The organism is Nitratireductor indicus C115 (assembly GCF_000300515.1).
GTDB classification, from domain to species: domain Bacteria; phylum Pseudomonadota; class Alphaproteobacteria; order Rhizobiales; family Rhizobiaceae; genus Nitratireductor; species Nitratireductor indicus.
In genome coordinates, this window is record NZ_AMSI01000006.1 from 229,986 (window position 1) to 287,656 (window position 57,671).

The following is a 57,671-nucleotide window of genomic DNA, read 5'->3' on the forward strand; positions in this document are numbered from 1 at the left end:
CTGGCGCGTCTATGCAGTGGCCGATGCCGAGCGCGGCATGCGCGTCATGGTCGGTGACAACCTGTCGGTGCGCGACCGCCTTGTCGCCGATGTCATTCGTGGCCTTGCCCTTCCCGCCATCGTCGCCCTGCTCGCGCTTTCCGGCCTCATCTGGTTCAGCGTTGGACGCGGCCTTGCTCCCCTCAACGCCATGGCGCGCGCGCTCGCCAACCGTCCCGCTTCCGACCTGAGCCCTCTGACCCAGACCGGAAGCCCTTCCGAAATCCGCCCGATGGTCGACGCGCTCAACGGATTGTTTGCCCGCGTCGGAGCGCTGCGCCAGCGCGAGCGCGATTTCACCGCCTTCGCCGCACACGAGCTCAAGACGCCGATTGCAGGCCTCAGAACGCAAGCCCAGATAGCGCTTGGCGCCGGCGAGGGGGATGTCCGCGGCAACGCATTGGAGCAGATCGTAGTCGGGGTGGACCGCACATCCCGTCTGATCCGACAGCTCACCGACCTTACGAACGCCGAGAACGGCGACGAGGCTGGGCAGGGCGAAACCGTCAATCCCGGCCAGATGCTCGAACTCCTGGCCGACGATATCCGCCGTCACAAGACCGGCTCCGTGGCGATCAGCATTGCGCCGGAGCTCCATGAGACCACCCTGGCCGCCGATCCCTTCCTCTTTTCGCTGGCCGCACGAAACCTTCTCGAAAACGCCGCAATGCATTCCACGCAAGGCGGCAGGGTGCGCTGCACCCTGCACAGGCAGGACGATAGCGCTACGGTGATGTTCGAAGATGACGGACCGGGCATTCCCGACGATGAACTCTCGAAGGTGCGCGACCGCTTCTTCCGGGGCCGTAACAAGACACCCATGGGAAGTGGTCTCGGCCTTGCCATTGCGGAACTGGCAATGAAGCGTATGGGCGGCGCGCTTCACATCGCCAACCGCGATGAAGGCGGATTACGCACGGAGATGGAATTCCGGCTTTCCGTCAAAAATGACACTTAAAGATATAAAGATTTCTTTATATCACCTTGACATTTACCGCCCACCGGATGATTTTGCCACCGTCGTGGTTCTGCGGCGCGGCTTGCCGCGTCGAGCTAAGAGGGAAGCCGGTGCGCTTGCATGTCGCGAGCAAATCCGGCGCTGCCCCCGCAACTGTAGGCGGCGAGCCGACGTCCACAACGTCACTGGGATATCCCGGGAAGACGGACGGAGGCACTGACCCGCAAGCCAGGAGACCTGCCTCGACAAACAACGTCCACGGGCGGGGTGCCCCGGGGGTCGCGGCAAATGGCGGCTGTTCGCCATGTGCAGGCTTCCGCTCGCCCTGCCCCAGCCAACGGGGTATGACATGACCGAGAAAAAGACCGTAGAGGTCGCAACGCTGGGCGCGCCGCGCATCGGCCGCCATCGTGAACTCAAATTTGCACTTGAATCCTACTGGTCCGGCAAATCTTCCGCCGAAGACCTGCTGGAGACGGCCCGCACATTGCGCGCCCAGCGTTGGCAGGAACAGCGCGACCGGGGCGTCACGCGAATTCCCTCCAACGACTTCTCCCTTTACGACCATGTGCTCGACACGGCGGTCATGGTCGGCGCTGTTCCGCCCGCCTATGGATGGCAGGGCGGCCCCGTTTCGCTCGACACCTATTTCGCCATGGCGCGGGGCAGTCAGAAGGGCCCCGAAGCCGGTTGCAGCCACGGTAGCCATGGCGGTCATGGCGTCACCGCAATGGAAATGACCAAGTGGTTCGACACCAATTATCACTACATGGTGCCCGAACTCGCGGTGGAGCAGGAATTCAACCTCACATCGGCAAAACCGGTCGAGGAGTTTCTGGAGGCCAAGGCGCTCGGCATTCACACGCGCCCCGTCATCCTCGGCCCGGTCACCTTCCTGAAGCTTGCCAAGCCGCAGGAGGACGGCTTCGATCCGTTGGTGCTCCTGCCGAAACTGTTGCCCGTCTATGAGGAGGTCCTGCAACACCTGAAAGAAGCCGGTGCCGACTGGGTGCAGATCGACGAACCGGCCCTTGCGCTCGATCTCGTACCGAATGAGCGTGATGCCCTGAAATTCGCCTGCGCGAAGCTCGCGGCTGCCGCCCCCGGTCTGAAGCTGATGCTCGCGACCTATTTCGGCGAACTGGGCGACAATCTGGAAACGGCCCTTGCGCTGCCGGTCGCCGGCCTGCATCTCGACCTGGTGCGCGCGCCACAGCAGCTCGATGCAGTGCTTTCCACTGCCTGCAAGGATCTTGTTCTCTCCCTCGGCGTGATCGATGGCCGCAATATCTGGCGCGCCGACCTGCCCGTCATTCTAAAGCGCCTGGAAGCTGCGGCCTCCACCCGCGAGGCGGGTATTGAGGTTGCACCGTCCTGTTCACTGCTGCATGTACCGATAGATCTCGATCTCGAAACGGCTCTCGATGCCGACGTGAAGTCCTGGCTGGCCTTTGCCGCGCAGAAGATGGATGAGCTTTCGCTGCTCGCCCGCGCTTTGAACGAAGGCCGCGACGCCGTAGCTGCCGAGCTTGCCGCATCGGTGGAGGCGATTGCCGCGCGCGTCTCTTCCGCCAAGGTGCACGATCCGGTCGTCGCAAGCCGCGTCGCCGCCGTCACGCCGGATATGGCAAACCGCAAGAGGCCCTTCGGGAAACGAGCGGACCTGCAACGGGCAAAGCTCGGCCTGCCGGCCTTCCCCACCACGACGATCGGTTCCTTCCCGCAAACAGCCGAGGTGCGCAAGGCGCGCGCGGCCCACGCGAAGGGCGCAATGAGTCCGGCCGATTATGAGGCCTTCCTGCAACGCGAAACCGCCGATGCGATCCGCTGGCAGGAGGAAATCGGCCTCGATGCGCTGGTACATGGCGAATTCGAGCGCAACGACATGGTGCAGTATTTCGGCGAAAAGCTCTCGGGCTTCGCCTTCACCAAAAATGCCTGGGTACAGAGCTACGGATCGCGCTATGTGCGCCCGCCCGTCATTTATGGCGATGTCTCCCGTCCAGAGCCGATGACCGTCGGCTGGTGGCGCTATGCCCAATCCCTGACGGACAGGCCGGTAAAGGGGATGCTGACAGGCCCGGTGACCATCCTGAACTGGTCATTCGTGCGCGATGACCTGCCGCGTTCGCAGGTTTGCCGCCAGATCGCTCTGGCCATTCGCGACGAAGTCGCAGACCTGGAAAAGGCGGGGGCGGCGATGATCCAGATCGATGAGGCAGCCCTGCGCGAAGGCCTGCCGCTGCGCCGCAGCGACTGGAAGACCTATCTCGATTGGGCGGTGGACTGTTTCCGCCTCACCGCCTCAGGCGTGGAAGACGCAACCCAGATCCACACCCATATGTGCTATTCGGAGTTCAACGACATCATCGACGCCATCGCGGCGATGGACGCCGATGTCATCTCCATCGAGACCTCGCGCTCGCGCATGGAACTGCTGGATGCATTCCGCAGCTACAAATATCCCAACGAGATCGGACCGGGGGTCTACGACATCCATTCGCCCCGCGTGCCGGAAGTGAAGGAGATGGCCGACCTTTTGGGCCTTGCCCGTCAGCGGCTCGCCGACACCCAGATATGGATCAACCCCGATTGCGGGCTGAAGACCCGTAAATGGGAAGAGGTCCGGCCTGCGCTCGTGAACATGGTCACCGCCGCCCGCCAGCTGCGCGCGGCAGCCGGCGCCTAACGCATTCTGCAGTCGGATGGAAACATCTGGCGTTCGCATAAATGCGGAAAAAGAAGGATATGGAGCGGAGAAGCATTTCCATGAAACGCTGAACCGCTCCAGCGCCTTCGGCCCGCTCCTCTCCCCGTTCCGGCGGGGAGAGGGAGGGCGCAGCACCCTCAACAGGAAATGCTACAGTGCGTAACGCTTTTCGAGTTCGTCGTAGAAATCCTTCTGAACCACGCGCTGCCGTTCGCTGAAGCTGGCCACCGGGCCGCTTTCATCGAGCATGGTGTCGCGCTTCAACTGGCCAAGCGCCGCCTGCATGCCATAGACGGCCCCCTGCAGAGCCACATTGGCGTAGAGCAGCAGTGCAAAGCCCATCTCCTCGAACTCGGCCAAAGGCATGATCGGCGTCTTGCCGCCCACCACCAGATTGAGAAGCTGGGGCGTTCCCTTGAGCGCGCCGGGAATGCCACGGATTTCCTCGATGCTCTCGGGCGCTTCCACGAAGGTGATGTCGGCGCCGTCCTCGATGAAGGCAGCCGCCCGGTCCAGCGCTTCCTGATAGCCCCGCGTAGCGCGCGCATCCGTGCGCGCCACGATCAGCAGGTTCGGGTCCTGACGAGCATCGACCGCGGCCTTGATGCGGCTGCGCGCCTCATCGAGCCCCACCACATCCTTGCCGGAGAAATGGCCGCAGCGCTTCGGCGTCACCTGGTCTTCGAGCTGTACAGCGCTCGCGCCGGCGCGTTCGAGCGTGCGGATCGTATGGCGCACGTTGAGCGCGTTGCCGAAGCCGGTGTCCGCATCGACCACGATGGGCAATTGCGTCGCGTCACGGATGGTGGCCGTGTGCTGGGCGATTTCCTGCAATCCGACGAACCCCAGATCGGGTTTGCCGAGATAGGTGTTGGTCAGGCCAGCGCCAGAAAGATATACTGCCTCGAAGCCCATGTCCTCGATGACCCTCGCAGCCAGCGCATTCGCCGCCCCCGGCAGAAGCACGGCGCCACCCTTGTTCAGGCGGTCGCGAAACTGTCGGTTGATTTCATGATTGAGCACGTCTTAACTCCTGCTACTGCGCTGTTTCTGCCTTCGGGAAGGCAAGCGAACCGCGGACGCAGACCGTACCTTCCATCAGGCGTCTTTGTGTGCGGATCACTTTCGCCGAAAGGATGCGGCCATCCTGCGTTTCCGCACCCACCGTGATAACGCCGCTCGGCGTTCCGAGCCGAAGCCTGCCGGCATCCGCCCCATCGGAAAGACAGTCGGCGACGATGCCGCCTTCGACGGTCGCTGCGCTGGCAAGCGCCAGCGCACCCGTGATCGGAATAGCGCGATGGGCCTGGCCGGCCGAAATCATGCGCACGAGAATATCATGCCCTTCAGACGCGATGCTTTCGCCGGCAAGGGTGCGAAACGCATCCGCCGGCCCGACCATCGCGATCTTGGGAATGGCGATGATGGCGCCGGCCTGCTCCAGGTCGGGTGCAATGCCCATCGCGACGGAAGCCGCCCGGCGCACCTCCTCGAGTCGCGCCATGAGTCCTGCATCGGCATCGATATCCTGCGGCAGTGCCCCGCAATCGGCTCCGAGATCGGCAGCGCGAACGAAAACGGCCGGCGTGGCTGAATCGACCGCCGTCGCCGCAATCGTCCCGCCATCGGAAAGAGCAAGCTCGACCACCGCCGCACCTGCGGGCAAAAGCCCGTTCCCACGCGTGCCTGCCGGGTCCTGAAAGGCAAGTTCCACGGGTGCGCCAGTGCCTGCAACGCCCGGAAGGGCGAAATCGCCGTCAACGACGGCGGCGCCGTCGCGCATTTCGAAACGGGAATGAATGATCTTGCCTGAATTCGTGTTGTGGATTCGTACGACCGTCTGGCCATTGGCGGGCGCGGAGACCAGCCCTTCCTCCACTGCAAACGGCCCGATGGCGGAACTCATATTTCCGCAATTGCCACTGAAATCGACTGTCGTGCCGGTGACGGAAACCTGCGCGAACGTATAGTCGACATCCGCATCCGCACGCGACGACGGGCCGACCACGCATATCTTGCTGAGCGAGGAAATGCCGCCACCCATACCGTCCAGCTGGCGGCCATTGGGATCGGGACTTCCAAGAACTGCGCGAAACAAGGCCGGCCATGCGGCTTCCTCGGGCAGGTCGCTGCGGCGAAACACCACCGCCTTGGATGTGCCGCCCCGGATGAAGGCGGCCGGCACGCGCATCAATGTCATTTCGTCTCTCCGCCATTCTCGATCTGCGGCGCGAGCGACAGCCAGCTGTTGCGAATGTGTCGCCGCATCAGGAGAGCCGCGACCTCCTCGTCACGATCCGCGATTGCATCGACGATCCGCCGGTGCTCCATCAACGCCGTCTGTCCACGACCCTGCACATTCTGGTGCTGGCGGCGCATGAGAACCAGCTGCGGATAAAGCTCCTCGCTCAGGAGGCGCAGGATCATCGGATTGCCCGACAAGGCGGCCACCACCACATGAAAATCTGTGTCGCTGCCGCTTTGCAGGTAAGCTCCGGCCGGATGCGCGGTAACCGACACCGCATGACCGTCCAGAAGCAGGCGCAGTTGCTCCGTCTGCCCCACGGTTGCCCGCCGGGCGGCAAGCCGCGCGGCTTCCGATTCCAGACCTTCGCGCAATTCGTAAAGGGCCTGCGCATCGGCAAATCCGATCTCGCGCACCCGCACCCCTACATTGGGCACCAACGTGGCCAGTTGCGCATCGACAAGGCTGCGAAGAGCCTCACGCACCGGCCCCCGGCTCACTGAAAAGCGCTCAGCCAGCGCCACTTCGCCCAGGCGTTGGCCGGGCAGGAGCTGGCCTGCAAGAATCTCGTCCTTGAGGCTCGCAGTGATGGAGGCTGCGGAAAGGCGTGCTATTTCCTGCATATTGTTTACAATAAGGAGTGAATGGCCTGATCGAGAAAATGGGTCGGAAACGCCGAACGCTTGCCGATTTTTCCGAAGTATCCGCTCTATTGCGTGGAAGTCAATGGTATCAAAGCATTTTTCAAAGGGCTTGACATATCGGAGCGCAAGCTGTTCTTTCTCGAAAATTCTGACAGATTGTAAACAATCTTTTCAGTTTGAGTTTGAACAGGAGGAGATCAGATGTCTTTCAAGGCAATCAGAAGATTCGCCGCCATTGCCGGCTTCGCGGTCGCGACGCTGGCAGGCGGCATCCAGGCAGGCACCGCCGATGACTGGCCGAACCAGCAGATCACATTCGTCGTGGCCCTGGGCCCCGGTGGCTCGGCCGACCGCACCGCGCGCCTCGTTGCCCAGCGCATGCAGGATGAGCTCGGCGTCCCGATCCGGGTCGTCAACCAGGAAGGCGGCGGCGGCCATGTCGGCCACAGCTACTTCCTCAACATGCCCGACGACGGCACGTTCTTCCTTGCCTCGTCCATCCATCCTTACATCAGCAATGCCATTCTTGAACTCGATGCCGAGTACTCGCTCGACGACTTCGCATTCGTGAACGGACAGTGGACCGACATCGACCTCTTTGCGATGAACAAGGACCTGCCCTATGGCTCGCTGGACGAGTTTATGAAGGCGGCAAAGGAAAATCCGGGCAAGATGAAGATCTCCGTCGTTCCCGGCTCCACCGGCTACATCAACACCCTTCTGGTGCTGGAAGCCTATGGCATGAGCGAAGACGACGTGAACATCGTCACCTATGAATCGGGCAGCGCCGCGCGCACTGCCGCTGCCGGTGGCCAGGTGGACCTGACCGTGCTCGGCGCCGATGGCACCGTGCCGATTGCCGAATACATCAAGCCGCTCGCCGTGGCTGGTGACGATCGCCTCCCCGAATGGGACGCACCGACCGTCAACGAAGCTCTTGAACCCCTCGGCGTGAAGGTGCCTTCGCTGGTAGGCTCCATGCGCGGCATCGCCGCCCATGCGTCTTTCAAGGAAAAGTACCCGGAGCGTTTCGAGAAGTTCGCCGCCGCCTACAAGGCCGCTCTTGCGGATGCGGATTTCGCCGCCGACCTCAAGAAGCAGAAGATCGGCGCCGAATGGCTCGGCCCTGAGCGCACCACGCAGATCATCACCTCGAACTTCGATATCCTGAAGCGTTTCCAGGAAGAGAAGTAAGAAATTGCGCGGCGGGGTCGGCATGGCCGCCTCGCCGCGAATCCGTTTCTCATCCCACGAGGACATGCCATGTCCGGCCGACTTACCCTGACGCACACGGCGTTTCTTGCGCTCGTGGCACTTGTTACCTCCTATATTTCCTGGAGCGCGATCAAGGCGTCCACCAAGCTTTTCAACCTCATCGTCGTCGTGCCCGTGGCCGCGATCATCGCAATCCTGATCGTGACGATCGTTGCCAGCGCCCTGCGCGGCAAGGCTTCCGACGGCGCTATGCCCTCGCGCGCAAACACGCTGGGCGACATCCTGCTTCTTGGGTGTTTCGCCGTGTTTTGCGTCGCGCTGACTAAGGTCGGCTTCGACATCGCGACCTTTATCTTCGTATGGATTGGCATCGTTCTGGGCGGCGAAAAGCGCATCTGGCTACCGCCGCTCTTCTCTGCGCTCTTCACGCTTATTCTCGTCAAGGGCTTTGGCGCCCTCTTCCCCTTCCCCATGCCCATGCTGGTGTTCTGAAATGCTCGATACCATTGCATTCTCCCAGGCCATGGACATGCTGTTCTCGGGTTTCGGCCCGTGGCTCTATGTCATTCCCGGCCTGCTGATAGGCCTCGTATTCGGCGCCGTTCCCGGCCTGCAGATTTCGATGGCCATGGCCGTGTTTCTGCCCGTCACTTTCGCGATGGACTTCCTGCAGGCGATGCTGTTCCTCACAGCCATCTTCACCGGCGGAGCCTATGGCGGCGGGGTGACGGCCATCCTGATGAATATTCCAGGGTCCTCATCCTCCGTTGCCACCGCATTCGACGGATACCCGATGGCGCGGCAGGGAAAGCACAATGAAGCTCTTGGCCTCGGCCTCGGCGCTTCTGTCGTCGGCGCCTTTATCGGCTATATCCTGCTCCTGTTCCTGATCGAGCCTCTGGCCGGCCTCGTCCTCAAGCTCGGGCCTCTCGAGATGGTCATGGTTGTCCTGTGGGGCCTCACCCTGATCGCCACGCTCAACGACAGCACCGTCGCCAAGGGGCTCATGGCCGGGGCGCTCGGCCTCATTCTAAGTCAGGTCGGCATGTCGACCACCGGAGTGTTGCGCACCCGGATCGGCAATCCGTATCTCATTGACGGTATCGCGGTCGTGCCGGCTATGATCGGTATCTTTGCGGCATCGGAGCTGTTGCGCCTGCGCGGCAACACCTATCTGGTGGAGGCCGAGGGAGCGCGTAATATCTCCTTCGGGCGCATCCTGTCCGGCATGTTCGAGACATTCCGCTATCCCGGCGTTCTCCTGCGCGGCAGCCTGATTGGCGCGGTGATCGGTGCAATTCCCGGCGTCGGGTCCTCTGTGGCCAATCTGGTCGCCTATGGCGAAGTGCGCCGCTCCTCCAAGAACCGTGACAAGTTCGGCACCGGTGTTCCCGAAGGCGTGGTGGCGGCCGAGTCCGCCAACTCCAGTTCCGAGGGCGGCTCCATGACCGCGCTTCTGGCGCTGGGCATTCCCGGAGGCGCCGCAACAGCTGTGCTTCTCGCCGCCTTCTCCTTCCATAATCTGGTCGGTGGCCCCGCCTTCATCCGCGATGAGCGCGACCTGATCTATGCAATCATCGTCGGAAATCTCGGACAGGTGGTTCTCCTTGCCGTCATCGGCCTTCTGACGCTGCGCCTCCTCGGCATGGTGGTGAAGGTGCCGCTCACTTATCTGGTTCCCTCGGTTCTCGCGCTCTGCGCGTGGGGCGGCTTCGGTATCACCGGCACAATTGCCGGTCCGGTAACCGTCGTCTGCTTCGCCGGTCTCGGTTGGCTCATGCGCAGGCATGACTATCCCGTTGCAGCCACGGTCATCGGCCTCCTGCTTGGCCGCATGACGGAGGGCGAACTCGTCCGCACCATGCAGATATCGGGCGGCAACCCGCTCGCCTACATGGTTGAAAGGCCTATCGCGATCCTGTTCCTGGTCTTGCTGGTTCTGATCACGATCTTCATTCCGCTATGGCGCCTCTACAGAAAGCGCCGGGAAGCAGCCGAAAATCCGTCCTGAATGAATATTCGCCGGCAAAGCCGGCGAATACGCATTCAGCCTTCTTGATCCGGCAGGAGTTTCAGTCGAAAACCCATCCAGTCTTTCGGCAATTCTGCCGCCCCGCGCGGAAAGCATTCATGAGCATTTCACCACCCTCTTGGCTTTTGGGACTTGCAGCGCTTGCGGCAGGCCTTTGCGGTGGGCTTCTCTTCTTCTATCTTTCCATTCCTCTTCCATGGGTGCTGGGCAGTTTCGCGGCCACAGGGCTTCTGTCTCAACTTGGCGTCAAGCTCTCCATGCCCGCACGCTGGCGCGGCTATGCAATGCTCATCATCGGCACGATGCTCGGTGCCGGCTTCACCCCCGAAATCGTCGAGCACGCCACCACATGGCTCCCCACGCTATGCGCCATGCTTGTCCTGTCCTGGCTCTTCTTCACCGGCGCCTTCGCTTTGCTGAAACGGTTTTCCGATATGGATACCGGCACGGCGCTTCTGGCCGCCGTCCCCGGCGGGCTTGCGATGGTCAGCGCACTGGCTGAGGACTATCACGCGGATGCGCGCCGCATCGCACTCTGCCACTCGGCACGCCTGGTCGTCCTCCTTGTCATGACGCCTTTCATGATCGGACTTGTGTCCGACTATGACCTGGCCACATCCACCAGCGTTGCGCTTGCGCATCCCGAGCCGTTCGATGCGGTGCAGCTCTCTCTGCTTGCCGCTTGCCTGCTCGTCGGATGGGCGCTGGCAAGACTGACGAAACTGCCGTCCGGTCTCATGCTTTTGCCTCTGCTCCTCTCCGCACTCCTCCATGTCACCGGCGTTGCCAGCGCGCATGTGCCGCTGCCGCTTTCCGTCCTTGCCCAGCTTGTCATTGGATGCGGCATCGGCATTCGCTTTCAGGGATACCGGGCTCGCGACATTCTTCGCGATGGTCGGCTCGCTGCTTTCACGAGCCTGATCTTCGGCCTCGCCTCGCTTGCTGCCGCCTGGATAACCGCGCAGGTAACAGGCCACGAAATCGCCCCCTTGCTTCTTGCCTATCTTCCCGGAGGCGCGCCTGAACTCGGCGTCGTCGCGCTTGCTCTCGACATCGATCCGGCCATGGTCGCCACGCATCACGTGGTGCGGGTTCTCGCCATAGCGCTCTTCGTGCCACTCGCAATGCGACAGATCAGGAAACCACAGCAGCCCCCTGCCGCCTGAAGCATTTTACAAACGGCAAACCGGTACAAGGCGGCGCGGGCGATCCAACTGCCGCTGGATGACCTAAGACAAGGCTGATACAAAGTCTCCGAGGGATAAATTCGCGGAGAAGCCGTTATAAACTGGGCACCCGCGGTTTTTCATGCGGCAGCAAAAGCTGCTGCCTTGGGGAAGCGACATGACGACCATCTGTGCGGGCTTGTTCCGACAGTTTATTGCCTCGACGATCCTGTTCGCCGGAATGCTGCAAGCCTCCCGCGCCACCGAACTGCTGCCGCCGAAGGGGCCCGTCATCCTCACCGTGACGGGTATGATCGGGAGAGCGAACGATAAGGACGGCTCGGCAAAATTCGATCTCGAGCTTCTGGACCAGCTTCCCCAGACAACCTTCCAGACCCGCACTATCTGGACAGAAGGCGACCCGGAATTCACAGGCGTTTCGCTCAGTGTGCTGCTTGAGGCGCTTGAGGCGCATGGCAAGATCTTGCGCATGACAGCGCTCAATGAATATGCGGTCGATGTTCCCATTGCAGAAGCTGTTGACGAAGGCCCCATCCTTGCATCGCGCATGAATGGGAACCCCATTACGGTACGACAGAAAGGGCCGCTCTGGCTGATCTATCCCTATGATACCAATCCCGAGTACAAATCTGAGGTTACGTACTCGCAAAGCGTCTGGCAGTTGAAATCCATCGACGTCAGGGACTGAACCGCAACGGGACCAGGATATGCCGGATCGCCGGGAAGAAAGACGGCCGCGCTGGTCGATCAGATATTTCGCTGCCGGCATCCTCCTTGTGATTGTCGCTGGTTTCTTCAGTACGCTCAGCGCGCAGCTCACCCATGAGCTTGCCCGTCTGCGGGCCGCCCCGTCCGACAATCTGCAATGGACCATGGCACAGGTTCAGGTCGAGCTTCTCATTCTCGAAGAGGCGCTCCACGATGTTGTTCACAATCGCAGCGCACCGCTCGACCAGGTTCGCCAGCGTTTCGATATATTCTACAGCCGCATCGACACACTGGAGCGCGGTTCGATGTTCGCAGCCGTCAAGGCTGAACCGAGGGCGCACAAGGCGCTGGGTGAAATCCGTGACGCATTGGTCCAGTCCCTGCCGCTGATCGACGGACCCGACGAAACCCTGCGCGCCGGCATCGCCGAACTCTATGAGCGCGCCCACAGGCTCCAGCCGGCCGCACGCAATCTGGCGCTTGAAGGGGTTCTTGTTCTTGCAAGGCAGGCCGATGACGAGCGTCAGGAATTCACCGACCTTCTCCTGCGCATGGCGCTGGTCGCCCTTATCGTCTTTTTTGCGATGCTCCTTGCCCTGGCCTTGTTCTGGCGTCAGTCGCGCGTTGCAAGACGCCGGTCGGAGGAGCTGGCCATCAGCAATTTGCGCTATGCAAGCGCCATCAGCACATCGCTAGATCCCATCATCGTGTCGGATGCACAGGGGCGCATTCTCGATATAAACCCGGCTGCCGAGAAAGTATTCGGCTATATGCGGGAAACCGCCGTCGGCAGCACAATGGAAGAACTCATCATTCCTCCGGATCTGCGTGAGGCGCATCGCGAAAGGCTCAGGAAATACCTGTCCGGCGGCAACCTCCGCATTCTGAGGTCAGAGCGTATAGACACGGAAGCCATGCGCGCCAGCGGCAAACGTTTTGCCGCAGAATTCTCCTTCGGCGTCACCATCGGCAATGAAGGCCCGATCTTCACCACCTACATCCGCGACATCTCCGACCGTATCCGGGCGCAGGAGGCGCTGACTGCCGCCCGCGACGAAGCGCTTGCCATGGCCAAGGCGAAATCTGATTTCCTTGCCGTTATGAGCCATGAGATGCGTACACCGCTGAATGGCGTGATGGGCGTTCTGGATGTCCTGCTCGACACGAAGCTCACCCGCAAGCAGCGGGATTATGTGGAAACGGGAATAACCTCGGGCGAAATTCTCCAGCGCCATATCGATGAGGTTCTCGACATCACACGGATCGAGGCTGGCGCTCTCAAGCTGCGCCCCTCGCAATTCGACGTCGAAACGCTCCTGCGCGAAGTGCAGAACATCAACGAACAGGCAGCACTCCCGAGAGGAAACCGCATCGTGACGGGCACCGAGCCCGGCCTGATCGTCTTTGCACAGGACCGGCATTGCCTGCGTCAGATTCTGATGAACCTGGTGTCGAACGCCATCAAGTTCACGCTGAATGGCGAAATTCGGATCGAGGCCCGCGCGCTTCCAGAAGAAAACGGGAAGAACTGGGCGGAATTCACCGTCAGCGATACGGGCATGGGCATCAAGCCGGAGGATATGGAGCGCATCTTCGAGGATTTCGTGATGCTCGATCCCTCTCACCGGCGCACCTCCCCCGGCTCCGGGCTCGGGCTCGGCATCTCACGCCGCATCGCCACCTTGATGGGAGGCGAAATAACCGTTGAAAGCGTACCGGAAAAGGGCAGCCGCTTTTCAGTTCGAATACCCGCATTGCCCACCCCGGCAACCGAGGAAACCCGCAGCAGACGTGGAAGGCCTCATCCCCCCGCCGCTCGGCGCCAGCACGGTCTTTCCGTGCTGCTTGTTGAGGACAACGAGACCAACCGCCTGGTCGCCCGCGCGATGCTGTCCAAGCACGGTTGCCGCATCACCGAAGCGCCCGATGGCAAGGTTGGCGTGTCGCTTGCACACGACACGCGTTTCGACCTCATCCTCATGGATATCAGCATGCCGCGTCTGGACGGATTGCGAGCGACACAGCTTATCCGCGCAGGCGACGGTCTCTCGAAGGACGCGCCGATTATCGGCCTTACAGCCCATGCACTGCCGGAAGAGCAACGCGAACTGAAGCGCGCGGGCATGCAGGACTGCATCATAAAGCCTCTGCGTTCGGAAAAGATCGCCGCCCTGCTTGATCGTGTCACGAGCCAACCCCGCCCCACGACCGAATATCAGGGAACGCCCTCTGAGCATCCCTCGCCGTCAGCAGTCGAACCCGCTCAACCGGCGCTGCTCGACCCTGCCACATGGGCAGAACTTCAGGGTTCGCTCCCCCCTGCGCTCCTCGAAGCGCAATTGAAGCGGTTCCATAAGGAACTGGATGAGATCGAGAGCCTCTTCACAGAGGAGAATGCAGGTTCGCTGGAACTGGAAAAGCTCTGCCGTCTCGCCCACAACCACGCGGGAACGGCGGCGATCTTCGGCGCAGGTATCCTGCGCCAGACACTTCTCGATTTCGAGACCGCCTGCAAGAAGGGTGATATAGCGTTCCTGTCGAACCGCTGTCGCGCGGTCTGCGAGGCCGCCCGCAACACCCGTGATGCCCTCGTCTCAAGGCAAACGGACCCGGTTTGAGGCAAAACCTATACCAATGGGTAGGTCAGCAAGCCAAAAGAACTCACACGTGTCCGTCGGGACTCATCATAACAATAACCGAGTGAGCTACGACTGTTCTCTAAGTCTGTGACACGAATCACAAACAAGAACAGTCGAATGGCGCATACGGGAAAAAATGGCTCTGGTTTGCTTTGCGGGACTTCGGTCTTTTGCTTTGCACCATTTTCCATTGCGCCCAAGTCGGGGCGGAGGGGCACCACTCCGACAGCATGGCCCACCGGTCTTCGCGATCGGTGGGCCTGTTTCGTCGGCAAAACTGGAAGTGTCGACCATGCCCGCGGTTTTCTTGTCAAATCAAGCGGCTGCGCACTGCGATCAAGGGGGCGAGCGAAGCTGTGTCTCCGCGCGATAGGAACTGCGCTGCCAGATGGAATTCTCGGCCATATCGCTGAGCTGGATCCACCCGTCCAGCTCGCTGCCTGAGCCTGGGGTGGCCGAGAGGAAGGCCCGTCGTGAAAACGGCGGGCCTTCTCATTTTAAGGCCCTGTGCGGCTGAACGGGCGCAAAAGCGGCACCCGCCGGCCATAAATGCGAAAACCAAGCTGATGGATCGCTCTAACGCATGTCTCCCGGAAGTGGGAACCGGTTCCGGGATAAAGACATGCGTAAGATCAAGAGCTTAAAGCGCAGGGAGCGAATCTGAAAGATCGCGGTACGCTCTAAAAGAGCCCCGCATCGCGGGCGGCCATAGCCGCCATCGTCCGATTGCGTGCCGAAAGCTTTCGACAAAGCGTGCGGACATGCAGCTTCACCGTCACATCCTGCAGCCCGAGCAAACGGCCGATCTCCTTGTTGGACAGCCCCTCGACAATTCCTTTCAGAACTTCGAGTTCGCGCTTCGTCAGCTTCTGGGCCAGCGCATTGGGTTGCTCGCCACCATGAACCGTCATGAGCTGAACGGGAACATATTGTTCCCCTGCGGCCATGAAATGCACCGCATGGACGAAGGACTTTGCCGGGAGTGTCTTGGGCAGGAAACCGGCTGCGCCGGACGCAAGCGCTTCTTCCGCCACCGCACGGGAAGCCGTTCCGGAAAGAAGTGCGACCGGGCCTCCGAGATTCAGTTCAAGCGCCTTGCGCAAGCCTTCAAGGCCATTCATTCCCGGCATGGAATAATCCAACAGCACGAGATCGAAAGGCCCTTCGCTGACGATTTTCTGAGCTGCTTCGTGAAAATCTCCCGCAACGGAAACCGCAACACCGGCCTCCTGCGACAAAAAAAGACAGAGCGTGTCGCAAACCAGCTCATGGTCATCCGCAATGAGTATCTTCACAAGTTCCGGCTCCGGATACAGTCTCCAGGACGCTTTGGCAGCGTTCATGCGGGTCGGGACCCCACCACCCCATTACGAAGCAGGGACAGTATGGATCATTTCCGAGCGTACACGCCGGGTTTATTGCGTTTGCCGGCGATGCTCAAAAGGTATTTGGGATAACCCGCGCGATATCCGCCTTTGCCCCATGAAAAATGCAGTCATCACCAAAAAACGTTGAAAAAGAGGCATTTTGGCAGGCTGAAATACCACAGATTTCGGAATACCCCGGCCCCCAGCAGCCTTACTCTGTCTTAAAGCAGCCATTTCCCGTTCCCGAACACCGGCAATATATGGCTTCAGCCAATCCGTCCTGCTATCGATTGGGACAATCACGGGACAAAAATCGCCCGCGCAACGGGTGTCCTGAAGCCAGTAACGGGACAATTCGAGTGAACGACGGCAACGCACGCCTCTCCAGGGCAGATCGCATCGTCCAGCATGTGAGCGGCCTTCTCGCCGCTGGCGCCTACAAGGCGGGAGAACGCCTGCCTTCGGTACGGCAGGCAGCGCGCGAACACGGCGTTTCGAAAAACACGATGGCGGAGGCCTATGACCGCCTCGTCGCCCGCGGTCTTCTGGAGGCGCGCGCCGGCTCCGGCTATTATGTTGCCCAGTTCAAATTGCCCACCTCGGTGCCGCCCGCCCCCCATGTTGCCGCCGCCATCGACAATGTTTCACTCCTGCGCGAACAGCTCGACCAGCATTACGAGGTGCGGCCGGGCGACGGCCGGCCTCCCGCCTTCTGGATGGAGCGTTCCGAACTCAAGAGCTATTTCTCGGCGTTCAAGACGGGGGACCCTTCCGCCGTCGATTTCGGCTATGGCAGTTCCTGGGGTTACGCCCCTTTGCGCGAAAGGCTGCGGGTCCTGCTGCTTGAGCGCTCGATCACCGTTCAGCCCGAAGGCCTCCTTCTGACCCATGGCGCAAACCACGGACTCGACCTGATCATTCGCCACCTGATCGAGCCCGGAGACACGGTATTCGTCGACGATCCCGGCTACTATCCGCTTTTTGCCAAGCTGACACTTGCCAAGGTGAAGATGGTCGGTATCCGTCGCAGCCATGATGGTCCCGACCTGGAAGACCTTGCCACCAAACTGGCCCTGCATCGCCCGAAAGTGTTCTTCACCCAGTCGCTTGCCCACAACCCGACCGGCGGCACGCTCTCGCCGGCAGTCGCGTTCGGCTTGATGCAACTCGCCGAGCGCTGGGGATTTCTGCTGGTGGAGAACGACGCGCTGGCCGACATTCTGCCATCCACCCTGCCGCGTCTTGCAGCCCTCGATCAACTCAACCGTGTGCTTTATGTCGGCACATTCTCGAAGACGCTCTCGGCGAGCCTGCGTTGCGGGTTCGTCGCCGGACATCCTTCCATCGTGAAGGCGCTGGGCAATCTGAAGATGCTGACCACGGTCGCGACCTCCGATTACGTGGAGCGCTTCGTGCACCACCTCATCCAGGGCGGCCAGTATCTGCGCCATCTGCGCCGGCTGAAAACCCGTGTCGAAGAGGCTCATAAGGCCTCCTCGGCGCGGCTTGAGGCCCTTGGCCTGACGGTCAGCCAGAGCGTGACGCCAGGCTTCTACCTGTGGGTGGAATTCCCCGACGGCGTCGATGAGTTCGATCTCTGCCGCGCGGCAGCCGAAAGAAGCATCTTCCTGGCTCCCGGCAGTGTCTTCACACCCGGAAGATCACCGAGCGGAGCAACAGCGATCCGCGTCAATGTCGCCTACGGTACCGATCCGCGTTTTCTGGACTTCCTGCGTGACCAGCTACCCTGACGCAGGAGGCCGCAGAAAGAGCCTCTCAGGCCCGGATTTCAGCGAGATTGGAGCGGGCTTTCGACGTGGCCATGGCCAGGTCCGAACTGACAGAAACCCACGAGAAGCCCGCTTCGAGAAGCCGCCGCGCCATGGCCGGATCGGTGGCCAGAACCCCGCACGGCTTGCCCGCCTTCCGGCATGCGCTGGCCGCTGAAGCAAGTGCTGCCTGCACCTTCTCGTGCCCCACCTGACCGATCAGCCCCATGCTGGCCGAGAGATCGCCGGGGCCGATGAAGATGCAATCCACACCGTCGACCGCCGCGATCTCGGGCAGTTTGCCGAGAGCGTTGATGGTCTCGATCTGCAGCGTCACGCAAATCTCGCTTGCAGCCTTGCTAAAATAATCGCTTACGCCGCCATAGCGCGCGGCCCGGTGCATTGCGGCGGCGCCACGGATACCGTGCGGCGGATAGCGTGTCGAGCGAACGGCGGCCTCCGCCTCCTCCACGCTTTCGATGAAGGGGAACATCAGGCTTTGCGCCCCGCAATCCAGCAACCGCTTGACGATGACGGGATCGTTCCACGGAATGCGCACCAGACTGGCGCTGGGCGTGCCGGCCACCGCCTGCAGGAGCGCCAACGTCTGCGGCACGTCATTCGGCGTATGCTCCATGTCGATTACGATGAAATCATACCCACAGCAGCCCATGGCCTCAGCCATGACCGGGCTCGTGCTCATCGTCCAGGTGCCGATCATGGGAGGATTGGCGTTGAGACCGCGCTTGAAGGTGTTGACTGGAAGGTCCATCAGAAAATCTCCGGTTCGGGCGTCGCAGCGCCGGCTTGAAGGAAATCGAAATCGCAGCCCTTGTCGGCTTGCGTCACATGCGTCTCGAACATGGCGCCGTATCCGCGGCCGTAATGGGCGGGCGGCGGTGTCCATGCGGCGCGCCGGCGCTCGAGCTCGGCAGGCTCGACCAGCATGTCGAGACGCCTTTCCGGCACATCGAGCACCACTTCGTCACCGGTTCGCAGCAGTGCCAGCGGACCGCCCACATGGGCCTCGGGCGCCACATGCAGAATGCAGGTGCCGTAATGGGTTCCGCTCATGCGGGCATCCGACATACGCACGATATCCGTGATGCCCTGCTCCAGAAGCCGTTTCGGCATGGGCAAGGCGCCCCATTCGGGCATGCCCGGACCGCCGACCGGCCCCGCTCCCCGCAACACGAGAACCGTATCCTTGTCGATCTGAAGCCCAGGGTCGTCGATATTGCGGGTAAGCTCACCATGATTGTCGAAGACAACGGCCCGTCCGCGATGCTGCAGGAGGTGCGGGCTGGCTGCCGAAGGCTTGATGACCGCACCGTCGGGCGCCAGATTGCCGCGCAGGACCGCGAATGCGGGTGCCTCCGTAACCGGCCGGTCGAGCGGACGAATGACCTCGTCGTTCCAGCATTGCGCACCGGCAATCGTCTTGCCCAGCGACTTGCCGCTGATGGTCGGAGCATTCAGGTCCAGCCGGTCAGAGAGCCGGGCAAGCAGCGCAGGCAGACCGCCCGCAAAATAGAAATCCTCCATCAGATACCCCCCGGCAGGGAAGATATTGACGAGCACCGGCGTGCGTCGGGCCGCCTCGTCAAAGGCGTCGAGCGACAAGTCGATACCGGCCCGCGCCGCCATCGCGACAAGGTGAATGACCGCATTGGTCGATCCACCGAGAGCGGCAGTAACTTCCACCGCATTGCGAACCGATGCCGGGGTGATGACCCTTGAAGGCTTCAGGTCGTCCCACACCATTTCCACGATGCGCTCCCCGCAAAGCGAGGCCATACGGGGATGCGCCGAATCCGCGGCCGGGATGCTGGTCGCACCCGGAAGCGTGAAACCGAGCGTCTCCGTGAGCGACGTCATGGTCGAAGCCGTTCCCATCGTGTTGCATGTACCGGGAGACCGGGTCGAGATACCCTCGACATCGGCGAGATCCTCGCCGCTTAGGCGACCACCGCGATAGGCATCCCAATATTTGCGTGTGTGCGTTCCCGCCCCCACGACCTCACCGCGCCAGCGCCCGTTCAGCATGGGACCGGCCGGACAAAAGATGACCGGAATATCCATGCTGAATGCACCCATCAGCAGCCCGGGCGTGGTCTTGTCGCAACCGCCCATCAGCACCGCTCCGTCAATGGGCAGCGAGCGCAGAAGCTCTTCCACTTCAATGGCCAGCAGGTTGCGATAGAGCATGGTGGTGGGTTTCACCATCACCTCGCCAAGAGACATCGCCGGCAGTTCCACCGGAAACCCTCCGGCACGAATGATACCCCGGCGCACGGCTTCGGCCCGCCCGCGCAGATGCACGTGGCAAGGGCTCAGCTCGCTCCACGTATTGATGATCGCGATGACGGGGCGGCCGACGAACTCCTCGCGCCGAAACCCCATCTGCTGCCCGCGCTGGCGATGGGCGAAGGCACGCATGTCGCTGGCGCTGAACCAACGCGCGCTGCGCAACTGGTCGGCGGTTTTACGTCTTTCCATATTTCGTCTCCGGAATGGCGGCGGGCCTGCGTGAAGGCCCGCCATCGGCATGTGGGGCAAGGGGCCGGAAGGTCCCGGTATGGCCAGAGCGTATCAGGCCGTGTTTTCGCGGGGGCGCCGCAGGCCGAGCAATATCGGCTTGGCCAGAAGCAGCGCGGTAACGATGAAGAGCACGAGTGCGATGGGGTGCTCGGTCAGGAAAAGCGTGGCATCGCCGTCGGTAATCACCAACGCCTGCCGCAGGCTGAGTTCCATCTGCGAGCCGAGCACAAGACCGATGACCATCGGCGCGATGGGCACATGGAAGTAACGGAAGAGAAACCCCACAATGCCGGCGGCAACCATCGTCATCACATCGAACATGCTGCTGCGCACGCCATAGGAACCGACGACGCAGAAGAAGACCACAAGCGTGAAGATGATCGCCTCGGGAGCCTTCAGTGCAAATGCGATGGCGCGGATCGTGGCCAGCGCGATGACCAGCATTGCGATATTGATGATGATCAGGACGATGAAGCTCGCATAGACGATATCGGGGTTCTCCACCATCAGCCGAACGCCCGGCGTGATGCCCTGGATGATGAGCGTGGACAGCATGATCGCCGTAACCGCATCGCCTGGAATGCCGAGCGCAAGCGTCGGCACAAGCGCCCCGCCTGTAACCGCGTTGTTCGCGGATTCGGCAGCGATGATGCCGTCCGGCTCGCCCTTGCCGAAACCATCCCCCCGAGGCGAGGTGCGCTTTGCTTCCGCATAGGAGATGAAGGCAGCGGTGGCCGCGCCGGTTCCCGGCAGGACGCCGATCACCGAACCGATCACGGACGATTTCAAAAGAACGCCAAGGCGCCCCTTCCATTCCCCAAGAGAGGGCAATGTCATGCGCGAAAACGCCGGCACGGCGCCAGCCTCCGCCCGTTCACCGGCGATGCGCGAGAAGACCTCCGAAAGGGCGAAGAGCCCCACCACCATCGACACGAGATCGAAACCTGCCGAAAGCGGAAAATAGCCGAAGGTGAAACGCAGGTCACCGCTGATCGGGTCGGAGCCGACCGCCCCGCACCACAAGCCTATCGCACCCGCAAGCAGCCCCTTGATCATGCTGCCGCGCGAAATCGTGGCAATGCACGTAAGCGCGAGGCAGATGAGGGCAAAAACTTCGACCGGGCCGAAATTGAGCGCGAAGGCGGCAAGCTGGGGCGCGAGCAAAATCAGGACCACGCAGGAAAACAACCCCCCGAAAACGGAAGCGGCGGTGGCCCAGCCGAGCGCATGCCCCGGTTTTCCTAGTTTCGTCATGGAAAAACCGTCGAGCACGGTGGCTGCCGACTGCGGCGTTCCGGGAGCATTGATGAGGATGGCCGCAATGGACCCGCCATAGATCGAACCGCAATAGACACTGAGCAGGAGCGCAATGGCCGGCATCTGCCCCATCACGAAGGTGAAAGGCAGGCAGATTGTGATACCGATGATCGAACCGAGGCCGGGGATTGCGCCGATCACGATACCGAGTGCGGTACCGGTGACGATCGCCAGCCAGACCATCGGATCGGTTATCAGCCAGAGGGCGGCTCCGAGGGCTTCAAACATGGGAGAGCTCGTTCAGATTGTCACGAACCAGGGCGAGGCTGGCAGCCCGATCTGGATCACGTAGGTAAATAGCGCCCAGACGGACACGGGCAGGACCACGCTCGCCAGGGGAAGCAGAACGGGGTTGCGAAAACCGAAGACCGCCAGGCTCAGGAAGGCGCAGGGCACGCTGGCGATCAGGAAGCCGAGCTGCGGTATGAGCGCCACATAGGTAACCACGATGGCCATGAAGGCGGCGAGCCTTCCAAGAGCCCATTGCTCCGCTTCCATCCCCTTGCGAAACGCCTCGAGCGCGCCCGCGAGCGCAAGCAGGATCCACAGTGCGAGAACGACCCGCGGAAAGAACATCATGGCGCGGGCACTGCCCGCCGAGCTTTGATAGCTCGGATCGAAACTGTGCCAAAGGAGCAGCCCCCCGGCTAACCCAAGGATCAGAAAGAAGCCTGAGCTTCGTGCGTGAGTTGTCATGTCGTTTGTCCGCTAAGGCAGGCGGCCGGAACCCTTCCAGCCGCCTGGATCAAACCATCTCGGGACTATTTCTTGATGCCGACGGCGTTCACGACGCCCTTCATCGATTCGTATTCACGGTGCACGAAGTCCGTGAACTCCTGGCCGATCATCGGGCGAAGATTGATGCCGATCTTCTTGGCCGACTCCTTGAAGGCATCCGAATTCACAGCTTCATCGCAAGCCTTGGTGAGCTGCTCTACGATCTCGCCCGGCACCTTGGAGGACACGAAGACCCCCGCCCAAAGCGAAAACTGCACGTCATGGCCAAGTTCCTTCATCGTTGGAACATCGGGCACTTCCGGGAGGCGCTCCGGCGACAGGGCGGCAATCGGCGTGACGTCATAGCGCGTCACGATGACCGGCGTATCCGCAAACAGGTCGATTGTGCCATTGGCGAGTGAAAGCATGGCAGGCCCCGCCCCCTTGTCGGGAACGTGCCGGCCTTCCAGACCAAGCGCTGCCGTGGAGGCGGCAGAAGCCAGGTGATTGATCGTGCCAGGTCCGGTGGAGCCGTAGGTGATCTTCCCCTTCTTCACCAGGTCGTCCACCGATTGCAGGGGACCCTTCTTGTTGGTGACGAGAACGAGATTGGACTGGTAGATGTTGCAGATCGGCTGCCAGGAATCGATGTTGTAAGGCAGATCGCGCAGGTGGTTCTGCACCGTCACCGGCCCAAGCGGCACAAAGCCGATGGTCAGCCCGTCCGGCTTCGCCGTCACGATTTCATTTGCACCGACCGTGCCGGCAGCGCCATCCGCGTTTTTCACCACCACGTTTCCGCCAAGCGCCTTGCCCAGCTCCGGCGCGAGCGCGCGCGCCACGGAATCATTTGTGCCGCCCGCGCTGAACGGCACGATCATCGTTACCGTGCTGTCGGGATAAGCATGACTGCTGGCCGACAGTGCAAGCACGGCGGCTGCGGCCACAAGCATGGATTTTCCGAGTTTAAGCATGTTCCTCCCTTTCCTCCTCGATACCGGGCTTGTCATTTCGTGAAGCCCGATGGTATCGATACCATCATCAGGGAAGAAGCCGCCGATTGTCAACGGCCATCTTCCCGATTGATGGCCGCAAAACCTGGGAGAGCCGTTCCGACGCTTCCCCGGAAAGGCGCCTGCACACTGATCCTGGGAGGGGTTTAGCTTTGGAAATCAAGGAAATCCGGACGCTGATACTGAATGATCGGCCCAATCAGCTCTGGCTGGAGATCGAGACCGACGAAGGCGTTACCGGGCTTGGAGAAACTTTTTTTGGAGCCCAATCGGTTGCCGCCTATGTCCATACCGTGGCTGCTCCCCATCTGATCGGCAAGAACCCGCTCGACATCGAAGGACACGCCCGCGCGCTCAAACCGCGTCACGGTTTCCGCAGCAACGGTGCCGAGATTCGCGGCAATTCCGCGATCGACATCGCGCTGTGGGATCTGATGGGCAAGGCGTTCGATGCGCCGCTCCACACCTGCCTGGGCGGCGCTTCGCGCAACGAGATCGCCGTCTACAACACCTGCGCCGGCTACAATTACCTCAAACCCTCCGTGCGCCTCGCTCAGGCCCGCTCGCTCGATTGGGGCGGCACGGAACAAGGCCCCTACGACGATCTGCAGGCGTTTCTGGACACCCCCGAAGACCTGGCCCGAAGCCTGATCGACGAGGGTTACACCGCCATGAAGATATGGCCCTTCGACCGGGCTGCGATGAAACATGGCGGCCAGTATATCGACCGGGAGGACCTTGAAGCCGGCATAGACATCGTGAGGCGCATCCGCAAGGCGGTGGGCGACAGGATCGGCATCATGATGGAATGCCATTCATTGTGGAACCTTCCGACCGCCAAGCGCATAGCCCGCAGGCTGGAGGAATTCGATCTGGAATGGCTTGAGGATATGGTCCGTCCCGACGATATCGGCGCGCTCGCCGAACTTTCAGCCTTCACCAGCACCCCCATATGCGCAAGCGAACTCATGGGAACGCGACACAATTATCGCGATCTTCTCGAAGCGCGCGCCGCATCGGTCGTGATGATCGACCTTACATGGTGCGGCGGCCCGACCGAGGCGCGCAAGATTGCCGCTATGGCCGACACCTATAGCCGCCCGGTGACCATGCACGACTGCACCGGCCCCGTGTCCTTCGCCTGCGGCGTTCATCTCTCCATGCACGCTCCGAACGCCATGCTTCAGGAGATGACGCGCGCCCACTACTCAAGCTGGTATCGCGACGTTGTCGACGGTTTGCCTCTGGTCGAGAACGGGCGCGTCATGGCACCGCAATCGCCGGGACACGGATTGTCCCTCTCAAAGGGTCTGCGCAAAAATCCCGGGCTGCAAGTTCAGGTCACCCGGCAGGAATGACGGGCGCCAGGCTTCCCGCGCCCGTGCTTTCACGCACGATGAGCGGCGTGTCGAGCACAACCACGCTGCCGGTCACATCGGCACCGGAAATCCGCTCCATCATCAAATTCGCCGCGCGTTTCCCAACCTCGTAGCGCGGCATCTGCACCGTGGTGAGGCTGGGATAAAGCTGCGAGGCGATGTCGTAGTCGCCGATACCGGCAAGCTTGATCTGTCCGGGAACGGAAATCCCCTGCCGCTGGCACTCGAAAAGTGCGCCCGCGGCGGGATAATCGCTCCCGAACACGACCGCATCCACTTCGGGATGGTCGCGCAGAATGCGCCGCATCGCTTCAGCACCGCCGGCAATTCCAATGGGCCCCTGTGCGGGTGCAAGCGTCAGCGCAAAATCGATCCCCCGATCCTGAAGCGCCTTGCGATATCCCTTTTCGCGTGTGCCAGCGCGGTCGCCGGATTCATAATTGCCGCGCACGAATGCAATACGCCGCGCACCCTGCTCGACCAGGTGATGGGTGATCTCCTCGCCGATCTGGAAATGCGAAAAGCCAACCGACATATCGATGGGCTTGTCGGAAATGTCCCAGAATTCCACAACCGGCGTTCCCATGCGCCGAAACATCTCGCTCGTTGCCGGCGAGTGCTCCGTCCCCGTGATGAACGCGCCCGCAGGCCGCCAGGAGAGCATCAGCCGAAGTAGATCTTCCTCGATATCGAGCGAATAGCGCGATGTGCCGAGCAGAATATGCATGCCGTGCTTGTCGAGCACATCGGTGATGCCCTGAATCGTGTCGGCGAATGTGGATTCGGCAATGCTCGGAACGATGATCACAACGGCATTGCTGCGGCTGGATGACAGAATGCCCGCAATCGAATTGGGGATATAGTTGAGTTCACGCATCGCCTCGTAAATGCGCTTGCGAAGGGCCGGCGAGACACTGTCGGGATTGCGCAGCGCACGGGACACGGTGATCGTTCCCACCCCTGCCCGTTCGGCGACATCCCTCATCCGTGGATGCCGCCTGGCCTCTGGATTTGCGTTGGACACGTCCGATTCCTCACAAGCCGTCGCGAGGATTTTCTACTACGCAACAAACCACCCATGCGCAAATCGAAGCGCACCGGCATATCAGAATAAGGAGGGCCGCAAGACCGGGATCACCATCTCGGGGCCACCGCCTGCAGCCGATGCATTTCCGGCCGAAGCGGCATCGCCGCGTGTTCGCATGGGCGTGAAAAATGAGGGATCAAGTGTCTTAGTCGGCCTCGCTGAAAGCGTAACGGGCTTCGAGTTGCTTGTAGAAATCGTGATTGACGGTCTCCTGCCGTTCCTTGAACGAAGCAACCATATGCTCAAGCCCGGCCGCGCTGCCATTCTCGCGGATCGCGGTGAGAACCTCGCGCATTGCCTTGACGGCGGCCTGAAGCGGCGCGTTCGCATAGATGATGCCGGCAAACCCCATCTCCTGCAGACGCTTCTGCGACAGGATGGGGGTCTTTCCGCCGATCACCAGATTGCAGATCTGCGGGCCTGGGCACTCAGCGCCAATGCGCGCAAGGTCTGCCTCCGCCTGCGGCGCTTCGACAAAGAGCAGGTCAGCACCCGCTTCGCGGAACAGATGGGCGCGCTCGATTGCCGCATCGATGCCGTCGGTCGCGATCGCATCGGTTCGTGCAAGCACAAGCGTCTCCTCGGATTTGCGCGCATCGACCGCAGCCTTGATCTTCCCCACCATCTCGCCGGCCGATACCACGGCCTTCCCGTCGAAATGGCCGCAGCGTTTGGGGAACACCTGATCTTCGAGCTGGATGGCCGAAGCGCCCGCACGCTCGAACATCTGCACGGTGCGATAGACATTCACCCCGTTGCCGAAACCCGTATCGCCATCGGCAATGAGCGCAATGTCGACCGCATCGCGAATGGTCCAGACATGGTCCGCCATCTCCTTGACCGAGATCAGACCGACATCCGGCTTGCCGAGATAGGTGTTCGTGACCCCCGCCCCCGTCACCAGAAGGGCACGGTAGCCGGTCGCCTCGATCACGCGGGCAGCAAGCGCGTTGGCAGCTCCCGGAATGAGTTCGCCGGCCGCGGGAACCAGAATCGACTTCAGGGATGGGCGCATCGGTCGCTCCTTCGCGATCTGAAAAACTCCGCCCCTTATTGCATACAAAAATAGAGTTTCAACACCGAATCTTTTGGAGTTGACGAGTCTCAAACACAAAAGTTACATACAATCCAGCTTTGGAGGAGGAGACGAGGCAGCGGCAATGCTGGCCTCGTCGCCCTAGGTCGAGGGTGGAGAATGGGCCTGCATACAAAATTGCCGAAAACGCTGAACGACGTTGAGAGAACGCTGCGTGTCGGCACGCGAGACTATCGATTTGTGTCGCTTGCAGCACTGCAGGACGCGATGCCGAGCGCGCGCATTGCCGAGCTGCCGGTTTCGCTCAAGGTCCTTCTGGAAAACCTTCTGCGCAATGTCGCCCGCGGTAGCGTCTCGGTGGAGGACGTGGCGGCGATTGCCCATGGCGGCGACGCGGGCGACCGCGAGATCTGCTTCCATCCGGTCCGCGTCCTGATGCCCGATTCTTCAGGCATACCTCTTCTCGCCGATCTCACCGCCATGCGCGCTGCAATGGTGCGCTCGGGCAAGGACGGCAATGGCGTCAACCCGCTCATCCCCGTGGATATCGTGGTCGATCATTCGGCAACGGCCGAATTCGCCCGCAGCAGCACCGCTCTTTCGCGCAACCTGGAACTTGAGTACCGGCTGAACGACGAGCGCTACAAATTCCTCAAATGGGCAGCCACCGCCTACGAAAACTTCCGCGTCCTGCCTCCCGGCAGCGGCATCGTCCACCAGGTCAATCTCGAATTCCTCGCACGCCCGGTCTGGAGCGAGGAAATCGACGGCGTGTTCTGGGCCTATCCCGACACTCTGGTCGGCATGGACAGCCATACGCCCATGATCAACGGCATCGGCGTTCTTGGCTGGGGCGTCGGTGGCATCGAGGCCGGTTCGGCCATGCTCGGTGAACCCATCACCATGCAGCTGCCCGAAGTGGTCGGCTGCCGCCTTAGCGGCGCACTGCGCGAAGGCGTGACCAGCACTGACCTCGTGCTCACCGTGACCGAGCGCCTGCGCAAGGTCGGGGTCGTCGGCCGGCTGGTCGAATTCACAGGGCCGGGGCTCACCGCTCTGTCCATTCCTGACCGTGCGACGCTTGCCAACATGGCCCCCGAATACGGGGCGACCATGGGCTTCAGCCCGATTGACGCCGAGACCATACGCTACCTGCGTGAAAGCGGCCGAACCGAAGCCGATGTCGCGCTTGCGGAAGCCTATGCGAAGGAGCAGGGCATGTGGGGCGGCGAGGACGAGCGCCGGACCTACACGCAGCTCATTGAGATCGATCTGTCTGAGATCGAAACCTCGGTTGCCGGCCCCCGCCGCCCGCAGGACCGGCGACGTCTGGCCGATGTTCCGGCAAGCTTCGGAGAGTTCTTCGAAGGCAAGGCCGTACCGAGCGCACCGGCGCCTTCCACCGGCGAAAAACGCCCGCTGGTCGATGGTGACGTCGTTATTGCCTCCATCACCTCCTGCACCAACACGTCGAACCCCTCCCTTCTCGTCGCCGCAGGACTTCTTGCGCGCAAGGCTCACGCCATGGGGCTGGAAGCGAAGGCATGGGTGAAGACATCCCTGTCGCCTGGGTCGCGCATTGTTGCCGACTATCTTGCTGCATCCGGTCTGCAGACGGATCTCGACGCCGTGGGTTTCAACATCGTCGGCTTCGGCTGCATGACCTGTGCTGGGGGTTCCGGCTCGCTCGCACCCGAGATCGAGGCCGAAATCCGGGAAAACAACCCGGTGGTGGCCGCCGTTCTTTCCGCCAACCGCAATTTCGAGGGGCGCACCCATCCTCTGGCGCGTGCCGGCTACCTGTGCTCTCCCCCACTGACCATTGCCTATGCGCTGGCGGGCAACGTGATGATCGATTTCGAAAAGGACCCGCTCGGCCTGACCGCCGAAGGGCGCGCGGTCTACTTGCGCGACATCTGGCCCGATGCCCATGAAGTGGCCGAGATCGTCTCGCGCCATGTGACGCCCGATCTGTTCGCCGCACGCAAGACGCGCCTTTTCGAGGGCGACGAATACTGGTCCCGGCTGGAAGCGCCATCCGAAGAGCTTTTCGAATGGTCGCCCGAAAGCACCTATCTGCGCTGCCCGCCCTTCTTCGACCCGGAATTCGTGGACCGGGCGCGCGGCACTCCCGATATTGCGGGAGCGCGGGCGCTTCTCGTTCTCGGCGACAGCATCACGACCGATCACATTTCGCCCGGCTCTGCCATCCCCGAGGACAGCGAAGCCGGCCGCTATCTCAAGTCTTGTGGCATCGAGCCCCACAATTTCAGTTCCTACATCGCCCGGCGCGTGAACCACGAAGTGATGATGCGCGGCACCTTCGCGAATCTGCGCCTTGTCAACGAAATGGCGCCGGGCCGAACGGGCGGCTTCACCCGCATGCAGCCGAATGGCGAGGAAATGTCCGTCTTCGAGGCCTCGCAGCGCTATCGCGATGCAAGAACCCCGCTGGTGGTCGTTGCGGGCAAGGAATATGGCACCGGCTCGTCCCGCGATTGGGCCGCCAAGGGAACCCGGCTTCTCGGGGTCAACGCCATCCTGGCCGAAAGCTTCGAACGCATCCACCGCTCGAACCTGGTGGGCATGGGCGTTCTGCCTTTGCAGTTCCGCCCCAATGAAAGCCGCCACACATGGAAACTGGACGGCACCGAAACCTATGGCATTCGCAATCTCGAAGAGGGTCTCAAGCCCAAGGCCGAGCTGAAGGTGACGGTGCACAGGGCAAACGGGGAGCGTGTCGACATACCGGTGATCTGCCGCATCGACACCGACCGCGAGCTTGAATGGTATCGCAACGGCGGCGTGCTTCAGCACGTCTTCCGGGCGATGCGCGATTAACGCCGCCGGCGCCCGGCCGCGGCAGAAAGTTCATTCGGGAGGAGAACCAATGACCGAGAACAACGACAAACTGCATCTCAAGCGTCGCAGCTTCATGATCGGAGCCGCAGCCGTCGGGGCTGGCCTTGCCATGCCTTCCCTTTCACGTGCGGCAAGCTGGCCCGAGCGTCCATTGACCATGATCGTTCCATCGGACGCCGGCGGCAGCCTCGACCGTACGATCCGCGGTCTCTCGACGGTCATGCAAAAGCATATCGGCCAGCCGATCCAGGTGGAAAACCGCCCCGGCGGCTCGTTCATGCTGGGCGTGCGCTATTTCCTCCAGCAACCGCAGGATGGCGATGTAATCCTGGCGCATGCATTGTCGCCTTACATCGCATCCTCGATCCTGTTCCATGACGCGCCCTACAAGATGGAGGACTTTTCCTTCATCAACGCCCATTGGTCGGACTGGGACGTGATCGCAGCCTATAAGGATTCGCCTTACCAGACGCTGCCCGATCTGCTGAAGGCCATCAAGGAAAACCCGAAAAAGGTCCGTGCCAGCGTCGTGACGGGTTCCAGCGGACATCTGACAACGCTTCTGATGCTCCAGCGCTCGGGCATTCCCATCGAGAACCTGAATCTCGTCACCTTCCAGGGCGGCGGTCAGGCACGACAGGCGATTGCCGGCGGTCAGGTGGATTTCATCGTCATCGCCGGCAGCGGCAGCGAAGGCATCCGCGACTTCATCAAACCGCTTGCCGTGGTTCGCGACACCCCGCATGCCGATTGGGATGCCCCTGTCCTCGGCGAAGCCACCAAGCCGCTCGGCCTCTCCCTCCCCGTTCTTCCGGGGTCCATGCGCGGCCTCGCCATGTCTTCGGGCTTCCGCGCCGAACATCCCGACCGCTGGGACATCATCTCGTCGGCCTACAAGGCGACTCTTGAAGATCCTGAATTCATTGAGTTCGCCGAAACCAACGCCATGGGCCACGACTGGCTGGGGGCGGAGGAGACCACAGCGAAGGTCATGGCGGTGCATGACGTGTTTGCGGAATTCAAGCCGCTCCTGCAGCGCTGACGGCGAACTGCCATGAAGCGCGTTCTTCGAAACCCCGGCAATCTTCTGGTTGTTCTGGGCTGTGCGGCGGCGACGATAGCCTATGTGCTCGACGCGCAGGCGCGGTCCCGCTCGATCGAGAACCTCGCCTTCATCGTGCCGCTCGCCGTCGCGGTTCTGGCCCTGTGCCTGCTCGTCCTCTTCACGCAGCAGGAGCCGGCTGAGAACGCAAAGACCAAGGGGGCAGAGAAACCCCGGGGAGGCGCGGCAAACGCAGCGCTTCCCTATTACTGCTTCGGCGCTTTCGTCGCCTATGTCCTGTCGATTCCACATCTCGGTTTCGATGTGGCGAATATGATTTTCGTGGCGCTGTTCGTCTGGCTGCAATCGCGCCGCCAACCGCTGCGCGCCCTCTTGTTCGGACTCGTTTTCGGCCTTGGCGCGGCTTGGGTCTTCCAGACCATCCTGCCCTACCGGCTCCCCATGACCCTGCTTTAGGAGCGGCTACGATGTGGCTCGACTTTTCGGCGATAGACGGGGCTCTGTCCCTTCTCGGCAGTTCCTGGACTGCCTGGGCGGTCGTCCCTCTCGGCCTGATGATCGGCCTCGTCTTCGGCGCCATCCCCGGCATGCAGACGTCCATGGCCATGGCGATCTTTCTGCCGGCCACGCTTTACATGGACTTCCTGTCGGCAATGCTTTTCCTGACCTCCATCTTCACCGGAGGCGGTTTTGGCGGTGGCATATCCTCGATCCTGCTCGGCATACCCGGCACGTCGACAGCGGTTGCCACGACCTTCGACGGTTGGCCGATGACCCAGAAGGGGCAGCACAATGAGGCGCTCGGCGCAGCGCTTTTCTCCTCCTGCGCCGGCATGCTCTTCTCCTACATACTCCTGTTCCTGACGATCGGTTTTCTTGCCAGCTTCGTCTTGAATTTCGGTCCGCTCGAAATGTTGATGGTGGCGCTGTGGGGCGTCACCCTGATCGGCATCCTCGGCGGCGCAAGCTTTTCCAAGGGACTGCTTGCTGGCCTCTTCGGCCTGCTGCTTGGAACCATCGGCACGAGCCCCATCGGCATCACGCGCGGCACGATGGGAATTCCCGATCTGCTGGACGGCATTCCCGTCGTACCGGCAATGCTTGGCCTGTTTGCGGTCTCCGAGCTAATCGGCCTGACCCAGCGCGACTATATCGTCGGGGCGGAAGGCGCGCGCAAACTGAGTTTCCGCCGCATCATCGCCGGCTTCGGCATGGCCATGCGCTATCCCGTCATTCTTCTCCAGGGCAGCGTGATGGGCGCCCTCATCGGAGCCATTCCAGGCGTAGGCTCTTCCGTGTCGAACCTTGCCTCCTATGCGGAAGCGCGCCGGCGCGACGAGAACCCCGGGAGCTTCGGGCAAGGGAACCCGAAGGGTGTGGTCGCCGCCGAATCTGCGAATTCGAGTTCTGAAGGCGGCTCGATGGTAACACTCCTCGCCCTCGGTCTGCCGGGTGGTGGCGGCACCGCTGTCATGCTGGCGGCCTTCGCTGCCCACAACATCACAGGCGGCCCGAAATTCATTCGCGACCAGACCGACATCGTCTATGCGATCATCCTGGGCAATCTCGCGCAGGCCTTCTTCCTGATGTTCCTGGGGCTGTTCACCATCCATTTCATCAGCGCGCTCGTGAAGGTTCCGATCCGCTATCTGACTGCCGCCGTGCTCGTGATGTCGGTAACCGGCGCCTATGCGCTGACAGGCAGCATGCTCGGGCCCTATGTGCTGGTAGCCTTCGGCGCTCTCGGCTGGATAATGCGCCGTTTCGACTATTCCATACCCGCCATGGTGGTAGGCCTTCTGATGGGCAGCCTTTGCGATACCAATCTGGTATATGTCTATCAGATCAGCGGCGGAGACTGGCATTACCTCTTCGAACGTCCCCTGGCCTTGGCCCTGGCCGTCCTTCTGCTGATCTGCGTAGCGGTCGTGCCGGCCCTGCGCTGGCTCAAGGAAACGCGCCGGCAAGCCGGTGCAAGCAATGCAGGATAGCGCATGACGGACAGGATGGAATCCGGATCGCTCGTGGATTTCGTTGTGGATCGGATCGAGAAAGCCATATTGCTCGGCGATTATCCGGCCGGAATGAAACTGTCCGAGCAGTCCCTCGCCACCGAGCTGGGCGTCAGCCGCAGCCCCCTGCGCGAGGCGTTCCGCCGGCTGGAGGGCAAGAAGCTCGTCGTGCGCCGTCATAATGCCGGCGCACGGGTGGCCGAGCATTCCGCCAAGGAACTGCGCGAGGTTCTGGAAATTCGCGAGGCGCTGGAAAGTTATGCTGCGCGCAAGGCCGCCGAAAACATGTCCGAGGAGGAGAAAGCGGCTCTCCTGCGCCTCGTCGAACAGCAGCGCGAATATGAGCGCCTTGGCACCACCGTCGACCGTAACCAGTCACCGGAGCAGGACTTTCATCTCTTCGTGATCCGCGGGAGCAAGAACGACCGCCTCTCCGACATGCTCTATGGCGATCTCTATTACGCACTGCGCGTTCTGCGCTATCGTTCCAGCGCTCATGCGGGCCGAAGCCGGCTGGCAATCGAGGAACATGCCGTCGTGGCCACAGCCATCGCGACCGGCCAACCGGAGGTGGCCGAACAGGCCATGCGCGTTCATCTGCGCCGTTCGCATGAGAACATGCTCAATGCCGAGCGGACCCGGAACTGAACCGCAAGACGCCACGCGACCGGTCGCAAACGTGACGCCTTGTATATTACCCCGTCAGGCGCTGACCCGGTTGGTGAGCTTACCGAGCCCTTCGATGGAAATTTCCACCACGTCGCCCCTTTCGAGACCACCGACGCCGGCAGGCGTTCCGGAATAGATCAGATCGCCCGGACGCAGCTCCACAAACTGCGACAGGGCAGCGATCACATCGGGAACCGCCCAGATCATTTGCGACAGATCGCCGGTCTGACGGACCGTGCCGTTGACGCTCAGCGCGATAGCTCCTTTCGCGGGATGGCCGATCTCGGAAACCGGATGAATGGGGCCACAAACGGCTGAACCGTCGAACCCCTTCGCCATGGTCCATGGCCGGCCGAGCTTCTTGGCCTCCGCCTGAATATCGCGGCGCGTGAGATCGTTGCCGATGGCATAACCCCAGACGAGATCGAGCGCGGAAGCAGGCTCGATATCGCGTCCGCCCTTTCCAAGCGCGACCACGAGCTCAGCCTCGTGCTCCAGCCGGTCGGTAAGCGTGGGATAGGGAATATCCGCCTCGCCCACCACCAGCGCGTCGGCGGGTTTATCGAAGAAGAAGGGCGGTTCGCGGTCGGGATCATGCCCCATCTCGCGGGCGTGATCGGCATAGTTGCGCCCGACGCAGAAAATGCGGCGCACCGGAAAACGCGCTTGCGATCCGGCGACAGGCAGGCTCGGAACCACCGGCGGTGAGATGACGTAATCGGTCATGTGTCGCTGCTCCAATGTCAGATATTGCGCAAAAGGCCGCCATCCACCCGCAAGCTCGTCCCGGTGATATAGCCTGCGCGTCCCGAGCACAGGAAACAGGCCGCATCGGCGAATTCGCGCGGGGCGCCATAGCGCCCCATGGGGATCGTCGCCCGCGATGCCGCGGCAACCTCATCCGCGGTCTTTCCGCTGCGCTTCGCAGCGGCTGCATCGAGCTGGTCGACACGATCCGTGTGAATGCGGCCCGGTATCAGCCCGTTCACCGTGACGCCGTCAGCCGCGACTTCCGCTGCAAGCGTCTTTGCCCATCCCACAAGGGAAAGGCGCAGCGTGTTGGAAAGACCGAGATTGGGGATCGGCTGAACCACGCCGGACGACAGAAGCACCAGAATGCGCCCAAATCCCTTTTCGCGCATATGCGGAAGCAGGGCAGTGGCGATGCGGATCGGCGCTTCGACCATGGTCTGAAACTGCGGCGCCAGGTTCTCTGGATCAAGCGAGGCCATCGGTCCGGGCGGCGGGCCGCCTCCGTTCAGGACCAGAATATCGGGCATCTCGCCGGCCTTCACCTGCTCGATGGCCGCTGCGACCGCCTCCGGATTGCCCAGATCGGCAACAAGCGTCGAAATCCGCCCCCTGGCCGTCGCGGCGATCTCTTCACGCACCGCTTCCAGCTTCTCGGCGGAACGCCCGCTGAGAATGACATTCGCCCCCTCGGCAGCAAGTCCCTCCGCAATGGCGCGGCCAAGCCCGCCGGAAGCACCGAAGACCAGGGCGGTGCGGCGGTCGAGTTCAAGATCCATCATACTCTCCTGTCAGGCCCGGCGGGTGCGGGCAAAATTGCGTGTTTCGGCAACGAAAGCGCGAATGAGCGGATGCGGGCGATCCGGGCGCGAGGACAACTCGGGATGCCCTTGCATGCCCATGTAGAATCCATCCACCGCTTCGATGGCATCGGCTATGTTCTGTTCCGGCGAACCGCCGAGCGCGCAGACCCTCACGCCGCGCGTTTCAAGACCGGCATGAAGCTCCGGCGCGAGCCGATAGCGATGGTTGCAGGCAATGCCGGTCTCACTGCCCAGTATCCGTGCCAGGCGCGATCCCTCGACCGGTCGGGTTTCACGCTGCCCGAGACGATATTCGCCGCTTTCGATACGAACGAAACTGTGCCGCGCGCTGGCCGGAGCGGCTTCCGCCATATCGGCGTTTTCCCAGCCCGAAAGCTCGCGCGCTACCGCCGTCGACATGCTTTGCATGCCAAGACACAGGCCTATGATCGGCAGCCCCACCTTGCGGGCGGCCTGCGCCATCGCAACCTGCCCGGCCACCGCAGACATTTCCGAACCGCCGGGCAGAAGCACCCCGTCGACACCATCGAAATCGACCGGCAAAAACTGGCGAGGGTCGAGATAGCGAACAGCGCTTCCCGGCGCCTCGCACTCGATGGCGTCCGCAAGCGCTGCAAGCGGCGCGGGACAGGTTTCGAAAAACTGCCGCGCAGGCCCCGCAATGGCAAAGGTCAGGCCGGAAGGCTCGGCGGGCTCGGGCATCTCCAGCCGGACGCGCCCATGGTCATCCCGCCAGCCGACGATCTGCCCCTCCGCGTCGACGAAACTGTTCCCCTCGATGCGAACCTTGCGCTCCTCGACTGCGTCGGCGTAAAGGCCGGCCAGAACCTCAGCATTCTTGAGAAAGGCGTTGTGAGCCGGCACCACCGCGAGACCGTCCCACGTTCTCAGCGCGTCGAGCGGTCTGGCGGCCGGCAAGCCCAGCCGCTCCACCCAGATCAGCCCGCTCGGAACCAGGGCGCCATCGGCAGCCACATGCTGTGCAGCATCGGGATGACAGGAATAATCGAAGCGGGCTTCCGGCCAGAACACCTGCCCGCCCTCGCGTGCAGCGACAAGGGCTGCAGCAGCGCCGAAAAGCGCGGGGTCTTCCGTCTCATGCCGGACAATGACGACGCGTGTCATGGATTTCCTTTGCGCAATAACGAGCGGCTTCTGCCCAAAGAATGTGCATAAATTGCACAAAACGTACAATGAAGAACCCATCTTCACCTTAGTGATTATCGGTCATATCCAAAATTTTCAAGATTCATATTGTATTTTTTTTCAATTATAGACAATATCAGAAACCCATTGGAGGAACAGGCATGAACGCCAGACTTTCGCCCCGGATGGCCGTCATCGGAGCGTCGCCCACCGCAGAAATTTCCAACAAGCTGCGCGCACTCGCCTCTGGGGGCGCGAAGGTCATCAATCTTGGTGAAGGCGAACTCGATTTCCCCACACCCGAACATATCTGCGAGGCAGGCATCGCGGCGATCCGTGCGGGCGACACGAAATATACAGCCGTTTCCGGCACGGCCGCGCTGAAGGCGGCAATCGCGCGCAAGTTCGAACGCGAGAATGGCCTTCGCTATCCCGCCTCCGGCATCATCGCCGGCACGGGTGCCAAGCAGCTCATCTTCAACGCCTTTCTGGCCACCCTCGGCGAAGGTGACGAGGTCATCGTGCCCGCGCCCTACTGGGTCAGCTATCCTGACATGATCCGGCTTGCAGGCGCAACGCCTGTCATTCTTCCCTGCCGTGCCAAAGACGGCTGGAAGCTGACCTCAGAGGCTCTCGCCGAAGCGCTGACGCCGCGTACCCGCTGGGTGATCCTGAATTCTCCCAACAATCCGACCGGCGCCGTCTATACGAACCAGGAATTCGCCGCGCTGGAAAAAGTCCTCCTGCCCCATGACGTGCTGATCATGGCCGACGACATCTACGAGCACATCGTGCACGACGGCAGCTTCGCTGCTCCGGCGACGGCCATGCCTGCCTTGTTCGACCGCATCCTGACGATCAACGGCGTTTCCAAGGGCTATTCCATGACCGGGTGGCGCCTTGGCTATGCTGGCGGTCCCGAATGGCTGATCCGCGCCATGGACGTTCTTCAGTCGCAAAGCACCTCGAACCCGTCGACCATTTCACAGGCAGCAGCCATCGCCGCGCTGGATGGCGACATGGCCTTTCTGAGCGGCTGGAAGGAGATACTGCTCAGCCGCCGCGACCGCGTGCTTGAAGCCATCGGGAAAATGCCTGGCCTTTCCGCCCTTGCAACGCCTGGTGCCTTCTATGTCTTCGCTGATTGCACTGGCCTTTACGGCGCGAGAACGCCAAAGGGCGAGGAACTCACATCCGATCTCGACGTTGCCGGCTACATCCTGGACGCAGCCCATGTCGGCATGGTGCATGGATCGGCTTTCGGCATGCCGGGGCACCTTCGCATCGCCTATGCCATCGATGACGACAAACTCGCCGAGGCCCTTTCACGCGTGGGCGATGCACTTGCAAGGCTCCAGAGAAACTGAACGCCCCACTGGCAGGAACCCAAACAAAAAAACCCCGTCGCTTACGCGGCGGGGTTTTCATTAGGCGGGATGGATTCAGGCTGCGAGCTTCAATCCGGCACGCGCATCGGCGGCAAGCCTTTCCATAACAGCGCGCAGCTTGGGAAGCACTGAATCCGGGACATCGCGCAGCGGCAGGCGAACCGAACCGCCATCGAAGCCCCGCATATTCATGGCCGCCTTCACAAGCTGCGGCTGACCATGCGCACGGGCCAGGGCGCGGTAATCGTACCAGAGCGCATGCAATTCACGCGCCTTGGCGGCATCACCGGCCTCGACAGCCTGGTATGTGGCAAGGATGAGTTCCGGCAACGCTCCGCTATTGGTCGTGGAGAAACCGTCGAAGCCCGTCATAACCGGCCCAAGGAAAGCGAGATCCGATGCGCAGAACGTCTTGACCCGACCGCGCAGGCTGTTGGCGATGCGGTCGATAGCCGTCGGGTTGAGATCGCCCTGCTTCAGCCCGACCATGCCGTCGATATCCGCCAGCCGCTCGATCAGCGCAGGCGACAGCGTGATGCCGATGCCCGGCGCGTTGTAGATGATGATGCCGGTCTTGGAGAGCGGTGCGACCTCGCGAAAGAACTCGACGATCTGATCGTCGGTAATCTCGGAGACGAATGGTGCCGTCACCATCGGCACCCCGCCCAGATCGCCGGCAAGCTTCGTCAACTCGAACACGTCACGGGGATCTGAACCAGCAGAGCACAGCATGGCCGGAATGCGGTCGCCGATCACGTCCATCACGTGAGTGAAGATTTCGGCGCGCTCGGCAACTGTCATGGTCGGGAATTCGCCATAGGTTCCTCCGATCAGGACCCCGTCATATCCAAGCTCGATAACCCGTTCGACATTGCGCGCGAGGCCGGCCTTGTCCAAGGCACCATCCTTTGCGAACGGCGTCATGGTGATGTTGAAAATACCCTTCAGACGCGCTTGCGCCTCTTCCCTGTTCTGCATGGGAAATCTCCTTCTTGATGGTTTCAGGCGCCGACGCGGGTGAGGTCACGCGACACGGTGCCAAGCTGACGCCAGCCTGTTTCCGTCACGACGATTGTTTCGGACACGCCGACCGTAAAGCGCCCGTAAATGCGCAGTGCCGGCGGCAGGTGGAACGTCATGCCCGGCTGGAGCTCGGTCTTCACGCCCGTGTTGAGCGAGAGGATCGCACCCTCCCCCCAGTCCGGGGCGAAGGAAATGCCGACCGAATAGCCAAGTCGTTTGCGGAAATTGTCGGTGTAGCCAGCTGCATCGATCACCTTCTGGCAGGCGATATGCGGCACTTCGCAGGCCACGCCCGGCCTCACCTCGTCGAGAGCCGCTGCAAGTGCCTCCTGGCAGACCTTCATCATCTCCTCGGCTTCCGCCGGCACTGGCCCGACCCAGGCAGAGCGCATCAGCGCGGCGTGATAGCGGTCGTGCACCGCTGCCATTTCGAGGAAGGCCGGATCATTCTGTGTGAGCGGCGTGCGGCGCCATGTGCCGTGCGGCACGCCGGTGCGCTTGCCCGTGGAGACAAGCGGCTCCATTCCCATATATTCGGAGCCCGCCCGGATCGCAGCTTCCATCATGGCTGCCACGAGATCGTTGTCCGTCGCACCGGGCTTTACGGCCATGAGCCCCGCCCTCATGCCCGCATCCACATAGGACGCCGCCTTTTCGAGCTTTTCCACCTCGAGCGGCGACTTGACGGCGCGCAACGCCTCCACGATCCCCGCACCGTCATGAACGGTGCCAAGCGCTGCCTGCAGCGTCTCATAAACGGCAATCGGCAGGAACCAGCCGCGCTTGTCGATGGCCACCCGCTTGCCTGAAAGCCCCTTGCTGGCGATTACCTTCATGAGGAAACCGATCGGGTCCTCGCTGTCCTGATAGACCTCGGCATCGGGGATGAAGGTGTTGGCGATGAAATTGAAATATTCAAGCTGCCGGATCACGAAGACCGGATCGCCCTCGGCCGGCAGAACGAGCGCCTGGAAGGTGTAGTAGCCCGGTGTCTGCTGGCCGGTCAGATAGAAGATGTTTTCCGGCCCGGTGATGACCAGCGCATCCAGCCCGGCGCGCGCGAGCCCTGCCCGTGCGCGGGCCTGCCGCTTCTCATACTCCTCTTTCGGGAAGGCCGATTCCTGTCCCAGCACCACACCTGCGGTATCCATCTCATTCTCCCAGGGAAACAGGCGCGGAAGGCGCCATGAACTTCAATCCGAGGCCAGCTGCCTCGCAAACCTCAACGCGGCCATCCGCATAGGAAAGCCCTTCGGCCGGATCGTTGACGAGACCATCCGCGCCGTAGAGCTCCGCATGCAAAGGGCGGGTCGCGACGGCCAGATGCAGCGCGGCGGCGGTCGCCACCGCGCCTTCGTTCATCTGTCCGATCATGAAGGCGATGCCCGCGCCCTCGAGCGCGCGGGCAGCAGCAAGCGCCGGCGTCAATCCGCCCAGCTTGATCAGTTTCAGATGCCCTTGAAGCATACCGTGCGCATCGTCGCGCCGCGCGATCAGCTCATGCACATCGGCAGGCGAGGCAAGGCTTTCGTCCAGCATGAGAGGCATCGGCGCACCCGCGGCAAGCCTTACCATCGCATCCCAGTCGCCTGCCGCAAGGGGCTGCTCCAGATATGCAAGGCCGTAAGGCGCCAGCGCCGCAAGGCGCTCCGGCGCCTCCACTTCGCTCCAGGCGCCGTTCGCATCGGCGGCAAGCTTCACGCGCTTGCCATAGGCCGCACGGATACGCGCATGCCGCGCGCAATCGGTTTCGATGTCCTGCCCGACCCGAAGCTTCAGGTCGCAGAAGCCACGCGAGACATAATCCGCAACCTGCCGGTCGAAGGCGTCGTCGGAAGAGAGGAATAGCGTCTGGTTGGTCGCATGCGAGAGTGCACGCCGCTCCCCCGCGAGAAAATGGGCGAGTGGCAGTCCGGCGCGCTTCGCGCTCAGATCCCACAGCGCGATGTCGATCAGCATGCGCACCGGCGCCGGAAACCCGCTTTCCTGCAATCCGGCGCGCAATATCTCGGGCGGCGTATCCCAATCCGTCGTTGAAACGGCCTTGCGGGCGGCAGCAAGAAGATCATCGGGCTGATAACCGTTGAGATAGGCGCAATTGATGCGCACCTCTCCGATGGCGCGATGTTGCCCATCGTCGAGTTCCAGATAGAGCGTGTCCAGCCCCGCGACCGGCCCCGAACTCGCGGTATGCACCGTCAGCCCCGCATAGGTCAGCATGCTGCGATAGAGCTGCGCCTTCATGGTCACGGCTTCAGAATGCGCCGGGCGATATCGGCATAAATGACAGCGCTCTCGATGAACTCGTCCACCGGCACGAACTCATCGGGGCGATGGGCGACGCGTATGTCACCGGCCCCGATCACAACACCTTCCGCACCCGCTTCAGTGAAATGGACGAGGTCGCAGGCTCCCTGGAAACCAAAAGGCCCCGGCTCCTTGACGCCCGCCGCGCGGCATGCCTCCAACGAAGCCTGGACGATTGGCGCTCCGATGCCTGTTTCCGTCGCTCCGCCGGTGGTCGCGTGGTAGCCCACGATCTCGGCACGTATCCCAAGGCATTCTTCCGCCTGCTCAAGAAGCTCGCGGATCTCGACTTCCGCGCTTGCGTCCGTCTCACCGGGAATAAGCCGCCGGTCGAGCAGCATTTCGCATTCAGCCGGAATGACATTGTCCGCATGCCCGCCCTTGATACGTGTGACGGTCAGGCTGGGATTGCCGACAAGCGCGTGGCTACGCTTCGCCAGCTCATTCTCATGAAAGGCCGCCAGAAGAGGCATCAATTGGCCGGCGCGGAAAACCGCGTTATCACCGAGATGCGGGCTGCCGGAATGGGCGGCCTTGCCGGCGATGCGGACGACCGGGCGGAAGGACCCCTTATGCGCCGAAAAGCAGGCATTGCCCGTCGGCTCCCCAACCACCACGACATCGATTTTCGGCCGGGATGCCGCATAGTGGCGAGCACCGGCGCTTGCCACTTCCTCATCGCCGGTAAAGACGGCCATCAGCGTGCCCGACCACGCCTGCTTCTGCGCAACCAGCATGCGCACGGCCTCGATCATGGCGGCGAGCGGGCCCTTGCAATCGCAACTGCCCCGCCCGAACAGCTTTCCCTCGCGCTCGGAAAGCGTAAAGGCATCGGAAGTCCAGCCATCGCCCGCTGGAACCGTATCCATATGGGTGTTGAACGCGAAAACCGGCCCCTCGCCATTGACGAGGCTGGCTTCCACATTGAAGCGGCCCGGATCGTATTCGATCAGTTTCACCTCGAAGCCCAGGGGCACGAGCACGTCGCGAACCCACACGGCGACCTTGCCTTCACCGCCCGGCGGATTTTCCGAATTGATCGCGACCAGTTCGGCAAGCTCGCGCTTCATGCGAGCGGCATCGGGACGGAAATCCATTTGGGGCATTCCCTTGTGCAATTGGGTTCAGTGCAGGATCTGGTTGAGGAACTGCTGAGCGCGCGGGCTGACCTCGCCGCCGAAGAACACGTCGCTCGACGCGTTCTCGATGATCGAGCCCTGTTCCATGAAGATGATCCGGTCGGCGGCTCGGCGCGCGAAGCCCATTTCATGGGTCACGCAGACCGAAGTCATTCCATCGGCCGAAAGCTCGGTCATCACATCGAGCACTTCGCGGATCATCTCGGGATCGAGCGCCGAGGTCGGCTCGTCATAGAGCATGAGCTTCGGCTTCATCGCCAGCGCGCGGGCGATCGCCACACGCTGCTGCTGGCCGCCGGACAACTCATCGGGCAGATGGTCCGCGCGGTCCGGGATGTGCACCTTCTTCAGAAGTTCCACCGCCAGATCATGCGCGTCATGCCGCGAATAGCCAAGCACCTTCATGGGCGCCAGCATGATGTTCTCGACCGCGTTCAGATGCTGGAAGAGTTCGAAGTTCTGGAACACCATGCCGATCTGCGCACGCAGCTTGTCGGCATTGCGCAAGTCTTCGGTGATCTCCTTGCCCTGAAAGCGGATCGATCCGTCCGATGGCGGCTCAAGCAGATTGATGCAGCGCAGAAGCGTCGACTTGCCGGAACCGGAGGGGCCGATGAGAACCACGGTCTCGCCCTTGTTGACCGAGAAGGAGCACTCTTTGAGCACCTGCAACGGCCCGAACGACTTGTTGACGCCGGTGACTTCGAGAAAAGCGGGATTGGTCATCGCGAACCTCAATGCTTGTCTTCTGCGGGCTGAAGAAGGGCGGACAGGAGAGAACGCTTCTCGACGCGGCTCCGTTTCGGCTCCAGCGCGCGCTCCATCCAGTACTGTCCGGCCATGAAGATGGTCGTCAGCGCGAGATAGTAGATGCCGGCGGCGCTCAGCGCCTCGAAATAGCGGAACGTGGCGGATGCCGTCTGGTTTGCGACGAGCAACAGCTCTTCGACTGCGATCACTGAAACCAGCGCCGAGGTCTTCAGCATGCCGATCGTCTGGTTGCCGATGGGCGGCAGCATGATGCGGGCGGCCTGCGGCATCACCACATGGCGCAGCACCATGGTCCTGGTCATCCCCAGCGCCATGCCGGCCGTACGCTGTCCGCTTTTGATAGCCTGAAGGCCGGACCGGATGATCTCGGCCATATAGGCGCCTTCGTTCAGCGAAAGCGCGATCACGCCCGAGGCAAAGGCGGAAAGCCTGATGCCGAATGTCGGCAGCACATTGTAGATGAAAATGATCTGAAAGAGGACCGGCGTTCCCCGGAAGAGCCAGAGGTAGAAGACGGTCAGCCATTTGACGGGCGGGAACTTCACCTGGTTCAGAAGCGCCAGCAGAAAGCCTGCCAGAAGACCAAAGACCAGGGAGCTGACCGTAATCAGCAAGGTCATGATCGCGCCGTGAATGAAAGTGGGCGAGACGAGGTACTGGAAGACCAGTTCAAGTGACATCAGTCAGCTTTTCCCGTTTTGAAATACGTTAAGCCAGCGTTGCCGGCCGGACAGCCGGAGGCCAAAACCTCCGGCAAGAGCTTTGTGCTGTCAGGTAAAAGACCTGACGCCCGCATCGATGCGGAAACAAGAACGCTCGAGGTCGCTCAGTCGAACAGGGAAACCGAGGCGGGCAGCTTCCACTTGGCGATCATCGCCTTGTAGGAACCGTCCTCCACCATCGCCTTGATCGCGGCCTGCAATGCAGCCTGCAATTCGGTCGCGCCCTTGGGCGTGGCAATGCCGATCTGTGTGTTCATCTCGAACGGCTCGCCGGCGATCTCGAACACGCCCTGCATCTTCTCCAGTGCCATGACGGCACCCGGCGTGCTTTCATAGTTGGCGTCGGCGCGTCCCTGGCTCAGCGAAAGCGCGCTGTCCTGTGCGGTCGGCAGCGTCAGCACCTTGACCTCGCCGAGGCCAGCAGCCTTGCACCGGTCATTGTCGGCGCGCGCCTGGCTTTCGGAAATACCGCCGAGCGTGACCGCAATGGTCTTGCCGCAGATGGAATCGTCGCGGCCGGTAATGCCCTTGGGGTTGCCCGCCTGCACCATAACATTGTTGCCGATCTTCAGATAGGGAACAAAGTCCACCTGCTCGGAGCGGGTCGGGTTGATGTACATGGCCGAGTTGATGATATCGATGCGCCCGCCCTGCAAAGCCGGGATAAGCCCCTTGAACTCCATGTTCATGGCGGACGTCTCAACCTTCAGCTTCTCGGCAAGGCCATTGATGAAGTCGATATCGAAGCCGGTGAGCTTCCCATCCAGCATGTATTCGAACGGCGCAAAGCTGGCGGCGACGCCATAGGTGAGCTTGCCGCTCTCGACAAGCTTGGCGCCATCGAGTGTCTGGGCCGATGCCGCGCCGGAAAATGCGGCAACTGCCAGCGGCGCAGCGGCAAGGAAGAGATTGCGAAGAATGCGTTTCATGCGGAGTTCCCCATTATTGGTTGCAGGAGCGTTGATTGCGTGCCCTGAGCGCCTTTGTGGCTGCCTCATTGTTTTTATTTAAACACTTGTACAATCCGTTTTGAAACCCGTCAACCCATTCCGTCTGCGAGAAAACGATAAACGGGCTTGCCATCGGCTTTGCAGATTTGGTTATAGTTACGGAGAATTCCGCATCTTCCCGCAGCGGAATACTGGTGCAAAATTATGCAAAACCGGCTGCGAGAAGTTTGAAAATTGACCAGATTGCCTGTACAATAGGCAAACAACAATACAATTTGCCTCCCCGAAAATGGATACAAACCCTCGTCAGAACCGCTATCTCCTTGCCAATCGGATCATCGAACTGGCGCGCGCCTCGCGGTTCCAGGCAGATTATCATCTGCGCGAACAGCAACTGGCCGACACGCTTCAGGTCTCGCGCACACCGATCCGCGCAGCCTTGATGCTGCTCGAGGAACAAGGGGTCGTGGAAGCACGCAAGAACAAGGGCTTCTTCATGAAGCTCGGCGCCGAGGAACTCGGCCGTGCGGAAGTGGAAATACCGACCTCACCGCAGCAGGACCTCTATGCGCGGATTGTCGAGGATCGGCTGTCCAACCAGCTCGGCGAGACCATCGGACAAGCGGAAATCCTGCGCCGTTACGGCGTGGAGCGCAATGTACTGCAAAAAACCCTGTCGGCATTGACCGCAGACGGGCTGATCACGCGCGGCCCTGGCCGCAACTGGACCTTCCAGCCCACACTCGACAACAAATTCGCCCTCGACGCGAGCTATGCGTTTCGCGAAGTGATCGAGCCGGCCGGCATATTGATGGACAGCTTCCGCGCGCATCCTGCTGCCCTTGAGCATATTCGCCTCGAACATCTGAACCTTCTGGCCCGGCCCGACGTCAACAGCCTGCCGGGGCGACAGCTGTTCGAACTCGACGCCAGTTTTCACGAGACCATCGCGGAGTGTTCGGGCAACACCTTCCTGCTCCAGTCGATCCAGCAGCAGAACCGGCTGCGCCGTCTTCTGGAGTTTGCGAGCTACAACAATGGCCGCCGCGTACGCGAATGGTGCCAGGAACATCTGCGCATCATCACCGCACTCGAGGAGGGAGACCGCAACCGCGCCGCCGACCTCATGCGGGGCCACCTCGACACCGCACGCGCCAGCTCCGAGCGCTCCAAGCGCAGCGGCGGCTGACACAAAGCGCAGGGAAGCGCACTTGGCATTTCCATCCAGGGCATATATGAACCATATACGATTCATATATGGAGAACCCGATGGGCATCGTGAACATCGACGACGAACTGCATGATCAGCTGCGCCGTGCAAGCAAGGTGTCGCTTCGCTCGATTAACGCGCAGGCCGCCTATTGGATCAAGATCGGCATGCTGTGCGAGACCAATCCCACGCTCAGCTTCGCGGAAATCATTGGGCGCGAGCTGGACGCGGCAGGCGTATCCGCCCAGTCGATGGCTGCGGCAGAAGCATGATCAAAAGCTCCGGTGAACTTGCTCTGATGGCCGAATCCGGCCGGCTTCTGGCGTCCGTATTCGAACTTCTGGACCGCACTCCCCTTGTCGGCAGATCGACGCTTGAGATCAACGATATGGTCGAGCGTTTCATAGTGCACGACCTTGGCGCGCGTCCGGCGAGCAAGGGACAGTATGGCTATGGTTTCGTGCTGAATGCCTCGGTCAACGACGTGGTCTGCCACGGCGTCCCCTCGCAGACATCGATCCTGAAGGACGGCGATATCGTCAATCTCGACATCACGCTCGAAAAGAACGGCTATATCGCTGATTCCAGCAAGACTTATCTGATCGGCAAGGTCAATCCGGCCGCCAGGCGCCTGGTGCAGACAGCCTATGACGCCATGTGGATGGGCATTCAGGCAGTTCGCCCCGGCGCACGCCTCGGAGACATCGGCTGGGCAATCGAACGTCACGCCAAACGCAATGGATATTCGGTTGTGAGGGAATTCTGCGGCCATGGCATCGGCAAGGAGATGCATGAGGAGCCCCAGATTCTGCACTTCGGAAAGCCGGGAACGGGTCCTATCCTTCGCAGGGGAATGGTCTTCACCATCGAGCCGATGCTCAATCGCGGAAGGCGTAACGTCAAGACAGAGGCCGACGGGTGGACCGTTTCCACGAAAGACGGATCGCTTTCCGCGCAGTTCGAGCACACCGTGGCCGTTACGGATTCAGGCGTTTCGGTGCTCACATTGCGCCGGGACGAAACCGGCAGGCACGCCGCCTGAGGGCGCAAGACGTCCGGCTGGTCGCTTCAGTGCAGGACCTGGCTGACGAAGAGCCGGCTGCGCTCGCTTACCGCCTCTGAAAGAACACCTTGGGTACGGACACCGACAAGGCGTAAAACCTAAATCACTCCGGGTCCCTGCGCATGCCACTTGCCCTGTCGAAGACATGGATGCGGCGGCGCTCGATACCCGAGCGGAAGGTTTCGCCGACGGCCACCCGATGCTCCCCGTCGACGATGGCCGTCACGGTCTTGCCGCCATAGCTGAAATAGACAAGCGTCTGTGCGCCCATAGGCTCGATCATGATGACCTCGCCACACACGGCCTCTCCCGCATCGTTGTTTATCAGCTCCGGGCGCAACCCGATGATGATCTCCTGCCCGTCTGCAACACCAAGGGCCGGATCGAGCTCCAGCGCATTTCCGTCAGCCAGCTGCGCCCGCAGATGCCCGTCGCCGCGCGCCGCCCTCGCCTCCAGAAAGTTCATGGCCGGCGATCCTATGAAACCGGCAACAAACAGATTGGCCGGGCGGTTATAGAGATCGAGCGGGCTTCCCTGCTGCTCCACATGTCCCTTGTTGAGCACGACCAGGCGGTCGGCCAGCGTCATCGCCTCGATCTGATCGTGCGTCACATAGACAGAGGTCGTTTTCACCTTCTGGTGCAACTGCTTGATTTCGGCACGCATGGCCACCCTCAGCTTCGCATCGAGGTTTGAAAGCGGCTCGTCGAACAGAAACACCTTGGGACTGCGCACGATGGCCCGGCCCATGGCGACCCTCTGCCGCTGCCCGCCGGAGAGCTGCCCGGGCTTGCGGTCGAGAAGCGCTTCCAGATCGAGCATACGCGCAGCCTCCGCCACCCGCTCCCGGATCTCCGCCTTGGGCTTCTTGGCGAGCCTGAGATTGAAGGACATGTTTTCGGCAACGGTCATCTGCGGATAGAGCGCATAGGACTGGAACACCATTGCGATATTGCGATCCTTGGGACTGACATCGTTGACCTTGCGCCCCTCGATCCAGACTTCACCGCCGCTGACCTCTTCAAGGCCGGCGATCATGCGCAGAAGCGTGGACTTTCCGCAGCCCGAAGGCCCCACCAAAGCCACGAACTCACCGGATTCGATTTCCAGATCGATACCAGGGATGACATTGACCGCGCCGAAGGTTTTCCGCACGCCGTTCAGAATCACTGAAGCCATATTCGTCTCTCAGCCGAAAACCGGCTCTTTCCTTTGTCGTTTCGCATTCAGCCCTTCACGCTGCCGGCAGCCATGCCCGACACGATGAAGCGCTGCATCAGAAGGTAGAGGGCGACCGCGGGCAGTGTGTAGACCACGCCCACAGCCATCACCGACTGGATGGGCGTGGAAATCTCGCCGATGAAGCCCGCGAGCCCTACGGAGGCAGGCTTGAGCGTGTCGTTGGTGATGAAGGTCAGCGCAAAGACATACTCGTTCCAGCCATGGAAGAAGGCGATCACGGCCGAAGCGGCGACCGAGGGCATGATGACGGGAAGCACCACCCGCACCAGCGCATTGATCCCCGTGCACCCGTCCAGCACCGCCGCTTCCTCTATCTCCACCGGCACCGTGTCGAAGGCGTTCTTCAGGATCCAGGTGATAACCGGCAGCGTGAAAGCCGTGTTGGCAAGGATGAGGCCTGCGTAGGAATTCAAGAGCCCGAGCGGCGAGAAGATGGAGAAGAGCGGCACCACGAGAACTGCCTCCGGCAGCATCTGCGTCACCAGCAAGCCGATGCCCACCCCGGCCTTGCCCCAGAAGGGAAACCGGGCGAAGGCATAGCCGAGCGGGATTGCCAGCGCCAGCGTCAGCACGGTCGTTCCGGCGGCGATGATGAAACTGTTGGCAAGCCAGGTCTTAACCGCTCCCTCCTCGAATATCTGGGCGAAAATGCCCAGTTGCGAGAGGGACGGCACGAGTTGCGGCGACGCGGCGAACATGTTCGCATCCGACGTCGTGGCGGTCACGAACATCCAGTAAAAGGGAAAGATCGCGAGCCCTGCCAGCACGAAGATAATGACCAACGCCGCATGGCTGATGAATTCGGAGCGGGTCATCGCATTTTCTCCGCACGGGTTGCACGGTTGGCGACCGCGAAATAGGCGATGGTCACGAGAACGGACACGGCCATGCCCACCATGCCGACGGCTGCCGCCTCGCCCAGCTTGTTGATGATGAAGCCGCGCCGATAAAGGTCAATCACCAGCGTATTGGTAGACCCGACGGGACCGCCCTGCGTGAGCAGCCAGATGAGCTCGAAACGGCGGATCGACCAGATCGTCATCAAAAGCGCAAGCAAGGCCACCGTCGGCCGGATCACTGGCCAGGTCACGGCATGGAACTGTGCCCACAATCCGGCTCCGTCGATCTGGGCCGCCTCCTTGAGTTCCTTCGGAACGGACTGGAGCGAAGCCAGGATAACAACCGCGGTGAAGGGAAAAAGCTGCCAAATCGTAATGGCAAGCACCGTGATGAGCGCAAGGCTTGGATTGTCCAGCCAGAGCCCTTCGGCAGGCATCAGGCCAAGCGGCTCCAGCCCGCGATTGACGATGCCGTACTGGCCGTTGAGCATCCAGCGGAACACCAGCGCAATCGCCACCGGCGGTGCAGCCCAGGGAATGATGATCAACGAGCGCACGAAGGAACGTCCGGTAAACTCCCGGTCCATCAAAAGCGCGGCGAAAAGGCCAAGACCGATGGTGCCGATGACGCAGCCGGCCACGTAGATCGCAGTGACCTGAATGGAGTTGAAGAAATTCGGATCGCGCAGCAGGCGCGAGAAATTGGCGACACCGATGAAATTGAAACGGCTCGGATTGAGCAGCGACGTGTTGGAAACCGAAAGCCGCATCTCCTGCAGCAACGGTATCCCCTGGAAGACCAGAAGATAGACCACACCCGGCAGGACCAGCATATAAGGCAGCCATCGGCTGCCATGAATCCTGGCAAGCTGCGTTCCGTGACTATGTGAACTCATGGCGTCTTTCACCTGCAAAGCTCCCGCGCTGCAAAAGCGCGGGAGCATTCCGAAGGTTATTTAGCGCAGGGCTTCTACCTGCGACTGGGCTTCGTTCATCGCCGCAGCGACATCCGTCTGACCGGCCAGAACACGCATCACCGCCTCGACGACGATATTGCGCACCTGCGGGGTTTCGGCCTCCAGCCCTTGTGGCATGAAGGGAAGCGCCACATCGCCCAGACTGTCGAACACTTCGATATAGGGCGCCTTCTCCAATTCCTCCTTGGTGCGCGCAATCGGCGTTGCCGCCGTCGAGCCACCGAGGAAGCCTTGCACCTTCGCCTGCGTCTCTGGCGTAAGGAACCATTTCATGAATGCCTTGGCCGCATCCGGGCTCTTGGAATTGCCGTTGATGGCGAGTGCAGCCATCACCTGGCCGATTGCCTTGGTGGGAAGCGGCGCCGGCGCCGCGGCAATGGCCGCATCCGGATTGGTGCCCTTCAACACGGTCGGAATGCCGCCATTGTCGATCATCATGGCGATCTTGCCTTCCGCGAACATGCGGCGATAAGTGGCCGCATCCGCACCCTTGGGAATGACATTGGCGTCATAGAGCGTCTTGTAGGCGGTCACGCCGGCAATCGTTTCGGCACTGTTGATGGTCGGGTTTCCATCGACGGCCCAATGGCCTCCATTACCATAGACATAGTTCGACAAATCATACCAGACACCGGCTTCTTCAGCCTGCGTGTGCCGGAATGCAAACCCGTAGACACCGTCCTTGGTCTGCGCCTTGGCCTCCGCCACCAGTTCATCGAACGTGGTCGGCACTTTCGTGACAAGCGTCGGATTATAAATGAGGGCATAGTTCGAGATGTCGAGCGCCACGCCATATTGCACGCCATCGACGATCAGCGAGTTGTTGCCGGGAAGCAGCGTCACACCATCCACGACTTCGTCCAGCGACACGAGCAGCCCCGCCTCTGCGGCGGCATAGATGTTCGGCTGATCGAAGGCAATGACGTCTGGACCGCCACCGCCGCCCATCTGTGTGAACATGGTGGTGCCGAAGGACGAGAAAGGCGTCGTGACAGGTGTCACATGAACAGCGTCCTGGCTCTGATTGAACTCCTCCACGAGCGCAGTGAGCAACGGACCGCGCAGCGGCTCGCCGAGCATGGACGCGGCAAAGCTGATTTCTGCGGGCTCTGCCGCTGCCGCGGCCACCGAACCCAGAAGCGCCAGGGCAGCCACCCCGGCCATGAGATTACGTCTATCGATCATCCTGGTCTCCTCCCTTTGATGATGGACTTCAGAACCCCTGCGCCATTGGAACAGGGGTGGTCTCGACGGCTATCGGCGGACTGACGCCTGCCGCCATGCCCGCAAGGAGTGCAGCACCCCTACTGGCAGTTTCGATGATCTCGGGTTGCTCGAAGGGCCCGAGAATGTCCTTTTTGAGCGTGCGCACCAGCAGCGACCTGAGCCCACCGCCGGTGGCCACGATGCGGTCATGCGCACCGGCAAAATCCTGCATGCGCCCGACGAGCACGCTTGCCCGTCGCTGCACCGCCTCGACCGTCGCCCGCCAGACGGCGGCCGGGTCCGGCTCATAACCGATGTTCGAAAGGCTGGCATTCTCCAGCCAGACATTGTCCACGACGGGGCTGCTCGGCGTCGTCGACAGGCGCAATGCCGCCCTGTCGAGTTCCTCCATATCCGCCTCGCCCTTGCCCATAAGCTTGAGGAAACGCCACATGCCGATGCCCGAGCGAAGACTTGCAGTGAGCTGCACCTGACCGCTGAAGATGTCTCGACCAACGGCGATCTCCTGTTCCACTGCCTTCACCAGCGTGGCGCGGGTGATGTTCATCGCCGGCAGCCGGCGGATGAGCGCTTCCCCCGTACCGCAGGAATCGAGCAGGTTTGCCTGTCCCGTCGCGCCGACACCCACGCCGGCGGACAGGTGATCCATGCCGCACACGGTGACGGTTGCCCCGGCAAGGCGCGCATAGGTGCCGGTGACAACACCCCAGCTTTCGCCAGCGTGCCGGAGCTCGGAGAAAAGGCCACTCGGTGCACCGACGCAGGCCAGAAGATCTTCGGCCTCACGCTTTTCCACCACATCGAAAATACCCGTCCGGCTGGCGAGCGAAGGCTCCGTCGCCATGACGCCGGTAAGCCGGTAGGCAAACCACTCGGGAACGTTCATCCAGCGGCTCCAGAACGTTCTTGGCGCCACCTCGTGCATGAACCACTCGAACTTCATGATGCTGGGCTTGAGATTGAGCGGCAAACCGGTCAGCCCGGCAAAGCCACGCGCGCCCATCACTGCCTCGATGCGGCTCACAGTGTCGCTGCCATGCTGATCATACCAGGGCAGGATCGGCGCGACCGGCTTGCCCGCACGGTCGACGATGACGCCCGACTCCGCGAACCCGGTTACCCCGATGCCGAGCACGGTATGAGCGCCCGCCACCTTGTGAAGGGCGCGCATGAGTTGCTCAAACAGCACTTCCGGATCGAGTTGCCGCCCCTTCGGCGTATCCTCCCACGGGGTCAGCGCGGACGCCAATGCCAGATGCACGCCATCTGCGCCCACCGCCTGAACCTTGCAGGCGGTGCTGCCGATATCGACCCCGATCAGGATGCCGCTTGCATCGCTCATGGTCAGTCGCGCTCCGCCCGGAAGGTTTCCACGTAGGAGGAAAAGCGTGCAGCGATGGCTGAAACCGCTTCTGCCCGACTCAGGCTGCCGTCCATCAGGCCAACGAGACTGTCGGCCCATGTGGAGCGGCCGATGGCGAAGCCCGTGAAACCTGGAACCCGCGCGGCCTTGCGGGTCCAGTCAAGGATGACCGGCTCCTCGGCACCGCGTCCCAGTATGATGCAGGCCACATGATCGCGCCCGCCGGCACGAGCCTGATCGGCAACCGCCTGATAGTCGGCGACTTCGGTCAGCCCCTCAACCTTCCAGACATCCGCTTCGATGCCCGCTTCCTGATATTGAGCGATGGTTTCCACCATCATCGATGGACGCAGTTTCGTGTCGAAGCGCTCGCGTGAACCACCGACCGAAGCAAGCTGCTCCGGTGTCGGGAAAACCAGTAGCTCCAGCATGAATTTATAGGGGCGTGGCTTGAGCCAGTCCGAAAGTTCCTTCAGCCGGCTCTTCGAAAGGGCAACCGATTCCGGCTTGATGGCATCGTTGCGGATAGCCAGAACCTTCACCTGATCCGGTTCGAAGGCCTCGATATGCCGGTCGAACGCTTCGCCATATTCAAGCTCGAACACCTCCTGCATGGAACGTTCGGCGGGCATGGCAAGCACGATGCCGAGCTCCTTTGCCCGGTGAGCAATCGCCGCGCCGCATTCCTCATCCACGAGAATGCCGACATCGGACGGAGCAAGGCGAAGCGGCCCAAGACTTTCCAGAAGCCCGTCGAAGATCACTTCCTTGAGTTCGGAAAAGTCGACCTTCCGACCCTGAAAGGTCCCGCCATTCTCGCCGAACATCTTGATCAGCGAGGCCCGGTGATCGAAGGCGAGTATATAGAGGGGCGGTAAATTGGAAGCAGGCATGATCTTGAAAAAGTCCCTCTGGTTTCAGTAAGCGGCCAGTTGCATGGCGACCGTCTTGATACGGGTGTAGAAGGCGAGACCGTCGAGCCCGTGCTCCTTGAAGGGGGAGCCGGAATCCTTGAACCCGCCGAATGGCTGATGCACGTCCCAACCGCTCGGCGGCAGGTTGATGACGGCCTGACCGGTTTCGATGCTTGCAACGAAGCGGTGCGCAGCCGTCAGGTCATTGGTGAAGACGCCCGCCGCAAGCCCGTATTCCGTGTCGTTGGCCAGTGCGATTGCCTCATCGAGCGCATCGAAAGCGAGCACGGCGACCACCGGGCCGAAAACCTCCTCGTTCCAGATGCGCATTGCAGAAGAGACGCCCGTCAAAACCGTCGGCTGAACGAAACAACCTCGCCCATAGGGCCCTTCACTGAGCGGTGCTCCGCCGAAGGCCACCCGAGCGCCCTCCTCGCGGGCGCTGCCGATCAGCTCCAGTACCTTGGAGCGCTGGCGCTCGTTCACCACCGGCCCCATGGTCGTTGCCTCGTTCGAAGCCGATCCGACCTGAACCTGTCCGGCCAGGGCCGCGAGCTTCTGCTCCACTTCGCCAAGAATGGAGCGGTGCACCAGAAGCCTGCTGACCGCCGTGCAACGCTGGCCGGTCTGACCAAAGATTGCCGGTACGAGTTGCTTGAGGGCGCCGTCCACGTCCGCATCCGCGAGAAGAACTGCCGAATTCTTGCCGCCCATCTCGGTCTGCAACCGGGCCCTTCCGCCAGCAAGCGCCCGGCGCAGATATTTGCCGGTGGCGGTCGATCCCGTGAAGGTCACGCCGCCGATCCGCGGATCATCCGTCAGCACGGTTCCCCAGCCGGAGACATCGCCCGTGACCGTGTTCAGGACACCCGCCGGAAGGCCGGCCTCAACAAACATCTGCGCCAGTATCAGCGCGATTGCGGGCGTATCGGGCGAAGGCTTGAGCACCACCGTGTTGCCGGAGATCAGCGCCGGTGCGATCTTGCGGCAGGGAACCATCAGCGGATCGTTCCATGGCGTGATTGCAAGCACGACGCCAAGAGGCTCGTGTACCGTCCAGGCGGAAACACCCGGCCTCCGGTCGGGGATAAGATCGCCATAGGGCAACCGGCCGATGCCGGCATAAAATTCAAGCATTTCTGCGCTGCGCTCGACCTCGATACCGGCCTCTCCATGGGTTTTGCCCATTTCGAAAGAAATCAGGTCACGCAGCTCTTCCGCACGTTCCCGGATCAGCCCGGCCACGCGGAAGAGCAGCTTCCCGCGCTCGACACTTGGCGTCGCACGCCAGGACGGCAGCGCTGAAGCCGCAGCATCGATTGCCGCCTTCACATCCTGCGGTCCCATCGCGGGGACATGGGCCAGAATGCGCTCCTGATCCGCCGGATCGAGCGAGGTCATGCCACCGCCGGGACCTCCGTCAGGGTTGCCCACCCATTCGCCGGCAACCAGGTTTTTCAGCTTGAGCGGAAACTGCATCGTGCTCACCCTCCCGTAACGTTCTGCCATTCACCCACGAGATATTTGTCGAGCGCCGCCTCGTCGAAATCGAAGCCGAGCCCCGGCTGCTCGTGCAGGTTCAGCTCGCCATTGTCGAAGGAGAGCTGGCGGTCGATGATGTCGCACAGATTGTGCACGCCGTTGCCGACGAAGAATTCGACATAATCCGCGCTGGGAAATGCGCTTACGAGCGGTGCATGCAGATCGTGGAACCAGTGCGGGCAGAGCGTCACGCCATAGGCGCTGGCCAGGTCGGCGATGCGCCGCAATTCGCTGATGCCGCCGCAAACCGCGGCATCCTGCTGTAGAATGATCGCAGCGCCCGCATCGAGCAGTTCCTTGCTGCGCCAGCGGCCGGCTTCGATCTCGCCCGTCGCCACGCTGATCGGCGTTTCGCGGGCAAGACGCGCGTGGTTGATGATGTCGTCCGGGCTGAACGGCTCCTCGATCCAGTACGGATTGTAGGGTTCCCAGAGGCGCAGCGCGCCAAGCGCTGCCGGAAGGTCCTTCCATGCATTGTTCGCATCGAGCATAAGGACACCATCGGGACCGATGGCGTCGCGTGCCGCCGCGATGCGATCCGCATCCTCGGCCGCACTCACCCGGCCCACCTTCATCTTGACTGCCTTGAAGCCCTTCTCGACATAGGAAGTCATTTCCTTGTGGACGCCTTCGACCCCCTTGCCCTCCAGGTAATAGCCGCCGCTGGCATAGGCCTTCACCCGGTTGGAGCGACCGCCCAGATATTTGTGAAGCGGCAGATTGGCCGCCCGTGCATTGCGATCCCAAAGAGCGATATCGATAGCCGACAGCGCGCGCATGACGGAACCAACCCGGCCATGCAAGAGGCTCTCCTGGTACATGGCGCCCCAGGCACCTTCCACCAGATGCGCATCCATACCGAGAACCACGGGCCCGAGCAGGTCGGTGACAGCCATCGTTGCCAGCTGGGCGGCGCGGTGACCTGGATAGCAGAAGCCAATGCCGGTGACGCCATCGTCGCCAGTGACACGAACGAGCGTGTATTCGCGCTGTAGAACGGTGCGGCTGGAGAAGCCAGTCGGGGCCGGCAGCGGAATGCTGGCCGTAGCCGCCTCAATCTTTCGAATGGTCGTCACGTCAAATCCTCGTTCAATCTCCGCACAGCGCATGGGTGGCTTGCGTGAGATGCACGTTAGGCTTGACCTTAGATGAAATCAAAATGATAGTTTGGATATCTAATATCAGGATTTCCGATAATATGGACATACGTTCGCTGCGAACCTTCATCTCCGTTGTTGAGAACCGTGGTTTCGCCAACGCTGCCGATGCATTGCATTACTCGCAACCCACGGTAAGCGCGCATATCGCCTCGCTTGAGGAAGATTTGGGCGTGGAGCTGTTTCATCGCGATCGCCGGCCGGTGGAGCTCACCCCGCCCGGCGCAGCGCTTCTGCCTCACGCCCGCGCCATCCTGAACCAGATGGAAGCAGCGCGCGGCGATGTCTCCGATTTCCTGGGTGCCAAGCGCGGCACCGTGCGCCTCGGCACCTATCCGAGCGCCACGGCAGGCTACATCCCCACCCTGCTCGACCAGTTCCGGGAGGTATATCCTCTGGTGGATATCCATCTGGTGGAACTGGGCGGCGCCTATATGGAGCAGGCGGCCATCGCCGGGGATGTTAACCTGTTCCTGCGCCAGACGACCCCGCCGCTCTCAAGCGTGAAGTTCGAGAGCCTGCCCCTGTGGCAGGAGGACTTCAAGGTTGTCTTCAGGCCGGAGCACGAACTGGCAAAGACATTCGGACCGATCCCACCGGATGAGCTTTTAAGGCACCGGCTCATCATGACCGGCCGCTATCAGACGGAGGGAATTCTTACCCATCCCTTCTGGCACCATCTCGGCGAACCACCGAAACTGGCATTCGAGGTGAGCCAGCCTCAATCCCTCATCGAGCTCGTCCGCTCCCGTCAGGGGGTCGGCGTCACCACGGCTCTGGCTCTTCACGTCTCGCGCGTCGATAACCTGATCGTGCGCGCCATAGACGACCCGCTGGCCGTGCGCGATGTCTGTCTTTACTGGCCGAAGAACCGCGCCCTTTCGGTCGCCGCCCGCACATTGCGGGATTTCATGTACAAGAAGGCCAGCATTCCAAGCTGCGCCCGCCCCGCGCCCCACCTTTCCTAAGGCCACGTGGAAAGGCCGAGGACTGAGCAGTTTTCAGCGCTGGCGCAGCATTCCTCATTCGCGATTGCGATTGTCCCGCGCGAGACTGGAGGCAAGGTGAAAGGAGCCTGCACGCATGGTTTCCAGCATGATCCACTGCGCCAAACACCCGAGCGGATATGCCGAACTCGTCATCGACCGGCCGCAGGCCCGCAACGCCTTGTGTGTGGCCCTGACCGATGCGATGGCACAGACCCTGGAGCGGCTTCGCGAAGACAGCGAAACACGGGTCGTTCTTCTGCGTTCGGAGGGAGACCACTTCGCCGCCGGAGCCGATATTCGCGAAATGCTCGACATGAGTGCCGAAACCGCGCGCGCAACGGATTTTGCCGGCTGCTGCGTGGCACTTGGTGACTTCCCCAAACCCGTGATCGGATTGGTTCAAGGTTATGCACTCGGCGGCGGCTGCGAACTCGTGGAGATGTGCGACATCGTCCTGGCTGCCGAGAACGCCGTTTTCAGTCATCCCGAAATCAGCCTCGGGACCATGCCGGGCGCCGGTGGCACACAGCGCCTGCCAAGGCTGATTGGCACGGCCAAGGCAATGGACATGCTTCTGTCCGGCCACCGCATGGACGCAATCGAAGCCGAACGCTGCGGTCTTGTTTCCCGCATCGTTCCACCTGACCGGCTCCTTGAGGAGGGACGTGAATACGCCAGCGGACTTGCGGCCCTTTCAGGCACAGTCCTGAACTCGATCAAGAAAGCTGTCCGCGCAAGTATGGAAATGCCCCTCAAGGAGGGGCTGAAATTGGAACGCGCGCTCTTCCACCAGACGCTGGGCCTGCCCGACCGGCAGGAAGGAATGCGCGCCTTCACCGAACGCCGCAAACCACTCTTCAACGCCACGCGCTGAAGAACGAAGACCGGGAGGAATATCCGGTTATTCTGCGGCCGGGC

Annotated in this window: 50 protein-coding genes and 1 riboswitch (1 of these 51 only partly in view); of the genes, 21 read left to right on the forward strand and 29 right to left on the reverse strand. The window is 61.7% G+C overall.

The genetic code is table 11. From position 1 onward, the window contains the following. Both NA8A_RS10945 and metE read left to right on the forward strand, forming a co-directional pair. Positions 1–997: the 3' portion of an ATP-binding protein gene (locus NA8A_RS10945; RefSeq protein ID WP_009756567.1), read on the forward strand. 362 nt of this gene lie to the left of the window's left edge; 997 of the gene's 1,359 nt are visible here — the last part of the coding sequence; its start codon lies beyond the left edge, outside the window; the stop codon is at positions 995–997. A 48-nt stretch (positions 998–1,045) separates the two neighbouring features. Next, positions 1,046–1,256, forward strand: a riboswitch (cobalamin riboswitch). Between the two features lie 90 nt (positions 1,257–1,346). After that, positions 1,347–3,686 carry a 5-methyltetrahydropteroyltriglutamate--homocysteine S-methyltransferase gene (gene metE / locus NA8A_RS10950; protein WP_040672419.1) on the forward strand — a complete coding sequence of 780 codons (2,340 nt, stop codon included), beginning with the start codon at positions 1,347–1,349 and terminating at the stop codon, positions 3,684–3,686. Between the two features lie 171 nt (positions 3,687–3,857). Here metE and NA8A_RS10955 read toward each other — a convergent pair whose 3' ends face one another. From NA8A_RS10955 to NA8A_RS10965, 3 genes are read right to left on the reverse strand one after another with little or no spacing between them, the layout of a single operon-like run. Next, positions 3,858–4,730 (reverse strand): isocitrate lyase/PEP mutase family protein, encoded by an 873-nt coding sequence (locus NA8A_RS10955; RefSeq protein ID WP_009756569.1) that lies wholly within the window; start codon positions 4,728–4,730, stop codon positions 3,858–3,860. Positions 4,731–4,743: 13 nt separating this feature from the next. Continuing rightward, positions 4,744–5,907, reverse strand: coding sequence for a 2-methylaconitate cis-trans isomerase PrpF family protein (locus NA8A_RS10960; RefSeq protein WP_009756570.1), 1,164 nt, complete (start codon positions 5,905–5,907; stop codon positions 4,744–4,746). Beyond that, positions 5,904–6,575 (reverse strand): GntR family transcriptional regulator, encoded by a 672-nt coding sequence (locus tag NA8A_RS10965; protein WP_009756571.1) that lies wholly within the window; start codon positions 6,573–6,575, stop codon positions 5,904–5,906. The genes NA8A_RS10960 and NA8A_RS10965 overlap by 4 nt, the downstream gene beginning before the upstream one ends. A gap of 222 nt (positions 6,576–6,797) precedes the next feature. Between NA8A_RS10965 and NA8A_RS10970 the strand changes: the two genes are divergently transcribed. The 6 genes from NA8A_RS10970 to NA8A_RS10995 all read left to right on the forward strand — a co-directional run bounded on the left by NA8A_RS10970 (position 6,798) and on the right by NA8A_RS10995 (position 14,356). Next, positions 6,798–7,790 carry a Bug family tripartite tricarboxylate transporter substrate binding protein gene (locus tag NA8A_RS10970; protein WP_009756572.1) on the forward strand — a complete coding sequence of 331 codons (993 nt, stop codon included), beginning with the start codon at positions 6,798–6,800 and terminating at the stop codon, positions 7,788–7,790. Positions 7,791–7,859: 69 nt separating this feature from the next. Next, entirely contained in the window at positions 7,860–8,303 is a 444-nt protein-coding gene (locus NA8A_RS10975; RefSeq protein WP_009756573.1) for a tripartite tricarboxylate transporter TctB family protein, read from the forward strand. Position 8,304: 1 nt separating this feature from the next. Further along, the gene (locus tag NA8A_RS10980) at positions 8,305–9,822 is read left to right on the forward strand and encodes a tripartite tricarboxylate transporter permease (protein WP_009756574.1); all 1,518 of its coding nucleotides are present in this window, start codon (positions 8,305–8,307) and stop codon (positions 9,820–9,822) included. A gap of 119 nt (positions 9,823–9,941) precedes the next feature. Beyond that, positions 9,942–11,009, forward strand: a complete 1,068-nt coding sequence (locus tag NA8A_RS10985) for an AbrB family transcriptional regulator (protein WP_009756575.1) — start codon at positions 9,942–9,944, stop codon at positions 11,007–11,009. 178 nt (positions 11,010–11,187) lie between these two features. Continuing rightward, the gene (locus NA8A_RS10990; RefSeq protein WP_009756576.1) at positions 11,188–11,718 is read left to right on the forward strand and encodes a putative pterin-binding protein; all 531 of its coding nucleotides are present in this window, start codon (positions 11,188–11,190) and stop codon (positions 11,716–11,718) included. Between the two features lie 19 nt (positions 11,719–11,737). Next, positions 11,738–14,356: a hybrid sensor histidine kinase/response regulator gene (locus tag NA8A_RS10995; RefSeq protein ID WP_009756577.1), complete on the forward strand. Its 2,619-nt coding sequence runs from the start codon at positions 11,738–11,740 to the stop codon at positions 14,354–14,356. Between the two features lie 701 nt (positions 14,357–15,057). On the opposite strand, the gene NA8A_RS11000 is transcribed toward NA8A_RS10995, so the two are convergent. Continuing rightward, positions 15,058–15,672 (reverse strand): response regulator, encoded by a 615-nt coding sequence (locus tag NA8A_RS11000; protein WP_040672364.1) that lies wholly within the window; start codon positions 15,670–15,672, stop codon positions 15,058–15,060. Between the two features lie 431 nt (positions 15,673–16,103). Between NA8A_RS11000 and NA8A_RS11005 the strand changes: the two genes are divergently transcribed. After that, a complete protein-coding gene (locus NA8A_RS11005) occupies positions 16,104–17,495 on the forward strand; it encodes an aminotransferase-like domain-containing protein (protein ID WP_009756579.1) in 1,392 nt (463 codons plus the stop codon). Positions 17,496–17,520: 25 nt separating this feature from the next. Here the strand turns inward: NA8A_RS11005 and NA8A_RS11010 are convergent, their stop codons facing one another. The 5 genes from NA8A_RS11010 to NA8A_RS11030 form a co-directional block, all read right to left on the reverse strand. Beyond that, on the reverse strand, positions 17,521–18,285 hold the full coding sequence (locus NA8A_RS11010) for an HpcH/HpaI aldolase family protein (RefSeq protein ID WP_009756580.1): 765 nt from the start codon (positions 18,283–18,285) through the stop codon (positions 17,521–17,523). Beyond that, a complete protein-coding gene (araD, locus tag NA8A_RS11015; RefSeq protein WP_009756581.1) occupies positions 18,285–20,012 on the reverse strand; it encodes an L-arabinonate dehydratase in 1,728 nt (575 codons plus the stop codon). Before araD ends, NA8A_RS11010 begins: the two co-directional genes overlap by 1 nt. A gap of 93 nt (positions 20,013–20,105) precedes the next feature. Continuing rightward, the gene (locus NA8A_RS11020; RefSeq protein WP_009756582.1) at positions 20,106–21,599 is read right to left on the reverse strand and encodes a tripartite tricarboxylate transporter permease; all 1,494 of its coding nucleotides are present in this window, start codon (positions 21,597–21,599) and stop codon (positions 20,106–20,108) included. A gap of 12 nt (positions 21,600–21,611) precedes the next feature. Further along, positions 21,612–22,067 carry a tripartite tricarboxylate transporter TctB family protein gene (locus tag NA8A_RS11025; RefSeq protein WP_009756583.1) on the reverse strand — a complete coding sequence of 152 codons (456 nt, stop codon included), beginning with the start codon at positions 22,065–22,067 and terminating at the stop codon, positions 21,612–21,614. A 65-nt stretch (positions 22,068–22,132) separates the two neighbouring features. After that, positions 22,133–23,062, reverse strand: coding sequence for a Bug family tripartite tricarboxylate transporter substrate binding protein (locus NA8A_RS11030; RefSeq protein WP_009756584.1), 930 nt, complete (start codon positions 23,060–23,062; stop codon positions 22,133–22,135). 191 nt (positions 23,063–23,253) lie between these two features. Here NA8A_RS11030 and NA8A_RS11035 point away from each other — a divergent pair, with 191 nt between their 5' ends. Continuing rightward, positions 23,254–24,459, forward strand: a complete 1,206-nt coding sequence (locus NA8A_RS11035) for a mandelate racemase/muconate lactonizing enzyme family protein (protein WP_009756585.1) — start codon at positions 23,254–23,256, stop codon at positions 24,457–24,459. Here the strand turns inward: NA8A_RS11035 and NA8A_RS11040 are convergent. Continuing rightward, positions 24,443–25,465, reverse strand: coding sequence for a LacI family DNA-binding transcriptional regulator (locus NA8A_RS11040; protein WP_009756586.1), 1,023 nt, complete (start codon positions 25,463–25,465; stop codon positions 24,443–24,445). The genes NA8A_RS11035 and NA8A_RS11040 overlap by 17 nt on opposite strands. Before the next feature lie 247 nt (positions 25,466–25,712). After that, positions 25,713–26,582 (reverse strand): isocitrate lyase/PEP mutase family protein, encoded by an 870-nt coding sequence (locus NA8A_RS11045; RefSeq protein ID WP_009756587.1) that lies wholly within the window; start codon positions 26,580–26,582, stop codon positions 25,713–25,715. A gap of 180 nt (positions 26,583–26,762) precedes the next feature. On the opposite strand from NA8A_RS11045, the gene acnA reads away from it, so the two are divergent. Genes acnA through NA8A_RS11070 form a run of 5 tightly spaced genes read left to right on the forward strand, consistent with a single transcriptional unit; the run spans position 26,763 to position 33,188 of the window. Next, positions 26,763–29,444 carry an aconitate hydratase AcnA gene (acnA, locus tag NA8A_RS11050; protein WP_009756588.1) on the forward strand — a complete coding sequence of 894 codons (2,682 nt, stop codon included), beginning with the start codon at positions 26,763–26,765 and terminating at the stop codon, positions 29,442–29,444. Between the two features lie 49 nt (positions 29,445–29,493). Further along, complete coding sequence (locus tag NA8A_RS11055) at positions 29,494–30,507, forward strand: tripartite tricarboxylate transporter substrate binding protein (protein ID WP_009756589.1); 1,014 nt, start codon at positions 29,494–29,496, stop codon at positions 30,505–30,507. 12 nt (positions 30,508–30,519) lie between these two features. Then, positions 30,520–30,984, forward strand: a complete 465-nt coding sequence (locus NA8A_RS11060) for a tripartite tricarboxylate transporter TctB family protein (protein WP_009756590.1) — start codon at positions 30,520–30,522, stop codon at positions 30,982–30,984. Positions 30,985–30,995: 11 nt separating this feature from the next. Next, on the forward strand, positions 30,996–32,519 hold the full coding sequence (locus NA8A_RS11065) for a tripartite tricarboxylate transporter permease (RefSeq protein WP_009756591.1): 1,524 nt from the start codon (positions 30,996–30,998) through the stop codon (positions 32,517–32,519). A gap of 3 nt (positions 32,520–32,522) precedes the next feature. Further along, positions 32,523–33,188 carry a GntR family transcriptional regulator gene (locus NA8A_RS11070; protein ID WP_009756592.1) on the forward strand — a complete coding sequence of 222 codons (666 nt, stop codon included), beginning with the start codon at positions 32,523–32,525 and terminating at the stop codon, positions 33,186–33,188. Between the two features lie 54 nt (positions 33,189–33,242). Here NA8A_RS11070 and NA8A_RS11075 read toward each other — a convergent pair whose 3' ends face one another. From NA8A_RS11075 to NA8A_RS11085, 3 genes are read right to left on the reverse strand one after another with little or no spacing between them, the layout of a single operon-like run. Then, positions 33,243–33,935, reverse strand: a complete 693-nt coding sequence (locus NA8A_RS11075; protein WP_009756593.1) for a fumarylacetoacetate hydrolase family protein — start codon at positions 33,933–33,935, stop codon at positions 33,243–33,245. Positions 33,936–33,952: 17 nt separating this feature from the next. Beyond that, positions 33,953–34,738 carry an SDR family oxidoreductase gene (locus NA8A_RS11080; protein ID WP_009756594.1) on the reverse strand — a complete coding sequence of 262 codons (786 nt, stop codon included), beginning with the start codon at positions 34,736–34,738 and terminating at the stop codon, positions 33,953–33,955. Between the two features lie 12 nt (positions 34,739–34,750). Continuing rightward, positions 34,751–35,908: a glutamine amidotransferase-related protein gene (locus NA8A_RS11085; protein WP_009756595.1), complete on the reverse strand. Its 1,158-nt coding sequence runs from the start codon at positions 35,906–35,908 to the stop codon at positions 34,751–34,753. A gap of 182 nt (positions 35,909–36,090) precedes the next feature. Between NA8A_RS11085 and NA8A_RS11090 the strand changes: the two genes are divergently transcribed. Further along, entirely contained in the window at positions 36,091–37,296 is a 1,206-nt protein-coding gene (locus tag NA8A_RS11090; RefSeq protein ID WP_009756596.1) for a pyridoxal phosphate-dependent aminotransferase, read from the forward strand. Between the two features lie 75 nt (positions 37,297–37,371). Here NA8A_RS11090 and NA8A_RS11095 read toward each other — a convergent pair whose 3' ends face one another. From NA8A_RS11095 to NA8A_RS11125, 7 genes are all read right to left on the reverse strand, one after another. Next, on the reverse strand, positions 37,372–38,295 hold the full coding sequence (locus NA8A_RS11095; protein WP_009756597.1) for a dihydrodipicolinate synthase family protein: 924 nt from the start codon (positions 38,293–38,295) through the stop codon (positions 37,372–37,374). Positions 38,296–38,318: 23 nt separating this feature from the next. Further along, complete coding sequence (locus NA8A_RS11100; protein ID WP_009756598.1) at positions 38,319–39,491, reverse strand: M24 family metallopeptidase; 1,173 nt, start codon at positions 39,489–39,491, stop codon at positions 38,319–38,321. A gap of 1 nt (position 39,492) precedes the next feature. Then, complete coding sequence (locus NA8A_RS11105) at positions 39,493–40,584, reverse strand: mandelate racemase/muconate lactonizing enzyme family protein (protein WP_009756599.1); 1,092 nt, start codon at positions 40,582–40,584, stop codon at positions 39,493–39,495. A 2-nt stretch (positions 40,585–40,586) separates the two neighbouring features. Further along, positions 40,587–41,744, reverse strand: coding sequence for a M20 family metallopeptidase (locus tag NA8A_RS11110; RefSeq protein WP_009756600.1), 1,158 nt, complete (start codon positions 41,742–41,744; stop codon positions 40,587–40,589). A gap of 27 nt (positions 41,745–41,771) precedes the next feature. Continuing rightward, positions 41,772–42,512 (reverse strand): amino acid ABC transporter ATP-binding protein, encoded by a 741-nt coding sequence (locus NA8A_RS11115; RefSeq protein WP_009756601.1) that lies wholly within the window; start codon positions 42,510–42,512, stop codon positions 41,772–41,774. Positions 42,513–42,520: 8 nt separating this feature from the next. Further along, the gene (locus NA8A_RS11120) at positions 42,521–43,237 is read right to left on the reverse strand and encodes an amino acid ABC transporter permease (protein ID WP_009756602.1); all 717 of its coding nucleotides are present in this window, start codon (positions 43,235–43,237) and stop codon (positions 42,521–42,523) included. Positions 43,238–43,383: 146 nt separating this feature from the next. Beyond that, positions 43,384–44,208 carry an ABC transporter substrate-binding protein gene (locus tag NA8A_RS11125; protein WP_009756603.1) on the reverse strand — a complete coding sequence of 275 codons (825 nt, stop codon included), beginning with the start codon at positions 44,206–44,208 and terminating at the stop codon, positions 43,384–43,386. A gap of 310 nt (positions 44,209–44,518) precedes the next feature. Here NA8A_RS11125 and NA8A_RS11130 point away from each other — a divergent pair, with 310 nt between their 5' ends. The 3 genes from NA8A_RS11130 to map all read left to right on the forward strand — a co-directional run bounded on the left by NA8A_RS11130 (position 44,519) and on the right by map (position 46,481). Next, positions 44,519–45,418 carry a GntR family transcriptional regulator gene (locus NA8A_RS11130; protein ID WP_009756604.1) on the forward strand — a complete coding sequence of 300 codons (900 nt, stop codon included), beginning with the start codon at positions 44,519–44,521 and terminating at the stop codon, positions 45,416–45,418. A gap of 80 nt (positions 45,419–45,498) precedes the next feature. Next, positions 45,499–45,711, forward strand: coding sequence for a ParD-like family protein (locus NA8A_RS11135; RefSeq protein ID WP_009756605.1), 213 nt, complete (start codon positions 45,499–45,501; stop codon positions 45,709–45,711). Further along, positions 45,708–46,481, forward strand: a complete 774-nt coding sequence (map, locus tag NA8A_RS11140; RefSeq protein WP_009756606.1) for a type I methionyl aminopeptidase — start codon at positions 45,708–45,710, stop codon at positions 46,479–46,481. Before NA8A_RS11135 ends, map begins: the two co-directional genes overlap by 4 nt. A 124-nt stretch (positions 46,482–46,605) precedes the next feature. Here the strand turns inward: map and NA8A_RS11145 are convergent, their stop codons facing one another. The 8 genes from NA8A_RS11145 to NA8A_RS11180 are packed head-to-tail and all read right to left on the reverse strand — an operon-like array spanning position 46,606 to position 55,683. Continuing rightward, positions 46,606–47,682, reverse strand: a complete 1,077-nt coding sequence (locus tag NA8A_RS11145; protein ID WP_009756607.1) for an ABC transporter ATP-binding protein — start codon at positions 47,680–47,682, stop codon at positions 46,606–46,608. Positions 47,683–47,729: 47 nt separating this feature from the next. Next, positions 47,730–48,560 carry a carbohydrate ABC transporter permease gene (locus NA8A_RS11150; RefSeq protein WP_009756608.1) on the reverse strand — a complete coding sequence of 277 codons (831 nt, stop codon included), beginning with the start codon at positions 48,558–48,560 and terminating at the stop codon, positions 47,730–47,732. Then, positions 48,557–49,480, reverse strand: a complete 924-nt coding sequence (locus tag NA8A_RS11155; protein WP_051017988.1) for a carbohydrate ABC transporter permease — start codon at positions 49,478–49,480, stop codon at positions 48,557–48,559. Before NA8A_RS11155 ends, NA8A_RS11150 begins: the two co-directional genes overlap by 4 nt. A gap of 60 nt (positions 49,481–49,540) precedes the next feature. Next, positions 49,541–50,746, reverse strand: coding sequence for an extracellular solute-binding protein (locus NA8A_RS11160; RefSeq protein ID WP_009756610.1), 1,206 nt, complete (start codon positions 50,744–50,746; stop codon positions 49,541–49,543). A 28-nt stretch (positions 50,747–50,774) separates the two neighbouring features. Beyond that, entirely contained in the window at positions 50,775–52,130 is a 1,356-nt protein-coding gene (locus NA8A_RS11165) for an FGGY-family carbohydrate kinase (RefSeq protein WP_009756611.1), read from the reverse strand. 2 nt (positions 52,131–52,132) lie between these two features. Continuing rightward, entirely contained in the window at positions 52,133–53,044 is a 912-nt protein-coding gene (locus NA8A_RS11170) for a 2-deoxy-5-keto-D-gluconate 6-phosphate aldolase domain-containing protein (RefSeq protein ID WP_009756612.1), read from the reverse strand. Between the two features lie 24 nt (positions 53,045–53,068). Beyond that, entirely contained in the window at positions 53,069–54,544 is a 1,476-nt protein-coding gene (locus NA8A_RS11175; RefSeq protein WP_009756613.1) for an aldehyde dehydrogenase family protein, read from the reverse strand. A 5-nt stretch (positions 54,545–54,549) separates the two neighbouring features. Then, positions 54,550–55,683 (reverse strand): mandelate racemase/muconate lactonizing enzyme family protein, encoded by a 1,134-nt coding sequence (locus tag NA8A_RS11180; RefSeq protein WP_040672425.1) that lies wholly within the window; start codon positions 55,681–55,683, stop codon positions 54,550–54,552. Between the two features lie 122 nt (positions 55,684–55,805). Between NA8A_RS11180 and NA8A_RS24340 the strand changes: the two genes are divergently transcribed. Then, positions 55,806–56,732 carry a LysR family transcriptional regulator gene (locus tag NA8A_RS24340; RefSeq protein ID WP_009756615.1) on the forward strand — a complete coding sequence of 309 codons (927 nt, stop codon included), beginning with the start codon at positions 55,806–55,808 and terminating at the stop codon, positions 56,730–56,732. A 115-nt stretch (positions 56,733–56,847) separates the two neighbouring features. Beyond that, positions 56,848–57,627, forward strand: coding sequence for an enoyl-CoA hydratase/isomerase family protein (locus tag NA8A_RS11190; RefSeq protein WP_009756616.1), 780 nt, complete (start codon positions 56,848–56,850; stop codon positions 57,625–57,627). Positions 57,628–57,671 lie beyond the last annotated feature (44 nt).

Bases quoted from the DNA above. Each gene is read 5' to 3' on its own strand.
- NA8A_RS11100 (WP_009756598.1), bottom strand. From the start codon at position 39,491: ATGGATACCGCAGGTGTGGTGCTGGGACAGGAATCGGCCTTCCCGAAA.
- NA8A_RS11145 (WP_009756607.1), bottom strand. From the start codon at position 47,682: ATGGCTTCAGTGATTCTGAACGGCGTGCGGAAAACCTTCGGCGCGGTC.
- NA8A_RS10975 (WP_009756573.1), top strand. From the start codon at position 7,860: ATGTCCGGCCGACTTACCCTGACGCACACGGCGTTTCTTGCGCTCGTG.
- NA8A_RS10980 (WP_009756574.1), top strand. From the start codon at position 8,305: ATGCTCGATACCATTGCATTCTCCCAGGCCATGGACATGCTGTTCTCG.
- NA8A_RS11160 (WP_009756610.1), bottom strand. From the start codon at position 50,746: ATGATCGATAGACGTAATCTCATGGCCGGGGTGGCTGCCCTGGCGCTT.
- NA8A_RS10965 (WP_009756571.1), bottom strand. From the start codon at position 6,575: ATGCAGGAAATAGCACGCCTTTCCGCAGCCTCCATCACTGCGAGCCTC.
- NA8A_RS11070 (WP_009756592.1), top strand. From the start codon at position 32,523: ATGACGGACAGGATGGAATCCGGATCGCTCGTGGATTTCGTTGTGGAT.
- NA8A_RS10995 (WP_009756577.1), top strand. From the start codon at position 11,738: ATGCCGGATCGCCGGGAAGAAAGACGGCCGCGCTGGTCGATCAGATAT.
- NA8A_RS11020 (WP_009756582.1), bottom strand. From the start codon at position 21,599: ATGTTTGAAGCCCTCGGAGCCGCCCTCTGGCTGATAACCGATCCGATG.
- NA8A_RS11135 (WP_009756605.1), top strand. From the start codon at position 45,499: ATGGGCATCGTGAACATCGACGACGAACTGCATGATCAGCTGCGCCGT.
- acnA (WP_009756588.1), top strand. From the start codon at position 26,763: ATGGGCCTGCATACAAAATTGCCGAAAACGCTGAACGACGTTGAGAGA.
- NA8A_RS11190 (WP_009756616.1), top strand. From the start codon at position 56,848: ATGGTTTCCAGCATGATCCACTGCGCCAAACACCCGAGCGGATATGCC.
- NA8A_RS11110 (WP_009756600.1), bottom strand. From the start codon at position 41,744: ATGGATTTCCGTCCCGATGCCGCTCGCATGAAGCGCGAGCTTGCCGAA.
- NA8A_RS11045 (WP_009756587.1), bottom strand. From the start codon at position 26,582: ATGCGCCCATCCCTGAAGTCGATTCTGGTTCCCGCGGCCGGCGAACTC.
- araD (WP_009756581.1), bottom strand. From the start codon at position 20,012: ATGGAAAGACGTAAAACCGCCGACCAGTTGCGCAGCGCGCGTTGGTTC.
- NA8A_RS10990 (WP_009756576.1), top strand. From the start codon at position 11,188: ATGACGACCATCTGTGCGGGCTTGTTCCGACAGTTTATTGCCTCGACG.
- NA8A_RS11165 (WP_009756611.1), bottom strand. From the start codon at position 52,130: ATGAGCGATGCAAGCGGCATCCTGATCGGGGTCGATATCGGCAGCACC.
- NA8A_RS11025 (WP_009756583.1), bottom strand. From the start codon at position 22,067: ATGACAACTCACGCACGAAGCTCAGGCTTCTTTCTGATCCTTGGGTTA.
- NA8A_RS10970 (WP_009756572.1), top strand. From the start codon at position 6,798: ATGTCTTTCAAGGCAATCAGAAGATTCGCCGCCATTGCCGGCTTCGCG.
- NA8A_RS11130 (WP_009756604.1), top strand. From the start codon at position 44,519: ATGGATACAAACCCTCGTCAGAACCGCTATCTCCTTGCCAATCGGATC.
- NA8A_RS11010 (WP_009756580.1), bottom strand. From the start codon at position 18,285: ATGGACCTTCCAGTCAACACCTTCAAGCGCGGTCTCAACGCCAATCCT.
- metE (WP_040672419.1), top strand. From the start codon at position 1,347: ATGACCGAGAAAAAGACCGTAGAGGTCGCAACGCTGGGCGCGCCGCGC.
- NA8A_RS11155 (WP_051017988.1), bottom strand. From the start codon at position 49,480: ATGAGTTCACATAGTCACGGAACGCAGCTTGCCAGGATTCATGGCAGC.
- NA8A_RS11105 (WP_009756599.1), bottom strand. From the start codon at position 40,584: ATGAAGGCGCAGCTCTATCGCAGCATGCTGACCTATGCGGGGCTGACG.
- NA8A_RS11065 (WP_009756591.1), top strand. From the start codon at position 30,996: ATGTGGCTCGACTTTTCGGCGATAGACGGGGCTCTGTCCCTTCTCGGC.
- NA8A_RS10960 (WP_009756570.1), bottom strand. From the start codon at position 5,907: ATGACATTGATGCGCGTGCCGGCCGCCTTCATCCGGGGCGGCACATCC.
- NA8A_RS24340 (WP_009756615.1), top strand. From the start codon at position 55,806: ATGGACATACGTTCGCTGCGAACCTTCATCTCCGTTGTTGAGAACCGT.
- NA8A_RS11040 (WP_009756586.1), bottom strand. From the start codon at position 25,465: ATGAGGGATGTCGCCGAACGGGCAGGGGTGGGAACGATCACCGTGTCC.
- NA8A_RS11090 (WP_009756596.1), top strand. From the start codon at position 36,091: ATGAACGCCAGACTTTCGCCCCGGATGGCCGTCATCGGAGCGTCGCCC.
- NA8A_RS11030 (WP_009756584.1), bottom strand. From the start codon at position 23,062: ATGCTTAAACTCGGAAAATCCATGCTTGTGGCCGCAGCCGCCGTGCTT.
- NA8A_RS11125 (WP_009756603.1), bottom strand. From the start codon at position 44,208: ATGAAACGCATTCTTCGCAATCTCTTCCTTGCCGCTGCGCCGCTGGCA.
- NA8A_RS11080 (WP_009756594.1), bottom strand. From the start codon at position 34,738: ATGGATCTTGAACTCGACCGCCGCACCGCCCTGGTCTTCGGTGCTTCC.
- NA8A_RS10985 (WP_009756575.1), top strand. From the start codon at position 9,942: ATGAGCATTTCACCACCCTCTTGGCTTTTGGGACTTGCAGCGCTTGCG.
- NA8A_RS11085 (WP_009756595.1), bottom strand. From the start codon at position 35,908: ATGACACGCGTCGTCATTGTCCGGCATGAGACGGAAGACCCCGCGCTT.
- NA8A_RS11175 (WP_009756613.1), bottom strand. From the start codon at position 54,544: ATGCAGTTTCCGCTCAAGCTGAAAAACCTGGTTGCCGGCGAATGGGTG.
- NA8A_RS11095 (WP_009756597.1), bottom strand. From the start codon at position 38,295: ATGCAGAACAGGGAAGAGGCGCAAGCGCGTCTGAAGGGTATTTTCAAC.
- NA8A_RS11075 (WP_009756593.1), bottom strand. From the start codon at position 33,935: ATGACCGATTACGTCATCTCACCGCCGGTGGTTCCGAGCCTGCCTGTC.
- map (WP_009756606.1), top strand. From the start codon at position 45,708: ATGATCAAAAGCTCCGGTGAACTTGCTCTGATGGCCGAATCCGGCCGG.
- NA8A_RS11150 (WP_009756608.1), bottom strand. From the start codon at position 48,560: ATGACCCGCTCCGAATTCATCAGCCATGCGGCGTTGGTCATTATCTTC.
- NA8A_RS11060 (WP_009756590.1), top strand. From the start codon at position 30,520: ATGAAGCGCGTTCTTCGAAACCCCGGCAATCTTCTGGTTGTTCTGGGC.
- NA8A_RS11055 (WP_009756589.1), top strand. From the start codon at position 29,494: ATGACCGAGAACAACGACAAACTGCATCTCAAGCGTCGCAGCTTCATG.
- NA8A_RS11115 (WP_009756601.1), bottom strand. From the start codon at position 42,512: ATGACCAATCCCGCTTTTCTCGAAGTCACCGGCGTCAACAAGTCGTTC.
- NA8A_RS11120 (WP_009756602.1), bottom strand. From the start codon at position 43,237: ATGTCACTTGAACTGGTCTTCCAGTACCTCGTCTCGCCCACTTTCATT.
- NA8A_RS11170 (WP_009756612.1), bottom strand. From the start codon at position 53,044: ATGCCTGCTTCCAATTTACCGCCCCTCTATATACTCGCCTTCGATCAC.